Genomic DNA, 55,818 nt, shown 5'->3' on the forward strand with positions numbered 1-55,818 from the left:
TCTGGATATCCGGAAAGGGCAGGCGGCTGGCACCGGCGGTGCCGTCGCCGTTGACCACTTCCCACATGCCGCCACGTACCGCATCCAGGTGCGCCTGCGGAATGTCGAGCGCCGCTGCCGGATTTTTGTGCACCCCGATCAGCTGCGGCTGAACGTTGCGCCCCGAGGCGATTCGGGCTGCCATGACTGCGAGCTGCAGCGGATTGAGGATCAGGAAGCCCTGACCGATCGAAGCGTTCAGCGTGTCGGAGTTCGTCCAGTCCGGACGTTCGAGAAAACCTTTCGTGTCGTGATAGCGCCGATTCTTCCAGGCGCTGTCCGGAACGGTTCCGTAGCTCTGGCTGACCACCGGCAAGTCGAACTTCTGACCCAGACCCAGCATGCGCGCCATCGGCGCGATCTTGTCGTAGCCGATGCGGTTACCCATCGCGTAGAAATAGGTGTTGCAGCTCTTGGCGATGGCGCGGTGCATATCGACCGCGCCGTGGCGTCCGAGGCACCGGAAGAAGCGGTTGCCGAGACGGTAGCCCCCGGGACAGTTGATCCGCTCCTTGGGATCGATGCCATGGGCTTGAAGCGCTAAGCCGTTCATCGGCTTGATCGTCGAGCCTGGCGGATAAAGCGAGTTGAGGACCTTGTTGAGCAGTGGCTTGCGGGGATCCTTCGACAGCGAGCTCCATTCCTTGCGGCCGATGCCGTCCGAGAAGTTGTTGGGGTCGTAGGAGGGCATGGAGACCATGGCGAGGATGTCGCCCGTCCAGCAATCCAATATGACGCAGGACCCGCTTTCCTCACCCATCCTGCGCGCGGTGAATTCCTGCAGGTCGGCGTCGATCGACAATTGTACCTGTGCGCCGCTGCGGTCGGGTTTCGGCGTGAGTTCGCGAACCAGCTTGCCGCGCGCGGTTAGCTCGACCCGCTGTCCTCCGGGAATGCCGCGCAGGCGCGGCTCCAGCGTCTTTTCCAGTCCTTCCTTGCCGATCTTGAAGCCGGGCGTGATGAGAAGGGGGTTCTTCTCCTTTTCATATTCGGCGGCCGAGGCCGACCCGACATAGCCGATCAGGTGGCCGACGGCTGGACCGTCGGGATAGTATCGGGAAAAGCCGCGCATCGGCTGGACGCCCGGAAGCTCGGGCAACCGGACCGTGACCGCCGCGTAGCGGTCGTAGGGCACGTTTTCCGCCACCTGGATCGGCTGATAGCCCTTCTTGGTCTTGAGTTCGTCGATCAGCCGCTGAACATCGTCGACCGTCAGCTCGAGTACTTGGGCGAGGGTGCGCAACGTATGTTCGACATTTTCCAGCTGATCGGGAATGATGTCGACCCGGAAGTCGCTGCGGTTGATCGCCATCGGCCTTCCATGGCGGTCGACCAGCCACCCGCGGCGCGGCGGCACGACGATCAGCTGGACGCGGTTGCTTTCCGACAGCAGCTGATAATGCTCGTTCTGTGCAATGGACAGCCAGCCCAGGCGGCCGACCAGCAAAGCGCCGACGGCAGCCTGAGCGCCGCCGATCAGGGTCATTCGCCGCGAAAAAGTCAGCGACTGGTGGACGGAGGTGAAGCGCTTGGGACTCTTCACCGGCCCAGCCTCCAGCGATCGACCATCGTCACCAGCCAGGCCGCGATCGGGAAGACGAAGATGGAGAGCAGTAAGGAGGGAACGGCGGCATTATATTCCAGCTGCGCACCCGTTATGACATCCACTCGCCACCGGACCCAGCTGCTTGCCATCAAGAGGAGCGTGGCGAGCAGCCACTCGATCCAATAGTCCCGCCACATGGTACGCCGGTCCAGCAGGTCGAGGATGAGCATGCAGGCGGGCCAGAGGAACGCCGAAAGTCCAACCGGCAGGCCGGCGATCAGGTCGTTCGCTAAGCCGAGCGGGGCTGCCCACCAGGCCGGCCAGGGATCGGACCTCAGGAGACGCCATCCAAGTAGTGCGAGCAGGCCGAAGTCCGGATACCACCCCGTCAGGGACACGATCGGGAGCAGGTTGAGCATGGACGCGCCGACCACCGACAAGGCCGGGATGATCTTGGCCAGTCGCCGCGGCCCCTGACCGATCCTCTGCTTGTTGCCGAGAGCCGCACGCACCATCAGCGCTGCTCTGCCACATCCCGGGTTTCGTTGGCCTGAACCTCCGGCTCATACGCTTGTTCGACCACGGCAAAATTGACCCGCGCAGGATCGGCGAGAGGCATCGCGATCGCCCCATATTCGTCAAGCCTCACGACCCGCGCGACGGGTATCAAGGGCGGATAAATGCCACCGGTGCCCGAAGTGACGATGATGTCGCCCCGCCGAAAGGGGTTTTGGCCGACTTCCAGCGGCCGAACGGCGACCGTGCCATCGCCTCGGCCTTCGGCGATGACCGGAACCGCGCCGCGAAGAAGGGTAGCGGGCACCTGGCTCAATTTGTCGGAGATCAGCATCACGCGTGACGCCAGACGGCCGACATCGGTAACCTGGCCGATGAGGCCCTGCGCTGCGCGGACCGGCATGCGGGTCTGGACACCGTCGCCGCTTCCCGCGGACAGGATGGCGAACCGCCGGAGACTGCCGAAGGAAGATCCGACGATACGCCCGGTTGCAACCACCCGGGGCTCCGCTCGCGCAATCGCAGAGTGGCCTTCAGCTGCTGATTTTCCTGAAGGATCGTGCGCGCCAGCACGAGCTGCTGACGCATTGCGTCCCGCTCTTGCTTCAGCTTGCCGTTCTGTCGTGCCGCGTCCCAGTAATTGCCGGCCCCGCCGACCAGACCGCCAGCGGTCTCACTAACTTCGTTCAGCCCGCTGGTGATCGGTGCCGTCGCGTCCAGCGCCGCGCCGCGAAGGGATGCGAAGCGGTCGGGTGCAAGCAACGAGATAGCAAGCAGGATGAGGCCCACGATGATGCCCGCAACCAGCGCGATGAAGCTGAAGAACAGCCCATATTGTGCTCGCCTGGACCAGCCGGGGCGCGGGGGCGCCACTGTTCAGCGATCCGATTTACGCGGTTTGCAGCACGCCGCGGAACTGCTCTTCCTCAAGCGCGCGGCCGGTGCCCAGGGCAACGCAGGTCAGCGGATCCTCGGCGACCGTCACCGGCAGGCCGGTCTCGTCGCGCAGCACTTCGTCCAGTCCCTGGAGCAGCGCGCCCCCGCCCGTAAGGACGATGCCCTGGTCGCAGATATCCGCCGCAAGTTCGGGTGCCGTATTCTCGAGCGCGATACGAACGCCTTCAACGATGGTGCCAACCGGCTCGGACAATGCCTCGGCGATCTGACCCTGGTTGATCGAGATTTCCTTGGGAACGCCGTTCACCAGGTCCCGGCCCTTGATGTGGACCGTCTTGCCGATGCCGTCGACCGGCGGCTTGGCGATGCCCACTTCCTTCTTGATCCGCTCGGCCGTGGCTTCGCCGATCAGCAGATTGTGGTTGCGGCGGACGTAGGACGAAATTGCTTCGTCCATCTTGTCGCCACCAACGCGGACGGAGGTGGTGTAGGCAAGGCCGCGCAGCGACAGCACGGCGACTTCGGTCGTGCCGCCGCCGATGTCGACGACCATTGACCCGATCGGCTGGGTCACCGGCATGTCGGCGCCGATCGCGGCCGCCATCGGCTCTTCGATCAGGAAGACGGCGCTGGCACCCGCGTTCGAGGCAGCGTCGCGGATCGCGCGGCGTTCGACGCTGGTCGAGCCCGATGGAACGCAAATTACGATCTCAGGGAAGCGCCAGGCGCGCATCTTGCCGCCGTGCACCTTGTGGATGAAGTGCTTGATCATCTGCTCGGCGACGTCGATGTCGGCGATCACGCCATCGCGAAGCGGGCGGATGGCTTCGATCTGGTCGGGCGTCTTGCCCATCATCAGCTTGGCGTCGTCGCCGACCGCCTTGACCTTCTTGATACCGTTCACCGTCTCGATGGCAACCACCGACGGCTCGTTGAGGACGATCCCGCGTCCGCGCACATAGACCAACGTATTGGCGGTTCCGAGGTCGATCGCCATGTCGTGGCTCATCCATTTGAACCAGCGCGTCCAGAACATTCCTTTGCCGTCCCTCGCTCTATTCGCCGCCGCGTGAACGCACGTTCCCGCCGGGCGATTCATTAAATCTTCCCGTTGAATGCAAACTGAATTTTGCAGGAAATCAGCGCTTCGCGGGTCGGCTCGGATTGGGCTAGAGCATAGGTCATGTCAATAAGAAGGCTGCCGTCCGAACTGATCGACCGCATCGCCGCGGGCGAGGTGGTGGAAAGACCGGCCAGCGCGTTGAAAGAACTTGTGGAAAACGCCCTGGACGCCGGCGCCTGCTCGGTCTCGGTGCGGCTTTCGGCGGGCGGGCTTGAGCTGATCGAGGTCGTCGACGACGGATGTGGAATGAGCCCGGGCGACATGCGTCTGGCGCTGGAGCGCCATGCAACTTCCAAGCTGCCGGACGAAAGCATCGACCGCATCGCCAGCTTCGGCTTCCGAGGTGAGGCGTTGCCGTCCATCGCCAGTGTTTCGCGGTTGACGCTGGAAAGCCGTCCACGAGGGCAGGACGGTTGGCGGATCGCCGTCGATCATGGCGCACCGGCAGGAGACGGACCAGCGGCTCTGCCGCCCGGCTCGCGGGTCCGGGTCGAGGACTTGTTCGGCAAGGTGCCGGCGCGCCGCAAGTTCCTGCGCAGCCCGCGCAGTGAATATGGTGCGGCTCTGGACGCGGTTCGTCGGCTCGCGATGGCGCGGGCCGACGTGGCGTTCAGCCTCGAACATGACGGCCGGCGCATACTATCCCTGCAACCCGCCGAGCCGCCGCAACGCGTTGCCGAGCTGCTGACCCATGAGTTGGAACAACACGGCGTTGGCATCGACTGCAACCGGAACGGGCTCGCGCTGACCGGCGTCGTCAGCCTGCCGACCTTCAATCGCGGGGCTGCCGACCAGCAATTCCTGTTCGTCAACAATCGCCCCGTGAAGGATCGGGTGCTGGTTGGTGCCCTGCGTGCCGCCTATCGTGACCTGCTCGCGCGCGACCGCCACCCGATCGCGGCCCTGTTCCTTGACCTTCCGCTCGACGAGGTGGACGTCAACGTTCACCCCGCCAAAACGGAGGTCCGCTTCCGTGATCCGGCTGCAGTGCGGGGCCTCATCGTTGGCGGCCTACGTGCGGCGCTGGACGAAGCAAGCCAGCGCAGCGCCGCCCGCACCCAGGCCGCGGCGCCAGTGATGTGGACGTCGAGCGAGACCTACGCGCTTGATCGTCCTCCGCGTGCAATCGATTTCTCAGACCTACCTCAGCGCTGGGCCCCCGCCGCCTTTGCGAGGGGTGCGCCTTCTCTGGTCCGGGAAGAAGCGGCGCTGTTCGATCACGCACCCGCCGCGCGCGCCGAACCGGCCCATGCCGAAGTCCCCAAATTCCCCCTCGGTGTCGCACGCGGACAAGTCGCCGCCACCTACATTGTCGCCGAGGCCGAGGACGGGCTCGTAATCGTGGACCAGCATGCCGCCCACGAACGGCTCGTGCTCGAGCGCATGCGGGCGGCACGCGAAGGGCAGGGTATCGCCCGCCAGACATTGCTGATGCCCGAGGTGGTCGATCTGGACGAACCCGACTGCGACCGGCTCGAAGGTGCCATTGCGGACCTCGCCGAACTCGGCCTCGACCTTGAGCGCTTCGGTCCCAGCAGCATGCTGGTCAGGAGCACGCCGGCGGCGCTCGGCAAGCCTGACGTCAAGCAGCTTCTTGCCGATTTGGCTGCCGAGATCGCGGAGATGGGCGGACCGCTTGCCCTTCGTGACCGGCTCGACCACGTGGCAGCAACCATTGCTTGTCATGGCTCGGTCCGGGCCGGCCGCGTCCTCTCAGTCGCGGAGATGAACGCGTTGCTTCGCGAGATGGAGGTCACCCCGCGCTCGGGCCAGTGCAATCATGGTCGCCCCACCTGGGTAAAACTCGGGCATGGCGAAATCGAGAAGCTATTCGGGCGAAGGTAAGCCCGCTCAGAACTTGGCCAGCGTGAAGCTGTCCACGTCCAGAAACCCACCCTTCGCTCCCGGATTGTAGCAGGATATGGCGATCTGCTCGCCCTGGAAGGTTCCGGTCCGCCAGTCGAACTTCAGAGGGAAGGTTCCGCCGACATAGGTCCACCTCCGGGCGTCGAGGCTGTACGCGACCCGGCCCAGGTCGGAGGTGAAATCCAGGTCGGTGCGCAGCCAGACATTGCCGCCGCGAATTGCAATTGCGCGCTCGCGGACTTCCGTCTTGGGACCTTCGACTGTCGACTCCGTGACCTGCATGCGCAGGGATCGGCGTCCCCCGGACTCGCCTGAGATCGCAAGCTGGGGGCTGAACTTGCCGAAGGTACCAAGGCCGCAGACATCGCCCTGGCGGATGCCGGCGAGGGACGCCTTGATCGTCGCTCGGGCGCGTGGACCCTGGCCCTTCTGAACCAGCGTGTTGCGGGCGCTCCAAAGATCGGGAGCGCGAGTGGCGTGCAGGCGCAGGAAGCCGGGACGCTGGGTAAGCGACCAGCGGCTATTGTCCGGATTGTGGTTCCACTGCCACTGCAGGCCCAGGGTACGGCCTGCGAAATTGTCGGTAGTCGGCGGTTCGGAAAATGGCTGCCCCTGAATTGGCTTAAGGGCACGATCGGGAACGCGGCCGGGCTGCTCGGGCGTCCCCCAAACCGGCCAGCCGTCCACCCAATGAACGGGGCTGATGTTGGTCATCCGCCCGATGGAGCCAGCGTCAAACATGACGAAGCCGAAGTCGCGTCCGTCCGGAAGGTCGACCAAAGCCCCCTGGTGGCCGCCGGTCTTGCCGCTGGTGCTGATCTGCGGGCGAGTTTCCCATGGGCCGTCGAGGCTCTTCGAGCGGGATACGAGAAGCTCAAGCCGGCGTGGGAGGGCATTGAAGAGGTAGTAAGTGCCCTTGCGCTTGATCAGCTTGGAGCCTTCGATACCCTGCACATAATGAATGACCTTGCTCGAGGTGACGGCGGTCAGATCCTTGTTTAGCGACAGCAGGGTGACGGTCCCGTCGGAGCCGATCGACGTCGCGATATAGGCTTTTCCGTCGTCATCGAAGAAGAGTCCGGGATCGAAGGCTTCACGGTCTATTTCGTTGTAGGTCCAGGGACCCGTGATCGCCTTGCTTCGGTAGATGCGCGTCTTGTGTCCGACGGGCGTGATCGCGATGTAGAATGTGCCCCCGTGGTGACGCAGGCTGGCGGCGAAAAAGCCGGTCCGATAACTGCCGCCGTCCTCCAGGTCGAACTTCGGGCTGCCGTCCAGTCGCGGCACGACATGACCGACGATCTTCCAGTTCACGAGGTCGCGTGAATGGAGGAGGGTGACGCCGGGGGCGTTCGCGAATGTGGTCGAGACGAAGTAGAAGTCCTCGCCGACGCGGATGATGTCCGGATCGGGATAGTCCGCATACAAAATCGGGTTGCGGAACGTGCCGTCACCCTGATCCGATCGCCAGACCTGGGCCTGTGCGGCGCTAAGACCGGCCATCGCAAGGACCGTCGCACTCGCAAGCCAAGCCGCCTTCACCATCATCGGGCAGATCTCCTAGTCGCCCTTGGGCCCAAGGTAAGACGGGCCGTAAACCGCCTCTCGAAAGTCGTGGTGAAGAGTCCCGTCGAACGGTTGCTTCTGAACCAGGAAAACGGCAGCAAGATCGTTGGCGGGATCGATCCAGAACAGGGTGGTCATCGCACCGTCCCAGAAGAATTCGCCGAGCGCACCGCGGTTCTCCGCCGCGGTTTGCGGCTGGGCGGTGCGGACGAAGAAGTCGAAGCCGAAGCCGCCGCTGCCCTTGCTTCCAAGCCATTGCCGTTCGGTGACCCTGGCATCCAGGTGATCGGTCGCCATCAACTTGACGGTGGAAGGCTTGAGCAGGCGCACACCATTGTAGCTGCCTTTGCCGAGCAGCATGCGCGCGAAGCGCATATAATCGTCGATGGAGGAGACGAGGCCGGCACCGCCCATTGTCAGCTTGGCGCCGGAAAAGTTCATCCGCTTGATCGCCGCCTCGGGCTGGCGGACCAACTTGCCGTCCACGACCTCGTACGGTGTCGCAAGTCGGGCATAGCGCTCGGCAGGCTGAGTCCAACCGGTCTCCTTCATCCCGAGCGGGTCGAGGATATGGCTGCGGACGTATTGCTCCAGCGTCGTGCCGGTAAGCTTCTCGATCAACGCTGCCTGAACGTCGACCGCCACACTGTAGCGCCACTGGGTGCCAGGCTCGAACTGTAGAGGGACAGTCGCATTCTTGCGGCTGAAGGCCGAAAGGTCTTCATTGAGATTCAAGGGCTCGACCTGGGCGAATATCTTCTCCGGGTAGGTATCGCCCGGACCGTAGCTGAAGCCCGCGGTGTGACGCAGGATGTCGCGCACCAGGATCGGTCGGTCGGGAGCCTTCAGGATCGGCTTGCCCGATGCATCCATGCCCGCAAACACCTTGGTTTGCGCATATTCCGGCAGATATTTGAAAAGCGGGTCGTCCAGCCCGAAGCGCTTGTCTTCCCAAAGCTGCATCAGCGCGACGCCGGTTACCGGCTTCGTCATCGAAAAGATCTGGAACAACGTGTCGCGGCGGATCAGACGTTTGGCTTCGCGATCCGCAAAGCCTGCACTTCCGAAGTAAACCTCGCGGCCGCCTTTGTAGATCAGGGCTTCCGCGCCGGCGATGCGGCCGCTGCTCACCATCTGCGCAAGCGCTCGGTCGATCCGCGCCTTGTTGATCGAGAAGGTTGCGGCCGACGCGCTTTTCGCCGACTGGGCGGCCGCAGCCGGAACTGCCGTAGTTGCCAACATGGCCGCAACCACGATCGACATCGAAGCTTTCAACACACCCTCCCAAGCTTTTATTTGCTCAAGGCTTAGCGGCGGCAGAGGCACTGGGGAAGCGCTGCTGTGCTTGCGCTTGCCCGCACTCTGCCGCATCACGCGAGGCCATGAACCCAGTCGATCTCGCCAGCCTGTTGTGTTCCCGCTTGTGCCACGATCTGATGTCGCCGGTGGGAGCATTGAATAACGGTCTCGAACTGCTTGCCGACGAGCAGGATCCGGAAATGCGCGACAAGTGCCTGGAACTGCTTGGGGAAAGCGCCCGGGCGTCGGCCAACAAATTGAAATTCTTTCGCTTGGCTTTCGGCGCCGGCGGCGGGTTTGGCGAGGCGATCGACACCCGCGAAGCACACGCCGCTCTGCAAGGCCTGTATGGGGCGGAAAAGCGGATTGAACTCGGCTGGATGGTGAGCGATGCGAAGCTGCCGAAGGGCGCGGTGAAGCTTCTGCTCAATCTGGCAATGATCGCCGGCGACGCGCTCGTGCGTGGCGGGCGCCTCGATATCGGCGCGGAGAGCCGCGACGGAACCATCGAAATGGTGATTCGGGCCGAAGGGCCGCGGCTGCTGCTCGACCCAAGCTTCCGTGAGACGCTTCAGCGCGGCGCAGCAGGGACCGTCGAGCCACGCGCCGCCGGAGCCTGGCTGGCGCACGATCTCGTGCAGGAAGCGGGGGGTACCTTGCAGCTCTCCGATCCCCACGACGAACTTCTGTTGATCGGCGTAACGCTGCCGCCTCAGGCCGCCTCGACAAGCTCGGGACAGGGCTAACTCAGCGTTAACACCTCGCGGCCATAAGGTCATCCGCAGGAGCGGGGACTTGAGGCACGCATGGACGATCTGATTTCCGATTTCGTTGCCGAGTGCAGGGAGATGCTCGAAGCCTTGGGCGGCGAGATCGTCGCCTGGGAAGCAGCGCCCGACGACCGCGCCCGCCTCGACAGCATTTTTCGCTTTGTCCACACGGTGAAGGGTAATTGCGGCTTCTTCGATTTTCCACGGCTCGAGCACCTCAGCCATGCGGCCGAGGATGCGCTGGCAGACGTTCGCGCCAATCGTCGCTCGGCAGACGTTGGACTGGTCAGCGCCGTTTTGGCGGTCATCGACCGCATCGGCGAGATGATCGGCACCATTGAAGCGGGCGAAAAGATCCCCGATGGTGACGATAGCGATTTGATCGATGCCCTGGCGCCTGGAGCCGAGACGTCGGCAACGCCCACGGCTGCGGTCGTTGCTGACGGCACGGTCGGCAAGACGGCAACTCCGCGGACGATCCGCCTTTCGGTTGAACTGCTCGACCGGGTGATGAGCGGCGTGTCGGACATGGTGCTGGCCCGTAACGAGCTTGCCCGCCGGCTTCGCGAAGCGCCGGGCGATGTGGCCGTGGACGGCGCCTTCGAACGCCTTTCCCTGATCATTGCGGAGATGCGCGACTCCATCACCCGCACCCGCATGCAGCGGATCGAGAACCTGTTCGTGGCTTTGCCGCGGATGGTTCGGGACCTCTCGGGTGAGCTGGGTAAGCAGGTGCTGGTCGATATCGACGGCGGCGATGTCGAGCTGGATCGCGAGATGATCGAAATGATCCGCGATCCCTTGACCCATATCATCCGTAACGCGGTCGACCACGGGATCGAAACTCCCGCAGAGCGACTGAAGTCCGGAAAGCGCGAAATCGGCATTCTTTCGGTATCGGCACGCCAGTCGGGCAACCAGATCCTGATCGACATCCAGGATGACGGTCGAGGCATCAACGGCCAGCGGCTGGTCGAGAAGGCCATTGCGTCCGGCAGCATCGAGAAGAAGGATGCAGGACACCTCAGCCCACGCGAACAGCTGGCGCTGATCTTCGAACCCGGTCTGTCGACCGCCAAGGAAGTGACCGCCATTTCCGGGCGCGGCGTCGGCATGGACGTTGTGCGATCGAACGTCGAGCGAATTGGCGGCATCGTCGAAGTAGACAGCCGCCTGGGCGAAGGAACGCGCATGACGTTGCGCGTCCCGCTGACGCTGACCATCATCCCCGCGCTCACCCTGACCATCGGCGGGCAACATTTCGCCATTCCGAGGTCGGCGATCGAAGAAATCGTGCGCACCAATGGCGACAGCGTGACCCGGGAGCAGGTCGGCGGCGCCGGAATTGCAACGATTCGCGGCCGCCGCGTTCCCGAAGTGGCGTTAGCCGATGTGCTGGGCCTGGAGAGCAACCTGCCTTCCGACGCCCGCACCCTGATCGTGCTCCGCCCGGCGGGCGGCGACCTTTATGCGCTCGCCGTCGACCGGATCGACGATCACGAGGAGCTCGTCGTGAAACCGGCCGCGCCAGCGGTAATGGCGACCGGGCTCTACGCCGGCACGACCCTCGCAGACGATGGCAGCCCAATCCTTCTGTTCGACCCTGCCGGACTTGCAACAGTTGCCGGTGTGAAGCTGGAGATGCATGAGCGCGGCGCCCGGGTTGCCGAGGGCCAGGCCGCCCAGAACGACAATGAAGTGCCGGTGTTGCTGTTCCGCGGCCTCGACGGAAGCCGCCGCGCGATGCGTCTGGCAATCGTCGACCGGATCGAGGAAGTCCCGATCGCATCCATCAAGAAAAGCGCGGGACGGCTTCGCGCACAGCTCGGCGAATCCATCCTGCCGCTCGTTGGAGCCGACGGGGTCGATCTGCCTGCGGACAAGATCCGCCTGTTCCGCCTCAACGATGGCGAAAGCGAGATCGGCTACGCGTTCCATGAAGTGATCGACATGGCGAGCATCGATGGCGACGTGATCGGCGCCGAGAAGCCGGGTGAAGTTGCGGGCGTCACGCTGATCGGCGGTGAGCCGGCCGAACTGGTCGATGCCCACTGGCTGTTCGCAACCCATCGCGCTGGCGGTCGCCGGGGCAAGAAGATGCCGGTCTGCAAATTGCCGAGCGACGATCCCTGGATGCAGAACATGCTCCGCCCGATCGTCGAGGCTGCCGGCTATCGGGTCATCGGCGACGGGGTAGAGGAAAAGGCCGATCTGGTCATTGCATCGGAGGGCAGCGACCTTCCGGCCGAGGAGGGAGGCCGCTTGATCCGGCTGCGCTCGACGCCGGAAACCGGCAGCGCCGACGATGCGAGCATCTACCGCTATGACCGCGCCGGGCTGCTGATGGCGCTCAAGACCGCAAGCGCGGGAGGCAAGTGATGAAGGAATTGCTGCTCGTTGCGAAGATCGGGGGCGAACGCGTCGCACTACCTGCGTCGGCAGTGGAATCGGTTGTCGAACTCGACACATTGATCCCGGTCCCGCGCGCCGCACCGCACGTCGCCGGCCTGTCGGCCCTGCGCAGCCGTGTCCTGACGGTAATCGATTGCCGCCGCTCTCTGGAATTGGGCAAGAGCGAGCAGACCGAACGTGTCCGCGAGGCGGTTGTGATCGAACTGGACGGCCATCACTATGCCCTGACGGTCGACACGGTCGAGGACGTGCTTGCCGCAACGTCGGATCCGCAGCCGGTTCGCGCCGGGATGGGTTCAGGCTGGGAGCGGGTCTCTACCGGAATGGTCGAAACGGAGCAGGGACCGATGCTGCTGCTCGATGTGATGGCGCTGATCGCCGGACCGGAAGCCAAGGCGGCTTAAGGTCTTCGTTACCCTTGTTGTTTAAACAGCCAATATGGCGAATGCGGGAATCCAAGGCATGAAAAGCTGTTTGATCGTCGATGACTCCAAGGTGATCCGCAAGGTCGCCCGGCACATCCTCGAAACCCTTGAATTTGAAGTCGAGGAAGCGGGAGACGGACAGGAAGCGCTCACGCGCTGCGAGTCCAAGATGCCGGACGTGGTCCTGCTCGACTGGAACATGCCGGTGATGAGCGGAATGGAGTTTCTCCGTCTGCTTCGCCAGCGCGGTCATGAGGATCAGCCCAAGGTCGTTTTCTGCACCACCGAAAACGACATGGCGCACATCCGCGCGGCGCTCGAAGCGGGCGCAGACGAATATGTGATGAAGCCGTTCGACCGCGAAACGCTGCACATCAAGCTTCAGCTCGTCGGCGTCGCGTAAGGCCTCCGGCGTGGAACGGGCGCTCGCTAGAACGCCGGACCGCCGGACCGACGCACGCGGAGGCCGGCGCATCCGGCTGATGATTGTCGACGATTCGATGGTCGCCCGCGCCGTTCTGACGCGGATGATCGAGGCGGACCCGGCGTTCGAGATCGTCGCCGTCGCCGGGACCGCGGAGGATGCTCTGGAGGCGCTCGCCGCGGTCCGCGTCGACATTGTCCTGCTTGACCTCGACATGCCGGGTGAGGGCGGGCTCAAGTCCATTCCGCGGATCCTTGATGCCGCCGCCGGCGCGAAGGTGATCATCGTTTCGTCCACGGCTGAAGAGGGGGCGGAGGAGACTGTCGCTGCGTTGGCGCTCGGTGCTACCGACACGATGCCAAAGCCGGGCACGAGCCGTTTCGCCGGCCGCTTTTCGGAAGTTCTCGTCAGCAAGCTGAAGGCGATCGGCTTCGCCAATCACCAGCAGGCCGCATCGTTCCAGCCGGTGATCGCGGGCGCTCAGCCCCCGCTGCGGGCAATGACGGCCGGTGCCATCGACCTTGTCGCGATCGGTGCCTCCACTGGCGGAATCCACGCGCTCGACACTCTGTTTCAGCACCTGCCGCGTCAGATCGGCATCCCCATCTTGGTCACGCAGCATCTGCCCGGGCCTTTCATGCCCATCTTCGCGCGGCAACTCGGAGCGACCGCCCGGCGCGAGGCCCTGGTTGCCGAAGAAGGGATGCAGCTGCTTCCCGACCGGATCATCATCGCGCCCGGCGATTCCCATCTGACCGTCGCCCGTTCAGGCGGCGTTCCCGTCGTGCACCTTGTTCAAGGCCCGGTGAAGAGCGGCTGCTTGCCATCGGTCGACCCGATGCTTGCGTCCGTGGGCCAGATCTTCCGCGAGCGCGCGCTTGGCATCATCCTCACGGGCATGGGCCGCGACGGGGTCGAGGGGTCGAGCAGCCTTGTCGCTGCCGGCGGCTCCGTGCTCGCCCAGGACGAGGCAACGTCCGCGGTCTGGGGGATGCCGCGCGCGGTCCTCGAGGCAGGTTTTGCAAGTGCGGTCCTGCCGCCGGAGAAGATTGCTCGACGAGTGGCGTCCCGTGTCGAGACCGATCCATGCAGGTAAGCGATAGCTCCAGCCGCATTCTTGCCGGCCTTTTGGAGGCGCGCACCGGCCAGCAGCTGACCATGAGCCGGCGCTGGCGGATCGAGACCGCTCTGTCGAGCCTGCTCAAGGAGCGTGGCATCGGGACACTCGATGAACTGATCACCATCCTTGTGATGGGACGAGAACCGGCCCTGTCGAACATGGTCGTGGAGGCTCTGTTGAACAACGAAACCTATTTCTTCCGTGACCGCGGACCTTTCGACCTGCTGGCCAAGCATGCGCTGCCCCAGCTTCGTCAGTCGCGTGAACGGACCAAGCGGATCAGCATCTGGTCGGCCGGCTGCTCCACCGGCCAGGAGGCCTATTCGCTCGCGATGCTGTTCGCGTCCAAGCCCGATCTCTGGACGGGCTGGACGGTGGACATCCTGGGCACGGACGTCTCTACCGACGTGATCGACCGGGCACGTGGTGGAACCTATACCCAGTTCGAAGTTCAGCGGGGCTTGGGCATCAATGAGATGGTGCGCTGGTTCGAGGAGTCGGGCGAGGGTTGGCGGGCCAACGAGCAATTGCGACGCATGGTCCGCTTTCAGGTTCACAACATCCTTGAAGCTTCTCCGCATCCTGGACAGTTCGACATCATCCTGTGCCGTAATGTGCTCCTCTACTTCAGCGCCGAAAAGCGGCTCGCCGCCTTTGATCGGTTGACCAGGTCTCTGGCCGAGGACGGCCGACTGATGCTGGGCGCGGGCGAAACGGTAATCGGCTCGACGAGCCTGCTCGAAGCCGACCAGGAGGCGCGCGGACTCTACAAGTTCGTTGAAGGCGGCAAGCCGGCAACCAACCCGGTGAGGACCGCCCTAGGGGCTTGACCCTTCCCCAAGCTCATGCGCCTGTTGTGCGCATGATCGAGACGGTTTCGCGACCATCGCCCAATTTCAACGAGCGTTCGCTGCCGGTCTCGATGATCGTGCTTCACTATACCGGCATGCCAGACTGCGAAGGCGCGCTCGACCGGCTGACCTCGCCCGATGCGCAGGTTTCCTGCCATTACCTCGTCGATGAGAAAGGGACGATCTACAGCCTTGTCGACGAGGACAAGCGAGCCTGGCACGCGGGCAAGTCGCGGTGGCGCGGGATTACCGACGTAAATTCAGCCAGCATTGGGATCGAGATCGTGAACCCGGGCCACGAGTTCGGCTACCGCCCCTTTCCGGATGAGCAGATTGCCTCGGTCATCCCGCTGGTTGCCGAGATCAAGGAGCGACACCGTATCGGCCGCGGCAATGTCGTCGGCCATTCGGATGTTGCTCCCGCGCGTAAGGAAGATCCGGGCGAGCTGTTCCCTTGGGATGCGCTGGCAAAGCGGCGGCTGGCGATGCCCAGTCCGACACGCGACCTACTGGACCCTTGCTGGAGCGATGCCGGGTTTCTCCTCGCGCTCGAGCGGTTCGGCTACGACGTGACCGATGAAACGAAAGCGGTGATAGCCTTCCAGCGGCGATTCCGGCCCAACATCATCGATGGTATCATCGACGGGGAATGCCGGGCTAAGCTCCTCTCACTGCTGCTGCCGAGGCCCGAATAGAGCATTTTCGGTCAGGCAGGGTCCTCTCCGCCGCCGCAGAGCATTCCCACCAGGAGGGCTCATGAGGAGCGACACAGGACGTCACCCGTCATGGAAGTCACCAGGCTATTCCTGCCACTCGCCTGAGGTCCGGGGTGGGCGGCTGGTCGCCGCCCGCCTCACTCTCCTTAGCTTTTTGGTGCGGTGAGGTGCTTGGAGAGATGCTTGTTCATCTCGAACATGCTGACGGATTTCTTGCCGAAGATTTTGGACAGTTTGTCGTCGCCGTTGATCTGCCGGCGGTCCTTGGCGTCCTGAAGGTCGTTCTTCTTGATGTAAGCCCACACCTTGCTGACCACCTCGCTGCGGGGCAGGTCCTTCGCGCCGACGATCTCGGCCAGTTCGGGGGAGGGGGTTACTGGGGCGGTGATTCCGCCGCGAGCACCGCCGGCCTTCTTGCCGGTTGCCTTGACCTTCTTCTCCGCCGCCGCGGTTTCCTGCTTGCCGCGTGTTTCAGCCGAACGTGCCATTGATCTCTCCCGTTGCGCCTTTCTGGCGTGTGAGCGTCAATACGAAGGAGGCGGCCATTCGTTGCGAGACAATACCGCTTGGCCTATAGCCGTCGGGCCAGAGGGCCGGGCGGCCGCGACTCCTGCTTGCAGGGGGCGAGGAAAGTCCGGGCTCCACGGAACAACGGTGCCGGGTAACGCCCGGCGGGCGGCGCAAGCGGCTCAGGGAAAGTGCCACAGAAAGCATACCGCCCGTCCTTGGACGGGTAAGGTCGAAAGGGTGCGGCAAGAGCGCACCGCGCGGCTGGCAACAGGCGCGGCACGGTAAACCCCACTGGGTGCAAAACCGAATAGGGGCGGCAGATGGGCCTGTTCCGGCTCGCCGCCCGGGTTGGTTGCTTGAGGCGTGGGGCGACCCACGCCCTAGAGGAATGGTCGCACAGGCATCGCAAGATGCTGGACAGAACCCGGCTTATAGGCCCTCTGGCATTCTCCCCTCGCAACCGGCGGGGGTCACGACTAGTTAGGCGAACATGGCTCGGCGGCAGACGCGATCGAACGACTGGGGATTTCCCCGTTGGCGGCCCTACGGCAGCGGCTCAACGGAGGCTGCGAAGGTGCGGCTGTGCGACCGTGAAGGCTGCGTGGAGGTCGGTGACCGGCCCGCCCCAAGGCGCCCAATAGCCCGGAACGCTGGTATTTCTGCGAGGCGCATGCCGCCGAGTATAACAAGGGCTGGGACTATTTCGCAGGGCTCGACGCCGAGGAAGCGGCGCGGCGCGAGGCGGATGAACAGCGGGGTAACAACGGTTACCGGCAGTCGGCGCAATGGCAGTGGGGCGGCCCGGGCGACGGTACACGAAGCCGCGACGAGATGCGGGCGCTTGATGCGCTCGGGCTGGACAGCGATGCCGACATGGCAGCGGTGAAGGCTGCGCACCGCAAGCTCGCCAAGGAAAACCACCCCGACCTGAAGCCCGGCGATGCGGATGCGGCCAAGCGCTTCCAGCAGGTGCAGGCTGCTTATGACGTGCTGCGCAAGGCGGACGAGCGCCGCCAGGAGACGAAGGCCTAGGCCGCCAGCCGCTCGGCGGTATCCTTCACCAGCGCGATCATGTTTGGAACGCCCTGCGTCCGGTTGGCGCTGAGCTGCCGCGATAGGTCGAATGGGGCGAGCGCGGCGGCGATGTCCATCGCAGCGACCTCGGATGCCGGCCTGTCCTGCACGGCGGCGAGCACCAGCGCGACGATGCCCTTGGTAATTGCGGCGTTGCTGTCGGCCAGGAAGTGGAGCCGACCGTCTGGCTGCGGCGTCGGATAGACCCAGACCGAAGCGGAACAGCCGCGCACCTTCGTGGCGTCCGTCTTGATCGCGTCGGGCATAGGCTCCAGCTTTCGGCCCAAGTCGATCAGCAACCGGTAACGATCCTCGCCGTCGAGAAACTCATATTCGTCGAGGAGGTCTTGAAGTGGCGGCAGTGTCATTGCAGGCGCCTAGCACCCGTGACTGGCCGCTTCTAGCGGTCGCGCAGTTCGTCGATCTGGCGGGACAGGCTGTTTTCCTTGTCGACCGTGATCCGCTCCAGCACCTTCAGCCGCTCCTTGAGTTCCGCGACCTCCTGCCGGAGGCGAAGCGTTTCCGCACTCTCCTTCCCGGTGGGTTGCTCAAAAGGGTGGTTGAGGCCGCGCTGGCGCCGTCCACGGCCATGACCGAGTTCCATTTTCTTGATGATGATGGCGGCAAGAAATGACATGCCGATGATGATGAGGACGAACTCAAAGGGGTTCATTGCAATTCATCCTTCGCCTGAAGCCTGGGGCGGTCACGCAAAGCTTCGATCTGGGCGGCGGTCTGTACGCCGCTATCCGTGGCGATTTGTTCGAGGACTCTGACGCGACTCTCAAGTCGCTCCACTTGCGCGGCATATTGCGCGGCTTTCTCCGCGACCAGCTTGGCTTCCATCTCCAGCTGCCGTTCCTTCAGCCGGAACCAGGGCTTGATGAACACACCACCGATGATAGCAAGGAGACCGCAGCTGATGCCGAGGATCGGGATAAGAAGGGGACTGATCACGCATTCCCTCCTTTCCCGAGCGCGAGTGCGTCGATCTCCCGGGCCAGCTTCGACGGTTGATCGGTGATGATCCGCTCCACCGTTTCTAGCCGATCCTTGATGGACCCGAGTTCGGCGCGCAGCTGCGCATTCTCGTTCGTCAGCAGCTTGATCCGCTCGATCGACTCCTGATCCGACTTGGGATGGATCGGAAGGCCCCAGCTATTCTGCAGCGGATAGCCGTTCTTGATCTTGAGCCAGGTGGACAGCAGCGAGCCGCCGACGCTGACCGCCACGATCACGACAATGAAGGGAAGCAGTCCCATCAGCAATTGGACAAGCTTCATGACATCCGGGTTCATGCCTTGAGTCCCCTTGTTTTTAGCGGAGCTGCTCGATTTCGCGGGCGAGCGACCGGTTCTCGGTGGTTACATAGCTTTCGACGTCGGCGAGCCGCCGGTCGATTTCGCGCAAACGCGAGCGAATGTCGCGAGCCGTGCGGGACGGGGATTGGCGAACGCTTTGCCAGAATTGGCGTTCCTCGGGCGCTGCATAGTCGAACTCCGCCGGCTTACGCGGCATGATCAGACCCGCGACGAAGTAGAAGGGGATGGTGCCGCCGCCAGTGAGGAAGTGCGCGGCAACCATGCAGACCCGGACCAAGGTCACGTCGAACCCTGCGTAGTCGGCAATCCCTGCGCAAACGCCCATCACCTTGCCGTTGGCTTTGTCACGGTAAAGTCGGGTGCGGCTCGGCGGTTGAAGGTCGGGCCGTTCGAAAATGTCGTTGGCCATTACTCAACGTCCTTCAGCAGGCGGGTGCTTTCACGACCGGGCAGGCACTGCTGCTTCCAGTCGGGATTTTCGAGCGTCATGATGCGCTCGATGGTGCAGAGGCGATCGTCAAGCCGGCGTGCCGCTTCGTACAGGTCGTCGAGCAGTTTCTCGTCACCCTGGGTTAGGGTGGCCGCCTGCTTCCACTTGGTAACGTAATGGAAGATTAGCCACGGCAACCCCAGAAACAGGATTCCGATCGCCATGATCGGGATGATGAATTCGCCTTCCATGTGATTACTTCCCCTTCGCGGCCAGTGCCGCCTTCAAAGCTTCGAGTTCAGCGTCGACCTTGTCGGACGCTTTCAGCTCCGCGATTTCTTCTTCAAGGCTCTTTGGCCCCGTCATTCCCAGCGCGTCGGCGCGGCCCTCGGCGAAGTCCGCCCGCCGTTCGAGCAGGTCGAAGCGGCTGAAGGCGTCTTCCGCCCGATTGCCGTTCATCAGCTCGCGCGCCTTGGCGCGAGTGACCGCGCTCTCGTAGCGGTTGGCGATGCTGTTCTGCCGCGCGCGCGCTTCACGCAGCTTGCCCTGCAGCTTGGCGATATCGGCTTCATAGCCTTTGAGCGTCTCGTTGAGGCCGCCCATCTCAGCCTTGAGCGCGTCCGCCATGTCAGCGGCCTTCTGGCGCTCGATCAGCGCAGCCTTGGCAAGATCCTCACGGTTCTTCGATAATGCGAGCTCGGCCTTTTCGGTCCAGCTTTCCTGCAATTCGTCGAGGCGGCGCTGCTGGCGCTGCATGTCTTTATGATCGGCGATCAACCGAGCGGCGGAGGCGCGGACCTCAACCAACGTCTCTTCCATCTCCAGGATGATCATGCGGATCATCCGCGACGGATCCTCGGCGCGGTCGAGCATCTCCGTCATGTTCGCCGCGAAAATGTCCCGTGCTCGGGAAAATACACTCATTCTCGGCACTCCAAAAACTTCATCAGGCCTGTGCCTAACCTTAAGCACGGACCGTGCCAGTCTCATGAGAGTGGCGGAAATATGAGAAAATGGCTGTTTTCTGCTGTGAAATATCTTGCCAAGTGATGGTGAAGCACGCCAAGTTTCGGTGAGTGGAACGCGCCAACCAATTCGTCGGCCAGAGCCTTGCCTTTCTCGATGCCGTTGAGCGGGCGAGCCGTGCCGCGCAGCTCAACCGGCCCGTGCTGGTGATCGGCGAACGCGGGACTGGCAAGGAACTCATTGCGGAACGGCTTCACCATCTGTCGTCGCGCTGGTCGGGGCCGCTCGTCACGATGAACTGCGCTGCGCTGCCCGAGAATCTGATCGAGGCGGAACTGTTCGGTCATGAAGCAGGCAGCTTCACCGGTGCCGGCAAGACCCGCCACGGACGGTTCGAGGAAGCCGATGGCGGAACGCTGTTTCTGGACGAACTTGCAACCTTGTCGTCGCCCGCGCAGGACCGTTTGTTGAGGGCGGTCGAATATGGCGAGATCACCCGCATCGGCGCATCCAAGCCGGTCAAGGTCGACGTCAGAATCGTCGCGGCAACCAACGAACATCTGCCCGCCCTGGTCGACCAGGGTCGCTTTCGCGCCGACCTGCTCGACCGCCTGTCGTTCGAAGTCGTCACGCTGCCACCGCTGCGGGAGCGCAAGGATGACATCCCACTGCTTGCAGAACACTTTGCGCGACGGATGGCGGCAGAGCTGGAGTGGGACAATTGGCCCGGGTTCAGCGCCGGGGCAATGGCCGAACTCGAGCACTACGCGTGGCCCGGCAATGTCCGCGAACTCAGAAACGTAGTGGAACGTGCTGTGTACCGATGGGAAGATCCGGAACGGTCCGTCGACGCCATCCAGTTCGATCCTTTCCAGTCGCCGTGGGCACCGCTCGCGGCTGGCGAAACGATTTCCGTGCCGCAATCTGCTGCCGTCAGCGCAGCCCCGTTCGAAGAGGCCGTGGCAGCCGCACCGCAACCGCCCGCCAGCACCAATGATTTCCGCGGCGCCGTTGCGGCTTATGAGCGGGCGCTGCTTGAAGACGCTATGGCGCGCAACCGCTTCAACCAGCGTGCGACCGCAAGCGCTCTTGGCCTAAGCTACGACCAGCTTCGCCACGCGCTCCGCCGGCACAAGCTTCTCGACGGCGAAGCGGCCTGACGTGGGTTGTGAGTAAGCCCGGGACCCAGTGGATGCCGGCACCTCAGGCAAGTTCGGAAGATTACGCCCGCGGTCAGCGCGACGGCCTACGGCTTGCGCTTGCGGTTCTTGCGTCGGAGGAGGCGAAATGGTCCGCGCTGCTGGGCGAAAGCGCGTCATACCGAACCAATGTCGTTCGTGAAGTGCGCCACAAGACGCTGCAGGTCGCCCAGAAGAGACTGGAAACCGTACTCAACCGCCTTTCGCCGAAGGATCGGACCGAAGTCGACGCCGAGCTGGAATCCGCGCTCGAGAAAATTGGGCTTTAGAGAGGGCCAACCCCGCGTTGACTTGCAACGCGGTCGGCGTAGGGGCGGTGCAAACCTCAACGACAGGAGCAAGCACGATGCCCTTCAATCTCCCGGAACTACCCTATGCGAAGGATGCGCTTGGCGAGTTCATGTCCGCCGAGACGCTCACCTATCACCATGACAAGCATCACAACGCCTATGTCGTGCGCACCAACGAGCTGATCGCGGAGAAGGGTCTGGACGGCCGCTCGTTGGTGGACGTCATTCGCCACGCCAAGGGCGCGGGTGAAAACGTCCTCTACAACCAGAGCGCGCAGATCTGGAACCACACCTTTTATTGGCACTGCCTAGCGCCCGCCGAAGGACAGAAGCCGACCGGCCGCCTGGCGCAGTTGATCGAGGAAGGCTTCGGCACTCCGGAGAACCTGCTTGCGGCGCTGAAGAAGGAGGCAGTCGGCCACTTCTCCAATGGCTGGGCTTGGCTGGTGCTTGACGGCGACAAGCTGAAGGTGACTTCGCTTCACGATGCAGACACGCCGGTCGCCTATGAGGGGATGAAGCCGCTGTTCACCCTCGATGTGTGGGAGCACGCCTACTACATAGATTACCGCAATGTCCGCGCGGACTTTGCTGAAAAGGTGCTCGGCAACATCGTCAATTGGGACTTCGTCGCGCAAAACCTCGACGGCGCCGGCGAAACGCGGGCCGACCAGCAGAGCTAAGCTGCGCAGGATCGGTTACAGGAGGGCGGTGGCTTCGGCTGCCGCCCTTATTGTTTGAGGCGATAGCCCGTCTTGAAGATCCACCAGATGGTGGAAAGGCAGATCAGGAAGAAGAGGAAGGTCGCCGCCAGGCTGACGCCCACCGGCACGTCTGCCTGCCCGAAGAAAGTCCAGCGGAAACCGTTGATAAGGTAGACGACCGGATTGAAGTAAGTGATCGTGCGCCAGGGCTGGCCGAGCATGTCGGTCGAGTAAAAGGCGCCCCCGAGGAAGGTGAGGGGCGTCACCACCAGTAGCGGGATGATCTGGAGCTGCTCGAACCCTTTGGCCCAAATGCCCACGATGAACCCGAACAGGCAGAAGGTTGTGGCGACCAGCACTAGGTAGAGCAGCATCCATAAGGGATGCTCGATGTGGACGTCGACGAACAGGTTGGCGGTTGCCAGGATGACCAGCGCAACGATCATCGCCTTGCTGGCCGCGGCGCCGACATAGCCGATCACCGTCTCTACCGCTGACAAGGGTGCCGAGAGGATTTCGTAGATGGTGCCGGTAAAACGCGGCATGTGAATGCCAAAGCTAGCGTTGAAAATGCTCTCGTTGAACAGCGACAGCATCATCAGGCCCGGCACGATGAAGCTGCCGTAGTCGACGCCGTTGAGCTCACTGATGCGGCCGCCGATCGCCGCGCCGAACACGATAAAATAAAGCGAGGTGGTAATGACCGGCACCGCGAGCCCGGTCCAGAGCGTCCGCCGGAAGCGGTGCATCTCGAACTTGTAGATGGCTCCGATGCCCCGCCAGTTCATGCCGCTGCCCTTTGCTGGTGGATGAGGCCGACGAAGATGTCCTCCAGGCTGGATTGCTTGGTATCAAGGTCCTTGAAGCCTATCCCTGCCTCCCGCATCACCGCAATCAGGGATGCGACGCCGGTGCGGTCGGCTTTCGCGTCGAATTCGTAGGTGAGGGTGTTGCCATCCCGGCTCAACTGCGGGTTCCATTGGGCGAGCGCCGGGGGGACCGATTGCAGTGGCTCGGCGAGCTGGAGGTGCAGGACCTTGCGGCCAAGCTTCTTCATCAGCTCGTTCTTCTCCTCGACGAGGATGAGTTCGCCCATGTTGATCACGCCCACCCGGTCGGCCATCTCCTCCGCTTCCTCGATATAATGGGTGGTAAGGATGATGGTGGTGCCGCGCTCGCGAAGCTGCCGGACCAGGTTCCACATGTCGCGCCGAAGCTCGACGTCGACACCGGCGGTCGGCTCGTCGAGGAACAAAATGTCGGGATCGTGGGCCAGGGCCTTGGCGATCATCACGCGCCGCTTCATGCCCCCGACAGGTCTTTCAGGATGTTGTTGCGCTTGTCCCACAGCGACAGCGACTTGAGGATCTCCTCGACCCTCGCGCCGTCAGGCTTGCGGCCAAACAGCTCGCGGCTGAAGCTCACGGTGTTGATCAAAGGCTCGAAGACATCGAGCGTAAGTTCCTGAGGAACAAGGCCGATCCGCTTGCGTGCTTCGCGGTAGAAGCTCTGCCAGTTCTTCCCGTCGACCAGCACCTCGCCGGACGTTGGCCTTACGATCCCGCAGATGATGCTGATCAGCGTCGTCTTGCCGGCGCCGTTGGGTCCCAAGAGCGCGAAGATCTCGCCGCGGCGGATATCGAGGTCAAAACTTTTCAGCGCCTCCGTGCCGGACGCGTAAGCTTTGCGCAGACCGCGGATCGAGAGGATGTTTTCGCTCATTCGACGGGCGCCCCCTTGGCGACTTCATTTTTGGCGTCGGTATCCAGTCCGTGGCGCAGAAGCATCGGCATGTTGGCGACGGCGAAGATGAAGGAGACGATCGATACGCCCCAGACCTTCAGTGTCAGCCAGGTATCGAAGGTCACCGTCGCGCGCATGACTTCGTTGGCGACCGCAAGGACCAGGAAGAAGACCGCCCAGTTTCGGCTCAGCTTGAGCCAGCCGTCGTCGGTGAGCCCTGGAAAGACGGGGCCAAACAGCCACTTGAGCAGTGGCTTTCGCTTCAGCAGGCCGACAAACAGCGTGGCTGTGAACAGCAGATAGATGATGGTCGGCTTCATCTGGATGAATTTCGGGTCGCGCAGATAGAGCGTGATCGCGCCGAAGCCGACGATCAGCGCGGTCGACAGCCACACCATCGGCGACACACGCTTCACGACGACCAGACCGACGATGATCGAAATCACTGCCGCGACCATGAACGCGAGGGTGGCGGCTAGCGTTCCCTGGAGCCCCGATCCCGCGAACTTGTAGGCGGCAAAGAAGACCAGCAGCGGCCCATAGTCGAGCAGCAGGGTCCAGCTCGATCCCTTTTTCTCGCTCATTCGGGCGGCAGTCCGGCGATCGCACGGGCGACCGCGCGGGGATCAAAGGGACGAAGGTCAGATACGCCTTCGCCGACGCCGATGGCGTAAATCGGCAGCCCGAACTTCTCGGCGGCGGCCACCATAACACCGCCGCGAGCGGTGCCGTCCAGCTTAGTCATCAACAGCCCCGTCACACCCGCCGTTTCCCTGAACACCTCGACCTGCGCAAGCGCGTTCTGTCCCGTCGTGGCGTCGAGCACGAGCAGGACGTCGTGCGGCGCATCGGGGTTGAGCCGGCCTAACACCCTGCGGATCTTGGACAATTCGTCCATCAGGTGGGTCTTGTTCTGGAGCCGCCCCGCGGTGTCGACGATCAGCACGTCCTCGCCGGTGGCGGTTGCCTGTTTGACGCCGTCGAAGACGATGCCGGCGGGATCGCCGCCTTCCTTGCCGGAGATGACGGGCGCGCCGATGCGGTCGCCCCAGATCCTCAGTTGCTCGATTGCGGCCGCGCGGAAGGTGTCGCCAGCGGCCAGCAGGACGCCATAGTCCTCGTCCTTGAGCCAGGCCCCGAGCTTGCCGATCGTCGTCGTCTTGCCAGAGCCGTTGACGCCAATGACGAGGATCACGTGTGGGCGAGGAAAACCGTATACTTCCAGCGGTTTGGCGACCGGCGCTAAGATCTTCTCGATCTCCTCGGCAAGGATGGTCCGAAGGCCGCGTTCGTCCAGTTGCTCGTAGCGGCGGGCAGCGATGGCATCACGGATGCGCTTCGACGCCTCCGGGCCGAGGTCGGAGGCGATCAGTGCCTCTTCGATGTCGTCCAGGGTCGATGTGTCGAGTGCCGCCTTGGTGGCGAGGCCGGTGAGATTGTCGGCGACCTTCTCCGCTGTCTTGGCGAACCCGCCCCGCAGGCGATCGAGCCAGCTCATGCGGGCACCGCGATCAGCTCGCCAGTCGACACGCCGCTGATCCGCACGTCATGGACCTCGCCGCGCGCTGCACCGTCGAGCCGAACCGGTGCGAAAGCGTCGGTGTGCCCCTTGCCGGGCGCCTCGACCAGCATGCGCTGGCGGCTGCCCACCAAAGCTTCCAGCCAGCCGGCGCGACGGACTGCGGCCGCCTCACGCAAGCGGGCAGCGCGAGCCTTGACGATTTCCCGCTCGACCTGCGGCATCCGGGCGGCGGGCGTGTTCGGGCGCGGAGAAAAGGGGAAGATGTGACCGGCGATCACGTCGCAATCGTCCAGCAGTTTCAATGTGTTCAGCGCCATATCCTCAGTTTCGGTCGGAAAGCCGGCGATTAGGTCGGCGCCAATGGTGGCGTCCGGCCGCGCGGCCTTGATGCGCTCAACCGTGCGCACCGCCTGCGCTCGGTTATGGCGACGCTTCATGCGCTTCAGCACCATGTCGTCACCGGCCTGAAGCGAAAGATGGAAATGTGGCATCAGTCGCGGCTCGCTCGCGATCAGCTCAAGCAATGCCTCGTCCATCTCGACGCTGTCGAGCGAGGAGAGGCGGAGGCGCTGAAGGCGCGGCTCAGCGGCGAGCAGGCGCTGGCAAAGCGTGCCGAGGCCGCCTTCGTAATCGGTGACGTCGACGCCGGTTAGGACGATTTCCTGCGCGCCCCTGTCAATTTCAAGGGCAACGGCCCGGCGCACCTCCTCGAATGGCACCGACCGGCTTGGCCCGCGTGCCTGCCAGATGGAACAGAAGGTGCAGCTATGATCGCAACCGGTTTGCACCGCCACGAAGCTCTTCACCTTGTGCAGCAGCCCGGCAGAAGCAAGCGCCGGACCGGCCGTGTGGCCCGTGCGGACCTCGTCGACCTCGGGCATTGTGCTGAAGCTTTGCGGATCAAGCTCGGCGGCGCAGCCGGTGACGATCACCCGTGCATCCGGACGATCGCGCTTGGCACGGCGAATGGCCTGGCGAGTCTGGCGGACGGCCTCGTTTGTGACCGCACAGCTGTTGACCAGGATCCAGTCAGCATCCGCCGGCGCCGAGCGCTTTAGCGTCTCGCTTTCGGCGAAGTTGAGGCGGCAGCCGAGAGTGATGGCCTCGACGCTCATGACAGCGCCTCAAGATCGAGCTCGCCCGAAAAGACGTGGGTTGCGCCGCCTCGCATAAACACGGACCCGCCGGGCTCCCAGGCGATGGTCAGCGACCCGCCAGGCATCGTAATGCGGACCGGCGAGGTCAGGCGCTTCGACGCAATGGCAGCAACGGCAGTTGCGCAGGCGCCGGTCCCACAGGCGAGGGTGAGGCCTGCACCGCGCTCAAAGGTGCGCAATCGGATGCCGTCAGCCCCAACCGATGCGACATTGACGTTGATGCGTTCGGGAAACGCCGCGTCATTCTCGATCGTCGGGCCGATACGCTCCAAAGGGACTTCGTCGAGATCATCGACGAAGAAGACAACGTGCGGATTGCCCACGTTGACCGCGCGCGGGCTTGCGAGTTCGTCCCAGGCCATGGGCAAGGCAGCGGTATCCATCGGGTAGGCGAGAGGAATCGCTTCCCAATCGAAGCGCGGCTCTCCCATGTCCACTTCGACGTCCCCGGCCTCGTTGCTGCCATGAAGCAGCCCGCCGCCAGTCTCGACCGAGCCGACGCCAGTTAGCGCGAAGACGCACCGGGTAGCATTGCCGCAGCTTTCGACCTCTCCTCCATCCTGATTCCAGATGCGCATCTTGAGGTCGGCCGCGTCGGAAGGCTCGAGCACGATTAGCTGGTCGCAGCCGACCCCGGTGCGGCGGTCGGCAATGGCGCGCGCGCGATCCGCAGACATGCTGAACGGCTCGGATCGTGCGTCCACGATCACGAAGTCATTGCCCAACCCATGCATCTTGTGGAAGTGGCGCTTCATCTGTGCCGCGCGACTTAGGGAGCGAGGGCACAAGTGTCCACCGGACGTGCCACCTTCGGCCGCCATGAGAGTTGAGCAACGATGCCTAAAGCCGCCACCGATATCATGCAGGAAATCCTGTTCGCTGCCATCGTCGACGGCGTGGATGCGCTGAAGGCCGCGTCCAAGGGCGTGCCGAATACCTTGCTCCGGGATGTGCAGAGCCTGCATCGCAATGCCACCTTTGCCGACCTGCCGAAGGAGCTTCAGGACTCAATCGGGCAAAGCGTGCGGGCCGCGTTCACGAGGCTGCTGAAGGAAGGCTATTCGGTGGCGCCAAGCAGCACCGTTCCGCAGCGCCCGGCGAGCCCAATCCCCGACCGCCGGTTCGACCGCGACCGCCCGCGCAGCGGCCCCGGGCGTGGAGCCGGCGATCGTCCGCGCGGGGATCGCCCCGGCGGCGGACGTCCCGGTGGGCGCCCTGGCGGAGATCGGCCGGGTGGCGGGCGGCCCGGTGGCGGCAGACCGGGCGGGGCAAGCCGCGCGGGCCCAAACCGGAGTGAGTTGAAACGGTTGGCGCTTTCGGCTAGAGGCGCGCTCGTCTTTCCAAAGGCATGACATCGATGACGCGTCCACGGGCGCACGCCGGCCAACGAGGTTTCGTCCGCCGGCGTTTTTCCGTTTGGGCCCTCGTTCCGGCAGGGACAGGTCCCATATGGCTCGCGGATCATCGGCAGGAGTGAGTGCATGTTCGATAGTCTGAGCGACCGGCTCGGCAATGTTTTCGACAAGCTTCGCGGGCGCGGCGCGCTCAGCGAGGCCGACGTGCGCTCGGCGATGCGCGAGGTGCGCGTGGCCCTGCTCGAGGCGGATGTGGCACTGCCCGTCGCCCGCGACTTCGTCGACAAGGCGACCGAGAAGGCCGTCGGCCAGGAAGTGCTGCGCTCGGTCACGCCGGGGCAGATGGTCGTCAAGATCGTCAACGACGCACTGATCGAGATGCTGGGCTCCGACACTGCGGAGCTGAACGTTGCGGTGAACCCACCTGCCGTGATCATGATGGTCGGTCTTCAAGGCTCGGGTAAGACGACCACTACTGCCAAGCTTGCAAAGCGGCTGACGGAGAAAGAGCGCAAGAAGGTCCTGATGGCCTCGCTCGACGTTGCCCGTCCGGCGGCGCAGGAGCAGCTTGCGGTGCTTGGCCGTCAGGCGAATGTAGAGACGCTGCCGATCGTCACCGGTCAGCAGCCGGTGGACATCGCCAAGCGGGCGCTGCAGTCGGCGCGGCTTCAGGGCTTTGACGTTGTCCTGCTCGACACCGCCGGCCGCCTGCACGTCGACGATGCGCTGATGGGCGAGATGAAGGCGGTTGCGGCCGCCTCCAGCCCGACCGAGACCTTGCTGGTGGTCGACAGCCTGACCGGCCAGGATGCGGTCAACGTCGCCAAGGGCTTTGCCGGCGAGGTCGATCTTACCGGCGTGGTGCTGACCCGGATGGACGGCGATGCGCGCGGCGGCGCGGCGCTGTCGATGCGCGCGGTCACCGGCAAGCCGATCAAGTTCGCCGGTGTCGGCGAGGGCCTGGATGCGATCGAGCCGTTCCACCCGCAGCGGGTCGCTGGCCGGATCCTCGGCATGGGCGACGTCGTCAGCTTGGTCGAGAGGGCTGCCGAGACGATCCAGGTCGAGGATGCGGAGAAGCTCGCGGCCAAGATGGCCAAGGGCAAGTTCGACCTTGACGACCTGCGCATGCAGCTTGGCCAGATGCAGAAGATGGGCGGCCTTGGCGCGCTCGCGTCGATGATGCCGGGCATGAAGGGCATGAAGGGCGCGATGGAAAAAGCGCAGGACACCAAGGCGCTGGTCCACCTCGAGGCTATGCTGTCGTCGATGACCGCCAAGGAGCGCGCGCGGCCCGACCTCATTAACGCCAAGCGCAAGATCCGCATCGCCAAGGGTAGTGGCCGCACCGTTCAGGAGGTCAACAAGCTCCTGAAGATGCACCAGGAAATGGAAACGGTCATGAAGAAGCTGAAGAAGATGGGCGGGCTTGGGAAGCTCGCGTCGCTCTTCGGCGGTGGCGGCGGCTTGCCCGGCCTTGGCGGCGGTGGCGGACTGCCCACGGGTTTCGGTGGCGGACCGGCGATGCCCGGCCTTGGCGGCGGATCGCCGTTCAACCTGCCGCCGGGCTTCGACAAATTTTCTAAGAAATAAGCGAATAGAAAGAAGGAAGTAGAATATGGCACTTGCAATCAGGCTCGCCCGTGGCGGCGCGAAGAAGCGTCCTTATTACCGCATCGTGGTGGCCGACAGCCGCTCCCCGCGTGACGGCCGCTTCATCGAGAAGGTCGGCACCTACAACCCGCTGCTCGCGAAGGATTCGCCCGAGCGCGTGAAGCTGGACGGCGAGCGCATCTCGCACTGGTTGTCGGTCGGCGCCCAGCCGTCGGACCGCGTGCTTCGTTTCCTCGATGCCGCCGGCATCAAGGAGCGCGCTGCCCGCAACAACCCGAACAAGGCGAAGCCGGGCGAGAAGGCCACGGAGCGCGCTGAAGAGCGTGCGGCCAAGGAAGCCGAAGCCGCTGAAGCGGCGGCAGCAGCCGCTGCTGCGCCTGCCGAAGAGGCTCCCGCCGAGGAGGCACCTACGGCTGACGCCGAGTCCACTGCGGAGCCGGCCGAAGGCGGCGACGACACGCCTCCGGCCACCGAAGGCTCGCCCGAGGGCGCCGAGGCTGCCGGCGAAGGCGCTTCCGCTGAAGAACCCGCCGAAGGCGCGGCTCAGTAAGCCATGACGGATGCAGGTGACGGCGGAGAGGGCAGGGTTGCGCTCGCCGCTGTTGCCGGCGCCCATGGTGTTAGGGGCGAAGTGCGGCTGAAGCTGTTCACGGATTCCTCTGCCAACCTCTTGCTCCACCAAACATTGCTCGTCGGCGGACAGCCGCGGCGGCTCCTGTCCGTCCGCGATGGCGGCAAGACGTCAGTGGCGCGATTTGAAGGTGTCGGCGACCGCTCCGCAGCCGAGGCGCTAAGGGGCAGCCTGATCGAAGTCGGCCGCGATGCGCTGTCGCCGCTCGACGAGGGCGAATATTATCACTCGGACCTGATCGGCTTGCCCTGCTTCGACCTTGATGGTGCATCGGTCGGCACCGTCACGGCGGTCGAGAATTTCGGTGCCGGCGATCTGTTGGAGGTCGAGAAGGCCGACGGCCGGAAGTCGCTAATCCCCTTCCGGCCTGGCATCGCCGACCTCGAGGATGGCCGCGTCCTGCTAGACCCGGATTTTCTCGCCTAACTTCCGCTCTCGGCTTCTTCCATCACGCGGGTCGGTTCACGCAGCATCGGGCTCTGCTTGGCCAGATCATTGCGGATCGTCGTGGCAGCGACTCCGCCTTCGCCCATGGCATGGCTGATCTGGTCAAGTCCGAGCACCACGTCCCCTGCGGCAAATAGGCCCGGCACGCTGCAGCGCTGATGGTCGTCGACCTTGATGCAGGCGTCGTTCGACAGGTTGGCGCCGACCATCTCCGCCAATTGCGTGTGCGTGTCGGAACCAAGGGCGGGATAGACGCTGTCGAAAGTATAGGTGCCCTCAGCGGTTTCTATGACGATGCAGTCCTTCGCGGCCGCGACGGCCTGTGCGGGGCCGTTCACCGCCTTGATGCCCGCCGCCTCCAGCTTTTCCTGATCCTCGGCGTTGAGCTGCAGCGCGGTGTCGGGCGCGATCAGGGTAACGTCGGCGGTATAGCTGCGGATAAAAATGGCTTCGGCGACGCCATGGCTGTCACTGCCGATTACGCCCACCTTCTTGTCGGTCACCTCATAGCCGTCGCAGATCGGACAATAGCGAATGAGCCCACGCGACATGGCTTCGTCGTGGAGGTCTTCATCCATCTGAGGACGGCGGTTGGTGACTCCAGTTGCGAGCAGGACGGTCCGCGCCTGAAGACTTCCCGAGCCCCAGGTAGCGGTGAACAGGCCGGTGCCTTCGTCCCGCTCCAGCTTGGTAACGCGATCCTGGACGATCTTGGCGCCATATTTCTGCGCTTGAGACCGCATCCGCTCAAGCAGTTCCTTGCCGTTGATGCCGTCGGGGAAGCCGGCATGGTTGTGGCTGCACGGTATCCAGCTAGCGCGGCTCTTGCCGGCGTCCACGACCAGGATGTCGAGATGGAAGCGGGCAAGATAGATGGCAGCCGTCAGCCCGGCAGGTCCGCCGCCAATCACGATGCAGTCGAGGGGTTCGTCCATCCCGCCCCAATGGATTGTGATGAGGCAAGTTCCGGACTAGCCGGGCGCATGACGTTCGCGGCTACCGTCTTGACCTTATATCCGGAAGTCTTCCCCGGTCCGCTCGGCTTCAGCCTGGCGGGGCGGGCGCTCGATGCGGGCACCTGGTCGCTTGAGACCAAAAACATCCGCGATTTCGCGACTGACAAGCATCGCAGCGTCGACGACACTCCGGCCGGCGGGGGGGCGGGCATGGTACTGAAGCCCGACGTGCTCGCCGCCGCGCTCGATCATGTGGCGGACCGCGATCTTCAGCGACGGCCGATGCTGGCGATGACCCCACGCGGGGCGCCGCTGACACAAGCCCGCGTGCGGGAGCTTGCGGCAGGTCCGGGCGCGATCATCCTGTGCGGCCGGTTTGAAGGCTTTGACGAGCGAATCTTCGAGGCGCGGCCGGTGGAGCCCGTTTCCATCGGCGACTATGTGCTTTCGGGCGGCGAACTCGGGGCGATGGTGCTTCTGGACGCTTGCGTTCGGCTGCTTCCCGGAGTAATGGGCTCGGCCTCCAGCGGTGAGGAAGAGAGCTTCGAAACGGGGCTTCTCGAATATCCGCATTATACCCGACCACTCATATGGGAAGGGCGCACGATCCCCGAAGTGCTGCGGTCGGGGGATCATGCGAAGATTGCCGCGTGGCGACACGAACAGGCGGTCAACGATACACGGCTAAGGCGGCCGGACCTGATCGAGCGCCATGGGGGCGCATCGCAGGCACCGCCCTCTGGCGCGCGGCAACGAGATACGAAGGCGAAGTGACATGAACCTGATCCAGACCCTTGAGCGCGAAGCAATTGAAGCGCTGGTCGAGACCCGCCCCATTCCGGAATTCCGCCCCGGCGATACTTTGCGCGTCGGCGTAAAGGTCATCGAAGGCGACCGTACCCGCGTTCAGAACTTCGAAGGCGTCTGCATCGCCCGGTCGAACAAGGGCATCGGATCGAGCTTCACCGTTCGGAAGATCAGCTTCGGTGAGGGCGTCGAGCGCGTCTTCCCGCTTTATTCGCCGACGATCGACTCGATCGAGGTCGTGCGCCGCGGTGCCGTCCGTCGTGCCAAGCTCTACTATCTGCGTGGCCGCACGGGTAAGTCGGCGCGTATCGCCGAGCGCCGCGACCCGCGCCGGGAAGCTGCAAAGGCCGAAGCCGCCGACGCTTAAGCTTCTCAACGCACTGCAAATGCGCAACAAAGGGGCGTCCGTTCATCGGGCGCCCTTTTTCTATTGCAGGAAGATTCGTGCCTTGCGTTCACCTCTGTTTGCCGTCGCCGCCGCCTTCCTGATGACCACCGCCGCTCACGCCGCACTGCCGGTCCCGGCCGGCGTTGCGCAGCAGCCGCTTACCCTGGAGCGGGTGTTTGCGAGCCCGTCGTTGGCCGGGTCGACACCGCGCGGGGTTAAGCTGTCGCCGGACGGGCGCTACCTCACCATGCTTCGCAACCGAACGGACGAGCTGGAGCGCTATGATCTGTGGGCGCTCGACACCAACGGCGGCAATTGGCGCATGCTGGTCGACAGCAAGACGGTCGGGTCCGGCGCGGCGCTCAGCGAGGCCGAGAAGATGCAGCGCGAGCGTAAGCGGCTTGCCGGCCTTCGCGGCATCGTCACCTACGACTGGTCGCAGGACGGGAAGAAAATTCTCGTTCCGCTCGACGGCGATCTCTACCTCGCCGGCCTTGATGGAACCGTGAAGCGGCTCACCCAGAGCAAGGAGGGTGAGCTCAACCCCGTCATCAGCCCAAAGGGCAAATATGTCAGCTTTGTCCGTGATCAGAAGCTATGGGCAGGTCCGGTTGGCGTTGCCGCCAAGGCGATCACGCCGGGCGGAGGCACCGTCCATTATGGCGAGGCCGAGTTCGTCGCTCAGGAGGAGCTGGACCGCTTCACTGGTTACTGGTGGTCGCCCAATGACGACCGCATTGCCGTTCAGTGGTTTGACGAGAAGAATGTCGGCATTGTTACCCGTACTTCGATCGGTGCCGAAGAGACGACGACGTTCGAACAGCGCTACCCCGCCGCGGGCACGCCGAACATCGTTCCGCACCTGATCCTTACCGATCCCGACGGGCGCAACAAGGTCGAGGTCGACCTTGGCGTCGACAAGGACATCTATCTGGCACGGGTGGACTGGGCAAAGGATGGAAAGACGCTCTTCGTTCAGCGTCTGAGCCGTGCCCAGGACCGGATCGACATGCTGGCCGTCGATCCGAAGACCGGCAAGTCGCGACTTCTGTTCAGCGACAAGGCGGCGGCCGGTCACTGGATCAATCTCACCGACAATTACCGCATCCTTGGCGACGGCAGCATCATCTGGTGGTCGGAGCGTGACGGGCTGGGTCAGCTTTACCGGTTCAACGATGGCCAGTGGACACGGCTCACGGACGGCAAGTCCTATGTCATGGAACTCGAAGGCGTCGACGAAGCGGGCGGACGGATCTTCTATCAGGCCAACCCGGACGTGGTTTCCCCTCAGATCTACAGCCTCGACCTGGCAAAGCCCGGGACAGCCGGCCGTCTGCTCACAGACCCGGCATTCAAGAATTCGGCGAGCATGGACGAGGAGGCAACGCGCCTGATCGTCACCCGCTCATCACCCGAGCAACCCAGCCAGGTCTATCTCGCCGATACCAGCGGCCGACAAATCGCCTGGGTCGAAGAAAACCGGCTCGACGCCAAGCATCCGTATGCCCCCTATTTGGCAAGCCACGAGCCGACCCGGTACGGCACGATCAAGGCGGCGGACGGCAGCGACCTGCACTACATGATGGTGGTGCCGTCGGGGCTGAAGCCGGGCCAGCGCGCGCCGGTCTTCTTCGAACATTATGGCGGGCCGCATAATCAGTCGGTGACCCGAAGCTGGTCGGGTGCGCTGACCCAATATCTGGTCGACCGCGGCTACATCTACTTCGAGCTGGACAATCGCGGCTCCGCCAACCGCAGCGTCGCATTCGAGAAGCAAATCAACCGCGCCATGGGCGGGGTCGAGGTCGAAGACCAGAAAGCCGGCGTCCAGTTCCTCAAGACCCTGCCGTTCGTCGACGGCAACAAGATCGCCACCTACGGCTGGTCGTACGGCGGATACATGACACTCAAGATGCTGGAGGCCGACCCTGGCCTCTACGCCGCCGGCATCGCCGGTGCGCCGGTGACGAAGTGGGAATTGTACGACACCGCTTATACAGAGCGCTACCTCGGCAATCCGAACACCGAGCCGGACAGCTACGAGCGCTCCAACGCGCTGGCGGACGCCGGAAAGATCCGCGATCCGCTACTGGTGATCCATGGCATGAGCGATGACAATGTCGTCTTCCAGAACAGCACGGTGCTGTTCGCCAAGCTTCAACAGCAAGGCGTGCCGTTCGACATCATGGTCTATCCAGGCGCCACTCATGCGGTAGCGGGCGAAAAGCTCAAGGTGCACACGTGGAAGACGATTTTACGCTTCCTTGACCAGCATCTTAAGGGCAGTCCAACGAAGTAAGTTGGGATCCCAAACACTGGACTTTTGGCGGCCATCCCCATATCGGGCGCGCATCCACAAGGAGTGAAGTCATGGGCTACCGCGTCGTAGTCGCTGGCGCGACGGGCAACGTCGGCCGCGAAATGCTGAACATCCTCGCCGAGCGGCAGTTTCCCGCCGACGAGATCGCCGTTGTCGCGTCCGCGCGCTCGACCGGCGACATGATCGAGTTCGGCGACACTGACCGCAAGCTCAAGGTCCAGAATATTGAGCATTTCGATCCGACCGGGTGGGACATGGCCCTGTTTGCGGTGGGGTCTGAAGCGACCGCGATCCACGCGCCGCGCTTCGCCGCTGCTGGCTGCACGGTGATCGACAACAGCTCGCTTTACCGCATGGATCCGGACGTGCCGCTGATCGTGCCGGAAGTGAATGCCGACGCCATTGCGCTGCACACCAAGAAGAACATCATCGCCAACCCTAACTGCTCGACCGCGCAAATGGTTGTGGCGCTGAAGCCGCTGCACGACGTTGCCAAGATCAAGCGCGTCGTCGTCGCGACATATCAGTCGGTTTCAGGCGCCGGCAAGCAGGGCATGGACGAGCTGTTCGAGCAGTCGCGCAACATCTTCGTCGGCGATCCTGCCGAGCCGAAGAAGTTCACCAAGCAGATCGCCTTCAACGTTATCCCGCACATCGACAAGTTCCTCGACGACGGCTCGACCAAGGAGGAATGGAAGATGGTGGTCGAGACCAAGAAGATCCTTGATCCCAAGATCAAGGTCACCGCGACTTGCGTCCGCGTGCCGGTGTTCGTCGGCCATTCCGAAGCGATCAATATCGAGTTCGAGAATGAAATCTCGGCCAAGCAGGCCCAGGAAATCCTGCGCGAAGCGCCGGGCGTGATGCTGGTCGATAAGCGCGAAGATGGCGGCTACGTCACGCCGATCGAGTGCGTCGGCGACTACGCCACCTACATCAGTCGTGTGCGCGAGGATTCGACGGTGGAGAACGGCCTGTCGCTGTGGTGCGTGTCCGACAACCTCCGCAAGGGCGCCGCGCTGAACGCCGTGCAGATTGCCGAGCTGCTTGGCCGCAAGCACCTGAAGAAGGCGGCGTAAGTGCCGGCGCCGGTCGCAATGACCGGCGGCTGCGCCTGCGGGCGCATACGCTTCACCGCCGACGCCGACAGCGACGACGCCTACCTGTGCCACTGCCGCATGTGTCAGCGGGCGACCGGCAGCGTCTCCATCGCTTTCATGGGCATCAAGAAGGCGAAGGTGCGCTGGGAGCAGGAGCCGGACTGGTACGTATCGTCGCCGATCGCCCGGCGTCCCTATTGCCGGGAATGCGGCACATCGCTCGGTTTCGAATTTCCGGACAGCGATGCGATGGATCTCACGGTCGCCAGCTTCGACGATCCCTCAAAGTTCAAGCCTCGTCACCACTATGCCGTTGAGAGCATGCACGAAGCATGGCTCGACACATCCGCGCTTCCACGAATTCGGACGGAGGATAATCCGAACGTTGTGAAGCGCTGGCTGAAAGCGACGGGCAGGCTGCCCGACTGACCTCAGTCGTCGCGGTAGGCGAGTTCGAAATTACCCCAGCGCTGGCCGCCGAAGTAGAGCGGAACGAAGACGTTCTTCACCGGCACGAAGCGGTCGCCAAGCTCCATCCGGTAGGTTCCGAGCATGGCCGGCTTGTCGCTCTCCACGGCCTTGCGCGTCGTCTCGTCCATGAAAATGCGCTTGTTGCGGCAATTGGCGTCATTCCACACCGGATCCCTGCTGGGCGGCTGGCTACGCTCGCTGAGATGCGTCGGCAGATAGCCGTTCACGTCGGTGATGGCCGAGCCGATGATGCGCGGATCCCCCGCTTTGAAGCGGTCGAGGATCGGTCGGACATAGGCGTCGGCGAAGTTGCAGAAGCGGCTGTCATACTGCTCAGGATTGGAGCCCTGGATCAGCCGATAGTCGCGGTCGAACACATCATCCATCGTGATCATGTTGCCGGCAAGCCCGCGCTCAACTGCTTGAGTGATCATTCGCGCCGCGTCCTGCGCCGTCAGGATCAGCGGCGTATCGTCGATAGCCGCCCCGGAGTTTGCGAGCGTGTCGAGCATGGTGTTGGAAAGCTGCTCCAGCCCATGCAGGCGATCCTCCGCCTTAACGAGGTCGCGGCCGTTGACGCGGATGTCACTGGCAAAGCCGGTCAGGCCCGCCTTCACCCGGTCCACGCTTAGCTGGATGAGCCCCGTCGAATTAGCGATGCCGTCGGTGCGCTGGTCGACCAGTTCCACGATCTCTGCCACTTCGCGAACATTGTTACTGATCTCGTGGAACGTGCTTTGTGCGGCTCGGCTACGCTCGACACCCCGGCGGATCTCAGACGTGACGGCGCCGGCTTCGCGGTTCAACTCGCCGATCGTCGCCGCGATCTGGGTGGTTGCCGCGCGTGTGTCATGGGCCAGCTTCTTCACTTCGGACGCAACCACCGCGAAGCTGCGACCGGCGTCGCCGGCGCGAGCGGCCTCGATGGTGGCATTCAGCGCCAGCATGTTGGTCTTGCGGGCGATCACCTCGATGCTGGTCGACACGACCTCGACCTGGTGCATTGCCTCCGCAAAGCCCGCCAGACGGTCGCCGAGTTGCACGACCAGGTCGGTAATGCCCTTGAAGTCGGCAATCGTCGCCTCGATGGCTTCGCGACCGAGGTGAAGCTTGGACTTGGCCTGTTCCGATAGCTGTCGCGCCTGGTCGGTCGCCTCGGCGACCTGCGCCTGATCAACGAGCAGGGTGCCCGTGACCTCTTCCAGCTGGTCGAGCACTTTCAAATTCTGCTGGAGGCGCGAGGCGACGCCTTGCACATAGCCGGAGACGTCGCTGCATTCCATGGACAAGGTGCCGCAGTCCCGCGCCACCGCGCGGATGGCGTCTTCGGCGACCTGTTCAATGCCGTGCGTGGCCAACATCATGCTCCCGCTAACCTAGGTTGGCCTTAGAAAGCAGTTCCTGCGACTTTCTTAACCGCGTTTCATGGTGCCACGGCTTTGTCGTCGCAGAGACCCAAAATCGTGAGTTTTTCCAGTACGTAGGTGCAGGGTTTGCAATCCAGGTTGCACAGGTTTCAGCGGCGGCCGTGGTCATCCGCCGGCATCGTTGCAAAGTGGAAGTGCGACTGACATGTCTCCAAGCATGACATCGCAAGACGTTCCACCCAGAATGCAGACGTGGGTTTACCTCCCGGGCGTGCTCCGGGGAACGCTGCTCGTCACTGCGACGATCCGAAGCATTCGCGTTCTATGACAGCTGCGAAGGTGCAGCACTGGAACGCGTCCGACGGGGTCGAGCTTGCTTTTCACGAAGTGGGTGAGGGAGCGCCCGTTATTCTCCTGCACGGTCTTTTTTCTAGTGCTGAGGTGAACTGGATCAAGTTCGGGCATGCAGCGAGAATTGCCGAGCAAGGCTTTCGCGTGATCATGCCGGACCTCAGGGCACACGGCCTCAGCGGCAAGCCTCACGATCCCGGTGCTTACCCGAAGAACATTCTAGTCCGCGATCTTCACGAACTGATCGCGAGGCTCGACTTAACCGAATACCTGCTCGGCGGATTTTCGCTGGGGGCGCGGACCGTGCTCGAGGCGGTGGTCGGCGGCATGATGCCCGAACGTGCGGTCCTCGCGGGGATTGGTTCGGACGTGCTGACCAATTGGTCACGGCGAAGCGGTTTTTTTCTGGAAGCGATCCGGCGCTTCAATGAAGTGGAGCGCGGGGACCCTCATTGGCTGTCGGTCCAGTTCATGAAGACGATGAAGATTGACCGCGTCGCCGCTACGCAACTTCTCGGCAGCATGGTCGACTACGACAGTAGTGATGCCGTCGCCGCCGCCTTCACCATGCCGACCTTGGTCGTTTGCGGTAGCGAGGATGATGAGAACGGGTCAGCAGAGGATTTAGCGCGACTGATCGGTGCGCAGTTCACCGAAATTCCCGGCACTCATATGAGTTCGGTCACGAGCCCCGAACTTGGCATGGCGATCGCGCATTTTCTGGCGTCTTGACGCAAGAAGGGGCGCCTCTTTCGAGACGCCCCATTAACCTAGATCCTTGGTCTACAGGTCGGAAGTTCCGCCCGACGAACCCACGCCTGCATTGCCAAGGTTGGTCGAGCCAGTCGTTCCAAGATCGCCCGACTGGCGGCTGCTGAGCTGCTCCGACCACTGTCCGATCTGGTCGCTAAGACCGCTTAGCTGCTCGCTGATCTGGTTGCGGCGCGACCAGAGGAATACGCCTGCGCCGACGGCGGCGGCAGCCGCCACCGCGGCGGTCGCCGGACGCTCGCGGGCATAGTCCACGACGGCGCCGCCGGTATACTGGCTACGGCTGTCGCGATTGCTGTTGTTCCGGTTGCTTCGATTATTGTTGTTCGCCATCTCGGCTCTCCTTTTGAAAGGTGTCGACAAGCCAAACGCCCAAGGGCGCTAAGCGTTTCGACTCTCTGTTCACAGGCGGCGAGCCGATAAGGCTGCGCGGCGAAGCGCTTAGAGCTGACCCAACAAGGTTTCGGCGCTGGAAGCGCTATATTCGCCAGGCGCTTCGACGTTCAGCTGCTCAACCACGGCGTCGTTGACGATCATGGAATAACGTTGGCTGCGCTTGCCCATTCCGAACTTGGAGCCGTCGAAGGACAGCCCGATCGCCTCGGCAAAGGCACCGTTCCCATCCGCCAGCATGGTAATGTCTTCCGACCCGTCGCTCTTGTTCCAGGCCGCCATCACGAACGGATCGTTGACCGAGATGCACGCAATCTCGTCGACGCCCTTGCCCTTCAGCTCGCCGGCTTTCTCGACGAAGCTCGGCAGATGGCGCGCGGAGCAAGTGGGCGTGTAGGCGCCTGGAACCGCGAACAGCGCCACGCGCTTGCCGCCGAAATATTCGCCGGTAGTCGTAGGTTGCGGACCATCCACGCCGGCAATGGTAAGCGGCAGTTCAGGCAGGCGGTCGCCAATGGAAATGGTCATGTTCTCTCTCCAAGCTTGGACGAGCCGCGCCATAGGACGGTCAAACAGCCGCCTCAAGACTTGCTCCCGACACTTGGCGATTCCATTGTCGGTGCAATGACAACGCCGCCTTTCCTCTCCGGCAAGATGCTGCTCGCCATGCCTGGAATGGCGGATCCACGGTTTGAGCGATCGGTGACGTTGTTGTGCGTCCATGACGAAAATGGTGCTGTCGGCATCGGCATCGGTCAGAAGCGCGCCGGGATGCGGTTTCGAGCCTTGTTGAAGCAGCTCGACATCGATCCGGGGCAGGCGCCGGATTGCGCGGTCCACCATGGCGGACCGGTAGAGCCGGGACGAGGGTTCGTTCTTCACTCGAGCGATTGGGGCGGCCAGGATTCGCTTCACGTCGGCGGCGTTTGCACGATGACCGGCACCATCGACGTCCTGAAGGCGATCGCGGAGGGGCGTGGACCCAAGCAGTGGGTAGTCGCGCTGGGCTATGCAGGCTGGGGTGCCGGTCAGCTGGAGGAAGAAATGACTCGCCACGGCTGGTTTGCGGCGGAGGGGCGTGCGCAGATCCTGTTCGACACGCCCACCGACGAGCGCTGGGCCGCTTGCTTCAAGGCGGAGGGTATCGATCCGCGCCTGCTTTCGAGCGAAACCGGCGCTGCTTGATCAACATATAAAGATATCTTTATATTTGCCTTTTAGCGCGTGCGCCGCTAGGTGCGCCAGCATCCGCGCAAGCAGGCGCGCTCTCATTTCCTGAACGGAGACTATCGACGTGGCGACCCAGGCTGAAACCCGTTTCGACGACTATGTGGTGAAGGATCTCAGCCTCGCTGACTTCGGCCGCAAGGAAATTGAGATCGCCGAGACCGAAATGCCGGGTCTGATGGCGCTGCGCGACGAGTTCGGCGCGTCCAAGCCGCTGACCGGCGCCCGCATCACCGGTTCGCTGCACATGACCATTCAGACCGCCGTGCTGATCGAGACCCTCGCCGATCTGGGCGCCGAGATCCGTTGGGCCTCGTGCAACATCTTCTCGACCCAGGACCATGCCGCTGCCGCCATCGCCGCGCGCGGCATCCCCGTGTTCGCCATCAAGGGCGAAACGCTGGAGGAATATTGGGACTATGTGGTCCGAATCTTCGATTGGGGCCAGGACACGACCTGCAACATGATCCTGGACGACGGCGGCGACGCCACCATGTTTGCCTTGTGGGGCGCGCGCGTCGAGGCGGGTGAGGAACTGTTCACGCCCTCGAACGAGGAAGAGGAAATTTTCGTTGCCACCCTGCAGCGCTTCCTCAAGGAGCGTCCGGGCTACCTCACCAAGACGGTCCAGAACATCAAAGGCGTGTCGGAAGAGACCACCACCGGCGTCCACCGCCTCTACGACCTCGCCAAGCAGGGCAAGCTCCCGTTCCCGGCGATCAACGTCAACGACAGCGTGACAAAGTCGAAGTTCGACAATCTCTACGGCTGCAAGGAGTCGCTGGTAGACGCCATTCGCCGGGCGACCGACGTGATGCTGGCCGGCAAGGTCGCAACCGTTGCCGGCTTTGGCGACGTCGGCAAGGGCTCCGCCGCTTCGCTCCGCAACGGCGGCGCACGCGTGCTGGTCACCGAAGTCGATCCCATCTGCGCGCTCCAGGCCGCGATGGAAGGCTATGAAGTCGTGACGATGGAAGAAGCGGCGACCCGCTCGGACATCTTCGTCACCGCTACCGGCAACATGGACGTCATCACGCTCGACCACATGCGCGCGATGAAGAACATGGCGATTGTCTGCAACATCGGCCACTTCGACAGCGAGATACAGATCGGTGCGCTGAGCAACATGAAGTGGACGGAGATCAAGCCGCAGGTCGACGAGGTCGAGTTCCCGGACGGCAAGAAGATCATCGTGCTCGCCAAAGGCCGCCTGGTGAACCTGGGCTGCGCGACCGGCCACCCGAGCTTCGTGATGAGCTCCTCCTTCACCAACCAGGTGCTGGCTCAGATCGAGCTGTGGACCGGCGGCGAGAAGTATAAGAACGACGTCTACGTCCTTCCCAAGCATCTCGACGAGAAGGTGGCGGCGCTTCACCTCGACAAGCTGGGCGTGAAGCTCACCAAGCTGAACGACAAGCAGGCCGCATACATCGGTGTCAGCACCGAAGGCCCGTTCAAGCCGGAACATTACCGCTACTAAACAGAGCCGCGTGATTAGGGGCTTTGCAGCGGCGCTGCGGCCCCTAATGTCACCGCGATGACGGACGGCGGGCAGGGGCAATGACAGGCGAGACGACAATCTTCGTCGCGCTTGGGCTCGCCTTCGTCTGGCTGGCAGTGGGCGTAACGCTGGCACTCGTGGGTGCTCGCCGGGTACGCGATGCGAGCCGCCTCGGTGCCCGCCTTCAAGACATGCGATCGCTGGTCGCATCGTCGCCGAGCCGGGCGATCCTGATCCACCCCGGCGGTGGGGTCGAAGCCGACCCACGGTTGATTCGCGAACTCGGCTTCGAAACGGCGCCGAAGAAGATCGACGATCTTGCCGGCGACGAAAGGGGTCTGGCCAGCGTAGATGGCGCCGCGTTGATCTCTGCGCTGCGAAACGCCGCGATTTCGGGCGAACGGGTTGAAATGACCGTTCGTGTCGCGGGCAGCAGCCGCATCCTGCGGGCGGAAGCGGGGCCTGCACCAGCGCCGCGCGCCCCCGGTACCATGCTGTTGTGGCTAAGCGACGTCACCGCGGGCGAGGAAGGTAAGGCGGAGATCTCCCGCCGCCTCGGCCAGACGGAGGCGGCGCTCAACTCTTTGACCCACCTCATCGAAGCGGCCCCCTTCCCAATGTGGTACCGCAATCCGGAGTTGGAGCTTGGGCTCGTCAATTCCGCCTTCGTGGCTGCCGTTGAGGCGCGGGACGCTGCGGACGTGATCGGCCGCGGCATTGAATTGGTCGATGGTGCCGGCAGCCAGGCGGCGCGCGAAGCGGCCAAGCGAGCCCTTGCCAACAGCACACCCGACATCCGCATGCAGCCGGCGATCATCAACGGTGAACGCCGCATGCTCCGGGTGGCCAATGTGCCGCTGCCGACAGGCGCAGTAGCGGGCTTTGCCGTTGACGTTCAGGACTTGGAAGACGCCCGTTCCGAGCTGGCGCGGCATATCCAGTCGCAGCGCGAACTGGCGGACCACATGACGGCGGGCGCGATCCAGTTCGATGCCGATCGCACCGTGAACTTCTACAATCGGCCGTTCGCGGTTCTGGCTCAGCTGGACCCGGAATGGCTGAGCGACCAGCCGGAGTTCGACCGCGTCTTGGAGCGAATGCGCGACAACAACCGGTTGCCGGAAACGCGCGACTTTCCGGCATGGAAGGAAGAAAGACGTGGCTGGTTCACCAGTGCGGAGGAGGTGCTGGAGGAGGAGTGGATCCTCCCCAACGGCGATCACTTGCGGCTGGTCGCGCAACCGATCCCCGACGGCGGGCTCCGCATGTTCCTGGAGGATCGGACGGAGCAGGTGCGGCTCGCTTCCGCGCGCGACACATTGCTTCGGGTCCGCGCAGCGACGTTCGACAATCTGTTTGAGTCCATCGCGGTGTTCGCGAGCGATGGGCGCCTCTACTTGTGGAACCGCCGCTTCAGCGATGTCTGGGACTTGGACGATAGCTGGCTGAGCGAACACCCGCGCGTCGATGAGCTGGTGCCCGCAATGGCGCGGAAGCTCGTCAACCCAACGGCAGCTGCGCAGATCCGGGAGGTCGTTCGCCAGACCACCAACGAACGCAAGGCTGCGAGCGGCCGGATTTCGATGACGGACGGGCGCTATTTCCAGTTCGCCGCCGTTCCGCTTCCCGATGGCAATGCCCTGCTGACCTTCCTGGACGTCACGGACTCGAGCCGGATCGAGGCGGCGCTTCGCGAACGCGCTGCGGCGTTGGAGGAGGCGGACCGCGTCAAGACCGACTTCGTCGCCAATATGAGCTACGAACTGCGGACGCCTCTGACCTCGATCGGCGGCTTCGCGGAGATGATCGCCAACGGCTACGCCGGCGAGCTTAGCCCGACCGCCGAAGACTACGTCAAAGCGATCCTCGATGCGGTGGCGCGGTTGTCGCGCCTGGTCGACGATGTGCTCGATCTTACGACGGGCGATGCGCGCGGTGTGACGCTCGATCGTGAGCGGGTCGATGTTGGCGGCCTATGCCGGACGGCATTGCAGGCCGCGTCGCAGCGCTCGGCGGAGAAGTCGCAGAAGCTGGAGGCAGTGATCGATCCGTCGACCGGCTATGTGACGGGAGATGCGCGCCGGCTCCGGGAGTCCATGGAGCATGTGCTCTACAATGCGGTCGCCTATACCGACCCCAAGGGAACCATCCGTCTTGAAGCCAAGGGCGACGATACCAGCGTCACCGTGACGATCGCGGACAATGGGTCCGGTATACCGGCGGAGGACATGCCGCGCGTGTTCGATCGCTTCCACCGGGTCGCCGAGGCGAATGTCAGCGGCGAAGCGGCGCTTGGCCTCGGCCTGCCGTTGACTCGACAGTTCATCGAAGCGCACGGCGGGACGGTTCAACTGGACAGTGAAGTCGGCAAGGGCACGCGCGTCACCATGACCATCCCTCGTGGCACCCGGTGATCCTGGTGGACGAGGGGGCGACCCGCGCGGCGGGTGGGCGGCTTGCAGCCGCTGCGCGCGAAGGCGATGTGATCCTGCTGTCCGGCGATTTGGGGGCGGGCAAGACGACTCTGGCGCGGGGCTTTCTTGAAGCGTTGGGCCATGCAGGCGACGTGCCGAGCCCCAGCTTTGCAATCGTCCAGCCCTACGACGCGTTGGTGCCGCCTGTGTGGCATGTCGATCTCTATCGGATCGAGGATGCTGGCGAGTTGGCCGAACTCGGCCTCGATGCCGCGGACGATGGCATTCTGCTGGTTGAATGGCCGGAACGCGCGGGCGAGGGCGCATGGCCGCACGCCTTGCGGCTGACCTTGAAGGCCGAAGCAAGCGGCGCGCGATCCTTGACAGCAATCGTTCCTCCGGCATGGGAACAACGATGGCCGTTCCGATGATTCCGCCGCCGCATGCTCCCGATTTTCTTAAAGCGAATGGCTGGAGCGGTGCCCGGATCGAGCCACTCGCCGGTGACGCCAGCTTTCGCCGCTACTTTCGGGTGATCGCCGACCATGGCCGGGCGGTCCTGATGGACGCACCTCCGCCGCACGAAGACCCGCGGCCGTTCATCAACGTGGCGCAGTGGCTCTGTTCCAAGGGGCTGAGCGCACCCGACATACTCGCCCAGGATCTCGACAAGGGCTTGTTGCTGCTCGGCGATTTCGGCGACGTTCGGCTCCGCGAGACGGTGGACGCCGACCCTCGCCGCGAGCGGGAACTTTATTCGGCTGCGACGGACGTGCTGGTTCACCTACACCGCCACGAGCCGATGGGCGGCCTGCCTGTTCACGGATTGGAGCAGTGGCTGGACGAGGTCATGCTGTTCACCGACTGGTATTGTCCGGCGGTGGGGATCGAGCCAGACCGCGATGGTTTCCGCGCTGCGTGGACTGACGTACTTGGGCCGGTAGCGAACGACGGGCTTGGGCCGGTGACGGTGCTTCGCGACTATCACGCCGAGAACGTCATGCTGGTCGCCGGCCGCGAAGGCATTGCTCATTTGGGCTTGCTCGATTTTCAGGATGCGCTTGCCGGCCACCCGGCCTACGACCTCGCTTCCGTGCTGGAGGATGCGCGCCGCGACGTGCCGCCGGCAGTCGAGCAGGAAATGCTCGACCGCTACATGGCGGCGACGAACCAGGACGAAAGCTTCGAACGCTCCTACTGGGCGCTTGCGGCACAGCGGAACACCCGCATCCTTGGTGTCTTCACCCGACTTTGGAAGCGGGACAACAAGCCGCATTACACGGCATTTCAGCCGCGTATGTGGGGCTTGCTTGAGCGCGACTTAGCGCAGCCGGGACTTGAGCCAGTTCGGAACTGGTTCGATGATACTGTGCCGGCAACCCACCGAGCCGAGATCTGGAGCAAGCTGCCGTGACCAAGAGCTTGCGGCTGCGCGCCGAAATCCCGGCGGAGGTGCCGCATACGGCGATGGTGATGGCGGCGGGCCTCGGCAAGCGTATGCGGCCGCTGACCGCCACGCGCCCTAAACCGCTGGTCGAAGTTGCGGGCAAGCCGTTGCTAGACCATGTCCTCGATCGGCTCCGGACGGCCGGAGTCAGGCGCGTCATCGTCAACGTGCACTACCTTCCCGATGCGCTCGAGGCGCACCTCAAGAGCCACGCCGCCGATCTCGACGTGAAGATTTCCGATGAGCGCAAGGAATTGCTCGAGACAGGCGGCGGACTCGTGCAGGCGGCGCCGATGATCGATTGCGACCCGTTCCTGGCCGTCAACAGCGACAATCTTTGGGTCGACGGTCCCGCCGACACGCTGAAGCTGCTCGCGTCCCACTGGGACGGAGAGCGGATGGACGCCCTGCTGCTTCTGGTCGCGTTGGCCCGCGCCGGCAATCATCGGGGGCAGGGCGACTTCCATATGGATTGCGACGGGCGGCTTCGCCGCCGCGAGAAGTCGCATGTCGCGCCTTTCGTCTACACCGGCATTCAAATCGTTTCGAAGCGGCTGCTTCGCGATGCACCTGAGGGGCCCTTTTCAACCAACATCCTGTGGGATCGGGCGATAGAGGAAGGCCGCTGCTTCGGGGTGGTCCACCAGGGCCTGTGGTTCGACGTCGGTACGCCCGATGCGATCGGGGCGACCGAGGCGGCACTTCAGGATGCCTGAACCATCGGCGCAGACGATCCACGCGCCGACTGTTTTCACCGTCCCCGCGCATCGTTCCTTCGCCGATGCGCTGGTTGCCGGTCTCATCGGCCGCTTCGGCAGGGATCCGGTGGCGCTTGCGAGCGGGCGAATCCTGCTCCCCAACAACCGCGCGGTTCGAACGCTCACCGAGGCCTTTGTCCGCGCAAGCGGCGGAGGGCTCGTCCTGCCGCGGCTGATCGCAATCGGCGATCCGGAGTTGGAAGAAAGGATCGGGGGTGCCCTCGACCCATTGCAGGAGGACGCCGGAACTCCCCCTGCGATCGATCCGCAGGTCCGGCTTTTCGCGCTTGCAAAGCTCCTGGACGCACCCACCCCGGCGGAATCGCTGCGCCTGGCCGCCGATCTTGCGCGCACGCTGGATGCTTTGCTGGTCAACGAGGTCGATCCTAGGAGGCTTGCAGAGGCGGCGGCGGATGCGCCCGAACTGGCCATCCACTGGCAAATCTCGCTCGATCGGCTGCGCGCCATCATCGATCTTTGGCCGGCACGGCTTGCCGAATTCGGGCGGGTCGACGGAGTGGAGCGGCGTAACCTTCTGTTGCGCGGCCTTGCCAAACGCTGGGAGAGCCGCCCGCCGTCGGGCTTTACCATTGCCGCTGGGATTACGACGGCCGCACCTGCGGTCGCCGCGCTGCTTCATCGGGTCGCGCGCATGCCGGATGGGATGGTCGTCCTGCCTGCATTGTCACTCGCTACTATTATGCCCGATGCCGAATGGGATGCACTCGGTCCCGACGATCGCGGTCGCAGCGAGCAGACCCATCCGCAATATCACCTGAAGGAATTGCTCGACCGCATCGGGGTGGCGCGGGGCGAGGTCCGGCCCTGGCCGTCGGCGGGGCGGGCTTCATCGCCCGCGGCGCGAAGCCGCGTCGTGGCGAACGCGATGACCGCGGCCGATTTCAGCGACAAATGGAACGGCCTTCCTCCCGCACACCGTAGGCTTGGCGGGGTAAAAGTCGCGGAGCTTGCCGATCCGGCCGCAGAGGCGCAGGCAATCGCCCTAGCAATGCGGGAAGCGCTGGAGGTGCCAGGGCGGACCGCGGCTCTGGTAACGCCCGACCGGACGCTGGCGCGCCGCGTCTCCGCTTTGCTCGCCCGATGGGGAATCGACGCCGACGACAGTGCCGGGCGCGCCTTGTCGGAAACGCCCGTCGGCAGCTTGCTGCTCGGCATCGCGGCAGTAGCGACCGAGGAGCTGGCACCCGTGCCGTTACTCGCCTTGCTGAAGCATCCGCTGGTGGGCGGCGAGGGCGACGCGCGGAGGGCGTGGCTCGACAAGGTGCGATTGCTCGACCTTGCGCTCCGTGGGCCACGGCCCGCAGCGATGCTCGACGGCCTGGAACGGCATATCGAGCTAAAGGAAAAGGAGCGGGGATGCCGCGGGTGTCTCCAGGCGTGGCGAGAGCTCAAGCCCGCGGTTGAACAACTGCTCGGCTGGTTTGCGGATACACTGCCAGTAGAGGCGTTCATCGCCCGCCTGGTCGATGCGGCGGACAAGCTGACCGACGGCCGCGCCTGGGCCGGGCCGGCCGGACGCCAAGCTGCGGACCTGCTGGCAGATCTGGATGACGGACAAGGATTGATTCTGGGAGCATCGGATGCCCAGCCCGTGCTTCGGCAAATTCTGGATCAGCAAAGCGTCCGGCCGCCTTATGGTGGCCATCCTCGCTTGTTTATCTTCGGCCTTCTGGAAGCCAGGCTGCAGCAGGCGGATCTGATGATCCTCGGCGGGTTGAACGAAGGCGTGTGGCCGGCACCGCCGGCGCCGGACGCGTGGCTGGCACCGAAGATCCGCGCCAATCTGGGGCTGCCGACGCTCGAATATCGTATCGGCCTGTCCGCGCACGATTTCGCCAGCGCCTTGGGCGCTCCGCAAGTGCTGATCACCCGCTCGCGACGTGACAGCAAGGCCCCGACCGTCGCCTCGCGCTTCTGGCTGCGCTTGCAGGCGATGACCGGCGGGCTGCTCCACGACGTGCGGCTGGAGCGTCTGGCACGAGGGCTGGACGACATGGGACAGCCCCGGCCGGTGGACCGGCCTGCACCCGTACCGACATCGGAGCAGCGGCCGAGGCGGATCTCGGTGACCTCCGTGGACCGCCTGAAGGCGGATCCGTTCGCCTTTTACGCGCAGGAGATCCTCAGGGTTCGGCGGCTCGACCCGGTCGATGCTGATCACAGCGCTGCCTGGCGGGGCACGGCAGTGCACAAGGTGCTGGAGGATTGGCTACGGGAGGACGATTGCACGCCCGACCGGCTCGAAGCGCGGGCGCGCGCCTTGCTGGAGGATGCGACCATTCATCCCATGCTGCGCGCCTTGTGGCAGCCGCGGTTGATGGAGGCGATCCGCTGGATCGGGGAATTGGAGGCTGAAAATCGGTCCAAGGGGCGCCGCCCGCTGGTCGCCGAAGCGAAGGGTGAGGCGAAGCTCGGCGAGGTAATCGTCTACGGAAAAGCCGATCGTATCGATCGCTTAGCAGACGGAACGCTGGCTATCGTCGATTACAAGACCGGTCAGCCGCCCAGGCAAGCGGCAGTGGATGCAGGCTTTGCGCTTCAGCTAGGCCTACTGGGTCTTATTGCCAGAGCGAACGGGTTTGGAGCTGTTCACGGCAAGCCTTCGGCGCATGAATATTGGTCACTGACCAAGGACCGCGACAAGTTCGGCAAGCTTGCCTGCCCCGACGCCAAGCTGGGGGCCGACGACTTTCTGGATCACGCACGCCGACACTTCGACGACGCGGTCGCGAGGTGGCTGAGCGGCCAGGAACCCTTTACCGCGAAACTCCATCCCGCCTTTGCGCCTTATGGCGATTACGACCAGCTGATGCGGCTGGAAGAATGGTACGGCCGGCGATGAGCCTATTTCTTCCGACCGGGCTTCACCTTGGAGGCATAAAGCAAGGCGGCGACGATCGCGGCGGAGCCGATCCCGACCGCGACGCCGGCCTTCATCAGCTTCTGCCGCCGTTCTTCGCCAGGTTTGTCGCTCTCGTCCGTCATGATCTCTCCACTGAAAGGCTTCCCCTTAGTAGAAAGCCGCCATCGGCTTGGGAAGTTCCGGCGTGGTGACGGCGCGGATCAGCGGGCTGAAGCCATTGCACGGCGATCAGGCTGTCGCCGTGGACCCGGGCATTCATGCGGCGCTGTCGGCGTCGGCCGGAACGGGGAAGACTCAAGTCCTGACGGCCCGCGTATTGCGGCTGCTGCTGAGCGGTGTGGCGCCCGAATCCATCCTCTGCCTTACCTTCACCAAGGCCGGTGCGGCGGAGATGGCGAACCGCATTGGCGCGCGTCTGGCGGCTTGGGTCCGCATGCCCGATCCGGTGCTGCGCAAGGAGCTGTATGCAATCGGCGAGGCGAACCACCCGGAGCGGCTGCAACGCGCCCGCAGGCTGTTTGCCAAGGTGCTGGATGCGCCCGGCGGTCTTCGCATCCAGACCATCCACAGCTTCGCGCAAACCCTGCTTGCCAGTTTTCCTGCGGAAGCGGGCATTACACCAGGCTTCCAGCCGATCGAGGGGCGGGCCGAGCAGGAGCTTGCACGGACCACGCTTGCCAACCTTCTCGCCGACGCGGAACGGAGCGGCGACCGGCAGCTGATGGCGGACGTTCAGTGCCTCAGCGTGCGCGTGGGTGAGAAGGGCGCAACCGATTATCTGATGGACTGCGCGCGGGTGCCCGACGTCATGACGGCGCTTGGTCTACCTGAAGACATCGACATGCGTCTTCGGCGAATGATGGGTCTGCCCGAAGGTGATCTAGAAACTGTCCTGCAGAGCGAATGCAGTGACGACCGCTTCAACTGTGAATTGTTGTATCGGCTACTTGAGGCGAACCGGCAGTGGGAAACCGACAGCGGCCGAACCATATGCGAGAATATCGAAGAATGGCTGAATGCCACTCCGAAATCGCGGGCAAGTGGACTGAGTAAACTTGCCACTAAACTCGTGACCAAGGACTTCCGAGCCTTCAAAGTCTCTCCAAAGCAAATCGCCGTGTGCGGTGATTACGAGGAGCTAGTCGAAGAGCTTGCCACAAGACTTGGGCAGCTTGCCTCCATCGAAGCGGCCACTCACTTGGTACGCGATATGGCAGCCGGCTTGCGCTCGGGCCAAGCCTTCGCCCAAGCCTACACGCACGCGAAGCGCGCTGTCGGCGTCGCCGACTTCAACGATTTGATCGCCTGGACCCGACGATTGCTGAAGACGGACGGAATGGGCGACTGGGTCCGCTACAAGCTTGATCGGCGCACCGATCATATTCTGGTGGATGAATCGCAGGACACGAACCGGCAGCAGTGGGAGATCATCGAGGCGCTCGCTGCGGAATATTTCAGCGGGGCGGGCGCCTCCGATCAGCACCGGACCATCTTCATGGTCGGCGACTTCAAGCAGGCGATCTTCGGCTTTCAGGGCACTGATCCTGCGGAGTTCCAAGAGGCGCGCAATTGGGTGAGAAGCCATGCCTCGGCGCTCGCCGAGGCCGCACGCCAAGCAGACCTGCCTGCCTGGGCAGCGCTTGAATTCCGGGACTTGTCGATCGATGCGAGCTTTCGCTCCGCACCCGCGGTAGTGGAGAGCGTCGACGCCGTCATTCGCGAGGTCGGCTATCGGGAAATGGGCCTTCCCGACCCGCCTAATGCCCATGCCGCTTTCTTCCGTGACCGGTCGGGCACCGTTGAACTATGGCCACCTTTCGATCCCGGCGATGATGAGGTCGATGAAGGCGAAGAGGGCTGGCTCGACGAAACGGAGCGCCTCTACGCCAGCAGGATTGCGGAGCAGGTCCGGGACTGGCTGGCCGAGGCGCCGGTGCTGGAATCGACCAAACGGCCGCTGAGCGCCGGGGACATTCTGATCCTGGTACGAAGCCGGGGCGAGCTTGCGTCCTTGATTGTCGCCCGCCTTTTCGAGGAAGGGGTGCCGGTCGCAGGCATCGATCGGCTGCACCTGCAGAAGCCGCTAGCGGTGCAGGATCTGATCGCCGCCGTGGCCTTTGCTGTCCAGCCGCTCGACGATCTAGCGCTTGCCAACCTGCTGGTCTCGCCGCTCATCGGCTGGACCCAGGATCAGCTCCGCGACCTTGCCTTCGGTCGGCAGGGAAGCCTTTGGGCGGAACTGAGGCAGGCCGACCCCGCTTCGCATGTGAACGAAGCGCGCAATCTGCTGTCGCAACTTCTTGCCGCGGCCGACTATACGACGCCGCACCGTTTCCTCGAGACCATCCTGTCAGGCCCCATCGGTGGGCGGCGTAAGCTTTACGCCCGGCTCGGGATGGCCGCGCGCGATCCGATCGAGGAACTGCTTTCGAGCGCACTGGAATTCGAGGCTGGCGAGATTGCCTCGCTGGACAGGTTCTTGGCATGGTTCTCGCGCGGGAATGTCGAGGTCAAACGCGATCCATCGGCCCCCGCCAACGCGGTGCGGGTGATGACCGTTCACGGTTCCAAGGGGCTGGAAGCGCCGTTCGTCCTCATCGCCGATGCGTCCGCAGACCCCGCCAAGCTCGGCGGCGTGTCGCGGACCATCGACCTTCCCGTGCCTGGCGCCGGCAATGCCCCTCTGATCCGTCCGCGAAAGGCAGAGCGCATCTTTCCCTTCGCCGAGATCATGCAGGCCGACGAGGAGCGAGACCTCCAGGAGCATTGGCGATTGCTCTACGTCGGCTTGACCCGGGCCGTGGAGCGGCTGGTGGTCGCTGGCGTGAAGCCGGGCAGGGCACTGGCTGAGAATAGCTGGCACGTGCGTGTAGAGCGCGCGCTCACCTCCCTGGGAGCGGAATGGCAGGAGGACGGGCGTTGGTCGCGGCGGCTCGTCTATCGTGGCGATGTGCCTGCAAAGCGTGTCCGGGAGAGATCGGCGAAGACTGCTCTCCCACCTTTATCGATCCCCAATTGGACGAGCCGTCCGGCGCCGGAGGAAAGCCGCCCACCGCGTCCCCTTGCCCCATCGGCGATGGGGCAAGACCGCGAAGCTGCCCAGCCTCCAAGTGCGGCCATGCGCGCGGCCGCCCGTCGCGGAACCTTGATCCACCAACTTTTCGAGCGGCTGCCCGAGGTAGAGGAAGCGCAGCGGCGGCAGCTGGCCTTGAATTGGCTTAACAGCCACGGAGGGGTGACCGAGGCGGCACTTGCCGAGGAGATCGCGGGACAGGTCTGCGACGTTCTTGGCAATCCCGACTTTGCCGCCCTGTTTGGGCCCGGCTCGCTCGCTGAAGCACCCATTGCAGCCACTCTTTCCGACGGCCGGGTGCTAGCGGGCACGGTCGACCGTCTGTTGATCGAACCTGCGAGGGTGTCGGTCGTCGATTACAAGACCGGGCGTCCGCCCGATTCCGAAGCAGACATCCCGCCGCCACATCGGCGCCAGATGGAAGCTTATGTCGAGGCGCTGCGCATCATCTTTCCGGGCCGAGAGGTTCGTGCCGCGCTGCTCTACACGGCGGCGCCTCGACTGTTCGAACTTGCCGCTTGAGAGGCGCACAACCAGCCCCCATATGCTCGCCAACACTTGCAAGGAGATTGCAGCCATGGGCACCAAGACCGTCACCGACCAGAGCTTCGCCGACGACGTACTGGGCGCTTCGGGTCCCGTTCTCGTCGACTTCTGGGCGGAATGGTGCGGCCCGTGCCGGATGATCGCGCCGGCGCTCGAGGAGATTTCGCGTGATCTGGGTGAGAAGGTCACCATCGCGAAGCTGAACATCGACGAGAACCCGGATACGCCCGGCCGCTATGGCGTCCGCGGTATTCCGACCATGCTGCTGTTCAAGGACGGCCAGCCCGTCGCCCAAAAGGTCGGCGCCGCGCCGCGCAGCCAGATCCAGCAGTGGATCGAAGGCGCCATCTAACCCTCACGCGGCGCCCCTTCCGTTCAATTGACTAAGGCAGGGGTGCTGCCTACATCGCGGCACGCATTCGCCCGCGCGTGCGAGGCATTCCGACGCGCGCCCGGGGTTTAAGGGATTTCCATGTTCGCCGCACTGGCCAAAAACATCTTCGGGTCGTCCAACGACCGCTACGTCCGCAGCCTTCGCAAATATGTCGACGCGATCAACGGCTTCGAGCCGACGGTCGCGGCTCTGACAGATGAGGAACTTCGCGGCCAGACCGACCTGTTTCGTCGTCGTCTGGAAAGCGGCACGAGCCTTGACGACCTCCTGCCGGAGGCGTTCGCTACCGTTCGTGAAGCTGCAAAGCGTACCCTTGGGCAGCGTCACTACGACGTCCAGCTGATTGGCGGCATTGCCCTCCACCGCGGCGAGATCGCAGAGATGCGGACCGGCGAGGGCAAGACCCTTGTCGCGACGCTGGCGACCTACCTCAACGCGCTTCCGGGCAAGGGCGTCCACGTCGTCACCGTCAACGATTACCTCGCCCGTCGCGACGCCGAGTGGATGGGGCAGATCTACCGTTTTCTCGGTCTCACGGTCGGGGTTATCGTCCCGAACCTTTCGGAGCCGCAGCGGCGCGAGGCGTACAACGCCGACATCACTTACGCGACGAACAACGAACTCGGCTTCGACTATCTGCGCGACAATATGAAGTACAGCCGCGACCAGATGGTGCAGCGGGCGTTCAACCACGCGATCGTCGACGAGGTGGATTCAATCCTGATCGACGAAGCGCGCACCCCGCTAATCATCTCGGGCCCAACCGACGATAAGTCGGATCTCTACATTTCGGTCGACGCGGTCGTGAAGACCTTCGCGGCGTCCGACTATGACAAGGATGAGAAGCAGAAGAGCGTCGTCCTTACTGAGGAGGGAACGGAAAAGGCCGAGCGAGCCCTGGAGCAGGCCGGCCTGATCGAGGGCGCCAACCTTTACGACATCAACAACACCCAGGTTGTCCATCACCTCAACCAGGCGCTGAAAGCCAATGTGATGTTCCGCAAGGACATCGATTATATCGTCAAGGACGGGAAGGTCGTCATCATCGACGAATTCACCGGCCGCATGATGGACGGGCGCCGCTGGTCCGACGGTCTTCACCAGGCGGTGGAAGCCAAGGAAGGGGTTCAGATCGAGCCCGAGAATCAGACGCTCGCCTCGATCACGTTCCAGAATTACTTCCGCATGTATCCGAAGCTGTCGGGCATGACGGGCACGGCGCTGACCGAGGCGCCGGAATTCTTCGACATCTACAAGATGAACGTGGTGTCGATTCCCACTCACGTGCCGGTGAAGCGCGTCGACGAGGACGACCAGTTCTACAAGAACATCACGGACAAATATGCCGCCATCGCCAAGCAGGTGAAGGAAAAGCAGGACGCGGGTCAGCCGGTTCTGGTCGGCACGGTCTCAATTGAGAAGTCGGAGATGCTGGGCGAGTTCTTCCAGGCCGAAGGCATTCGCCACTCGGTTCTGAACGCCCGCTTCCACGAGCAGGAAGCGCACATCGTCGCTCAGGCGGGGCGGACGGGGGCGGTGACCATCGCAACCAACATGGCCGGCCGTGGGACCGACATTCAGCTCGGCGGCAATCTCGAGTTCCGAATGCTCGACGAGTTCCCCGACCTCGTCGAGGGTACGCCCGAGTATGAAGCGCAGGCCGAGAAGATCCGGGCCGAGATCGCCGATGAGAAGCAGCGCGTGCTCGACGCCGGCGGTTTGTTCGTGCTCGGGACCGAACGGCACGAAAGCCGCCGCATCGACAATCAGCTCCGTGGGCGCTCCGGTCGCCAGGGCGACCCGGGCTTGTCGCGCTTCTACCTCAGCCTCGACGACGACCTGCTCCGCATCTTCGGACCGGAGACTTTGTTCGCCCGGATGATGAACAAGAATCTGGAGGATGGCGAGGCGATCACGAGCCCGCTCATCTCCAAGGCGATCGAAACCGCGCAAAAGAAGGTCGAAGCCCGCAACTACGACATCCGCAAGCAGGTCGTGGAATATGACGACGTGATGAACGACCAGCGCAAGGTCATTTACGAGCAGCGCTCCGACATCATGGACTCCGACAGCATCGGTGACGTCATCGCCGAAATGCGGTCTGACACGGTAGCAT

Annotated in this window: 56 protein-coding genes, 1 other RNA gene and 2 pseudogenes (2 of these 59 running past the window's edge); 33 read left to right on the forward strand and 26 right to left on the reverse strand. The window is 63.7% G+C overall.

What is annotated here, in order from left to right; all coding sequences use genetic code 11:
- The 5 genes in view from mrdA to G7077_RS12865 are tightly spaced (at most 16 nt apart) and all read right to left on the reverse strand, a layout consistent with a single transcriptional unit that may run on beyond the window.
- Window positions 1–1,582, reverse strand: partial view of a penicillin-binding protein 2 gene (mrdA, locus tag G7077_RS12850; RefSeq protein WP_246167211.1) — the 5' portion only. It extends 344 nt beyond the left edge of the window; only the first 1,582 of its 1,926 coding nucleotides appear in the window; the start codon lies at window positions 1,580–1,582; its stop codon lies off the left edge, out of view.
- Complete coding sequence (gene mreD / locus G7077_RS12855; RefSeq protein ID WP_166412053.1) at window positions 1,579–2,100, reverse strand: rod shape-determining protein MreD; 522 nt, start codon at window positions 2,098–2,100, stop codon at window positions 1,579–1,581. The genes mrdA and mreD overlap by 4 nt, the downstream gene beginning before the upstream one ends.
- A complete protein-coding gene (gene mreC, locus G7077_RS12860) occupies window positions 2,100–2,543 on the reverse strand; it encodes a rod shape-determining protein MreC (RefSeq protein WP_246167572.1) in 444 nt (147 codons plus the stop codon). Before mreC ends, mreD begins: the two co-directional genes overlap by 1 nt.
- Window positions 2,435–2,974: an MreC domain-containing protein gene (locus G7077_RS14260; RefSeq protein ID WP_246167580.1), complete on the reverse strand. Its 540-nt coding sequence runs from the start codon at window positions 2,972–2,974 to the stop codon at window positions 2,435–2,437. The genes mreC and G7077_RS14260 overlap by 109 nt, the downstream gene beginning before the upstream one ends.
- A 16-nt stretch (window positions 2,975–2,990) precedes the next feature.
- Complete coding sequence (locus tag G7077_RS12865) at window positions 2,991–4,034, reverse strand: rod shape-determining protein (RefSeq protein WP_166412055.1); 1,044 nt, start codon at window positions 4,032–4,034, stop codon at window positions 2,991–2,993.
- A gap of 147 nt (window positions 4,035–4,181) precedes the next feature.
- Here G7077_RS12865 and mutL point away from each other — a divergent pair, with 147 nt between their 5' ends.
- The gene (mutL, locus tag G7077_RS12870) at window positions 4,182–5,966 is read left to right on the forward strand and encodes a DNA mismatch repair endonuclease MutL (RefSeq protein ID WP_166412056.1); all 1,785 of its coding nucleotides are present in this window, start codon (window positions 4,182–4,184) and stop codon (window positions 5,964–5,966) included.
- 6 nt (window positions 5,967–5,972) lie between these two features.
- On the opposite strand, the gene G7077_RS12875 is transcribed toward mutL, so the two are convergent.
- On the reverse strand, window positions 5,973–7,535 hold the full coding sequence (locus tag G7077_RS12875; RefSeq protein ID WP_246167213.1) for a glycoside hydrolase family 43 protein: 1,563 nt from the start codon (window positions 7,533–7,535) through the stop codon (window positions 5,973–5,975).
- 12 nt (window positions 7,536–7,547) lie between these two features.
- The gene (locus G7077_RS12880) at window positions 7,548–8,828 is read right to left on the reverse strand and encodes a serine hydrolase domain-containing protein (protein ID WP_246167215.1); all 1,281 of its coding nucleotides are present in this window, start codon (window positions 8,826–8,828) and stop codon (window positions 7,548–7,550) included.
- A 107-nt stretch (window positions 8,829–8,935) separates the two neighbouring features.
- Here G7077_RS12880 and G7077_RS12885 point away from each other — a divergent pair, with 107 nt between their 5' ends.
- The 7 genes from G7077_RS12885 to G7077_RS12915 are packed head-to-tail and all read left to right on the forward strand — an operon-like array spanning window position 8,936 to window position 15,549.
- Window positions 8,936–9,598 (forward strand): histidine phosphotransferase family protein, encoded by a 663-nt coding sequence (locus tag G7077_RS12885; protein ID WP_166412058.1) that lies wholly within the window; start codon window positions 8,936–8,938, stop codon window positions 9,596–9,598.
- A gap of 60 nt (window positions 9,599–9,658) precedes the next feature.
- On the forward strand, window positions 9,659–12,001 hold the full coding sequence (locus tag G7077_RS12890; RefSeq protein WP_166412059.1) for a chemotaxis protein CheA: 2,343 nt from the start codon (window positions 9,659–9,661) through the stop codon (window positions 11,999–12,001).
- Window positions 12,001–12,438 carry a chemotaxis protein CheW gene (locus tag G7077_RS12895; RefSeq protein ID WP_166412060.1) on the forward strand — a complete coding sequence of 146 codons (438 nt, stop codon included), beginning with the start codon at window positions 12,001–12,003 and terminating at the stop codon, window positions 12,436–12,438. Before G7077_RS12890 ends, G7077_RS12895 begins: the two co-directional genes overlap by 1 nt.
- A gap of 58 nt (window positions 12,439–12,496) precedes the next feature.
- The gene (locus G7077_RS12900) at window positions 12,497–12,862 is read left to right on the forward strand and encodes a response regulator (protein WP_166412061.1); all 366 of its coding nucleotides are present in this window, start codon (window positions 12,497–12,499) and stop codon (window positions 12,860–12,862) included.
- Window positions 12,863–12,872: 10 nt separating this feature from the next.
- Window positions 12,873–13,979: a chemotaxis-specific protein-glutamate methyltransferase CheB gene (cheB, locus tag G7077_RS12905; RefSeq protein ID WP_246167217.1), complete on the forward strand. Its 1,107-nt coding sequence runs from the start codon at window positions 12,873–12,875 to the stop codon at window positions 13,977–13,979.
- Entirely contained in the window at window positions 13,970–14,833 is an 864-nt protein-coding gene (locus tag G7077_RS12910; protein WP_166412062.1) for a CheR family methyltransferase, read from the forward strand. Before cheB ends, G7077_RS12910 begins: the two co-directional genes overlap by 10 nt.
- A 32-nt stretch (window positions 14,834–14,865) precedes the next feature.
- Entirely contained in the window at window positions 14,866–15,549 is a 684-nt protein-coding gene (locus G7077_RS12915) for an N-acetylmuramoyl-L-alanine amidase (protein WP_166412063.1), read from the forward strand.
- A gap of 167 nt (window positions 15,550–15,716) precedes the next feature.
- Here the strand turns inward: G7077_RS12915 and G7077_RS12920 are convergent, their stop codons facing one another.
- Window positions 15,717–16,058, reverse strand: a complete 342-nt coding sequence (locus G7077_RS12920; protein ID WP_166412064.1) for an SWIB/MDM2 domain-containing protein — start codon at window positions 16,056–16,058, stop codon at window positions 15,717–15,719.
- A 97-nt stretch (window positions 16,059–16,155) separates the two neighbouring features.
- Here G7077_RS12920 and rnpB point away from each other — a divergent pair.
- An RNA gene (gene rnpB, locus G7077_RS12925) (RNase P RNA component class A) lies at window positions 16,156–16,528 on the forward strand.
- A 42-nt stretch (window positions 16,529–16,570) separates the two neighbouring features.
- Window positions 16,571–17,112, forward strand: a pseudogene (locus G7077_RS12930) (J domain-containing protein).
- Here the strand turns inward: G7077_RS12930 and G7077_RS12935 are convergent.
- From G7077_RS12935 to pspA, 7 genes are read right to left on the reverse strand one after another with little or no spacing between them, the layout of a single operon-like run.
- A complete protein-coding gene (locus G7077_RS12935; RefSeq protein WP_425505284.1) occupies window positions 17,109–17,522 on the reverse strand; it encodes a SufE family protein in 414 nt (137 codons plus the stop codon). The pseudogene G7077_RS12930 and the gene G7077_RS12935 overlap by 4 nt on opposite strands.
- 32 nt (window positions 17,523–17,554) lie before the next feature.
- Entirely contained in the window at window positions 17,555–17,827 is a 273-nt protein-coding gene (locus G7077_RS12940) for a hypothetical protein (protein WP_166412065.1), read from the reverse strand.
- Window positions 17,824–18,111: a hypothetical protein gene (locus tag G7077_RS12945; RefSeq protein WP_425505285.1), complete on the reverse strand. Its 288-nt coding sequence runs from the start codon at window positions 18,109–18,111 to the stop codon at window positions 17,824–17,826. The genes G7077_RS12940 and G7077_RS12945 overlap by 4 nt, the downstream gene beginning before the upstream one ends.
- A complete protein-coding gene (locus G7077_RS12950; protein ID WP_166412066.1) occupies window positions 18,108–18,452 on the reverse strand; it encodes a hypothetical protein in 345 nt (114 codons plus the stop codon). The genes G7077_RS12945 and G7077_RS12950 overlap by 4 nt, the downstream gene beginning before the upstream one ends.
- Before the next feature lie 19 nt (window positions 18,453–18,471).
- Entirely contained in the window at window positions 18,472–18,885 is a 414-nt protein-coding gene (gene pspC, locus G7077_RS12955; RefSeq protein WP_166412067.1) for an envelope stress response membrane protein PspC, read from the reverse strand.
- Complete coding sequence (pspB, locus tag G7077_RS12960) at window positions 18,885–19,157, reverse strand: envelope stress response membrane protein PspB (RefSeq protein WP_166412068.1); 273 nt, start codon at window positions 19,155–19,157, stop codon at window positions 18,885–18,887. Before pspB ends, pspC begins: the two co-directional genes overlap by 1 nt.
- Window positions 19,158–19,161: 4 nt before the next feature.
- Complete coding sequence (gene pspA, locus G7077_RS12965) at window positions 19,162–19,830, reverse strand: phage shock protein PspA (protein ID WP_166412069.1); 669 nt, start codon at window positions 19,828–19,830, stop codon at window positions 19,162–19,164.
- 152 nt (window positions 19,831–19,982) lie between these two features.
- On the opposite strand from pspA, the gene pspF reads away from it, so the two are divergent.
- The 3 genes from pspF (at window position 19,983) to G7077_RS12980 (ending at window position 22,044) form a co-directional block, all read left to right on the forward strand.
- A complete protein-coding gene (gene pspF / locus G7077_RS12970; protein WP_166412070.1) occupies window positions 19,983–21,032 on the forward strand; it encodes a phage shock protein operon transcriptional activator in 1,050 nt (349 codons plus the stop codon).
- 8 nt (window positions 21,033–21,040) lie between these two features.
- On the forward strand, window positions 21,041–21,340 hold the full coding sequence (locus G7077_RS12975; protein ID WP_246167220.1) for a hypothetical protein: 300 nt from the start codon (window positions 21,041–21,043) through the stop codon (window positions 21,338–21,340).
- 77 nt (window positions 21,341–21,417) lie between these two features.
- Window positions 21,418–22,044, forward strand: a complete 627-nt coding sequence (locus tag G7077_RS12980) for a superoxide dismutase (RefSeq protein WP_166412071.1) — start codon at window positions 21,418–21,420, stop codon at window positions 22,042–22,044.
- A gap of 47 nt (window positions 22,045–22,091) precedes the next feature.
- Here the strand turns inward: G7077_RS12980 and G7077_RS12985 are convergent, their stop codons facing one another.
- From G7077_RS12985 to dapF, 6 genes and pseudogenes are all read right to left on the reverse strand, one after another.
- Window positions 22,092–22,853, reverse strand: a complete 762-nt coding sequence (locus G7077_RS12985) for an ABC transporter permease (protein WP_166412072.1) — start codon at window positions 22,851–22,853, stop codon at window positions 22,092–22,094.
- Window positions 22,850–23,787: pseudogene (locus G7077_RS12990) on the reverse strand (ABC transporter ATP-binding protein). The gene G7077_RS12985 and the pseudogene G7077_RS12990 overlap by 4 nt, the downstream one beginning before the upstream one ends.
- The gene (ispZ, locus tag G7077_RS12995; protein WP_166412073.1) at window positions 23,784–24,392 is read right to left on the reverse strand and encodes a septation protein IspZ; all 609 of its coding nucleotides are present in this window, start codon (window positions 24,390–24,392) and stop codon (window positions 23,784–23,786) included. Before ispZ ends, G7077_RS12990 begins: the two are co-directional and overlap by 4 nt.
- Window positions 24,389–25,306: a signal recognition particle-docking protein FtsY gene (ftsY, locus tag G7077_RS13000; RefSeq protein ID WP_166412074.1), complete on the reverse strand. Its 918-nt coding sequence runs from the start codon at window positions 25,304–25,306 to the stop codon at window positions 24,389–24,391. The genes ispZ and ftsY overlap by 4 nt, the downstream gene beginning before the upstream one ends.
- Window positions 25,303–26,445 (reverse strand): MiaB/RimO family radical SAM methylthiotransferase, encoded by a 1,143-nt coding sequence (locus G7077_RS13005; protein ID WP_166412075.1) that lies wholly within the window; start codon window positions 26,443–26,445, stop codon window positions 25,303–25,305. The genes ftsY and G7077_RS13005 overlap by 4 nt, the downstream gene beginning before the upstream one ends.
- Entirely contained in the window at window positions 26,442–27,242 is an 801-nt protein-coding gene (dapF, locus tag G7077_RS13010) for a diaminopimelate epimerase (RefSeq protein ID WP_166412076.1), read from the reverse strand. Before dapF ends, G7077_RS13005 begins: the two co-directional genes overlap by 4 nt.
- A gap of 81 nt (window positions 27,243–27,323) precedes the next feature.
- Between dapF and G7077_RS13015 the strand changes: the two genes are divergently transcribed.
- From G7077_RS13015 to rimM, 4 genes are all read left to right on the forward strand, one after another.
- Window positions 27,324–27,839, forward strand: a complete 516-nt coding sequence (locus G7077_RS13015; protein ID WP_166409935.1) for a hypothetical protein — start codon at window positions 27,324–27,326, stop codon at window positions 27,837–27,839.
- Between the two features lie 129 nt (window positions 27,840–27,968).
- Window positions 27,969–29,435: a signal recognition particle protein gene (ffh, locus tag G7077_RS13020; RefSeq protein WP_166412077.1), complete on the forward strand. Its 1,467-nt coding sequence runs from the start codon at window positions 27,969–27,971 to the stop codon at window positions 29,433–29,435.
- A 25-nt stretch (window positions 29,436–29,460) separates the two neighbouring features.
- On the forward strand, window positions 29,461–30,006 hold the full coding sequence (gene rpsP / locus G7077_RS13025; protein ID WP_166412078.1) for a 30S ribosomal protein S16: 546 nt from the start codon (window positions 29,461–29,463) through the stop codon (window positions 30,004–30,006).
- Between the two features lie 3 nt (window positions 30,007–30,009).
- Window positions 30,010–30,513 (forward strand): ribosome maturation factor RimM, encoded by a 504-nt coding sequence (rimM, locus tag G7077_RS13030; protein ID WP_166412079.1) that lies wholly within the window; start codon window positions 30,010–30,012, stop codon window positions 30,511–30,513.
- Here the strand turns inward: rimM and G7077_RS13035 are convergent.
- A complete protein-coding gene (locus tag G7077_RS13035; protein ID WP_166412080.1) occupies window positions 30,510–31,469 on the reverse strand; it encodes an NAD(P)/FAD-dependent oxidoreductase in 960 nt (319 codons plus the stop codon). The genes rimM and G7077_RS13035 overlap by 4 nt on opposite strands.
- Before the next feature lie 48 nt (window positions 31,470–31,517).
- On the opposite strand from G7077_RS13035, the gene trmD reads away from it, so the two are divergent.
- From trmD to G7077_RS13060, 5 genes are all read left to right on the forward strand, one after another.
- A complete protein-coding gene (gene trmD, locus G7077_RS13040) occupies window positions 31,518–32,264 on the forward strand; it encodes a tRNA (guanosine(37)-N1)-methyltransferase TrmD (RefSeq protein WP_166412081.1) in 747 nt (248 codons plus the stop codon).
- A gap of 1 nt (window position 32,265) precedes the next feature.
- Entirely contained in the window at window positions 32,266–32,664 is a 399-nt protein-coding gene (rplS, locus tag G7077_RS13045) for a 50S ribosomal protein L19 (protein WP_166412082.1), read from the forward strand.
- Window positions 32,665–32,785: 121 nt separating this feature from the next.
- Window positions 32,786–34,984 (forward strand): S9 family peptidase, encoded by a 2,199-nt coding sequence (locus G7077_RS13050; RefSeq protein ID WP_166412492.1) that lies wholly within the window; start codon window positions 32,786–32,788, stop codon window positions 34,982–34,984.
- A gap of 71 nt (window positions 34,985–35,055) precedes the next feature.
- Window positions 35,056–36,084 carry an aspartate-semialdehyde dehydrogenase gene (locus G7077_RS13055; RefSeq protein ID WP_166412083.1) on the forward strand — a complete coding sequence of 343 codons (1,029 nt, stop codon included), beginning with the start codon at window positions 35,056–35,058 and terminating at the stop codon, window positions 36,082–36,084.
- A gap of 18 nt (window positions 36,085–36,102) precedes the next feature.
- On the forward strand, window positions 36,103–36,534 hold the full coding sequence (locus tag G7077_RS13060) for a GFA family protein (protein ID WP_166412493.1): 432 nt from the start codon (window positions 36,103–36,105) through the stop codon (window positions 36,532–36,534).
- A gap of 2 nt (window positions 36,535–36,536) precedes the next feature.
- On the opposite strand, the gene G7077_RS13065 is transcribed toward G7077_RS13060, so the two are convergent.
- The gene (locus G7077_RS13065; RefSeq protein WP_166412084.1) at window positions 36,537–37,940 is read right to left on the reverse strand and encodes a methyl-accepting chemotaxis protein; all 1,404 of its coding nucleotides are present in this window, start codon (window positions 37,938–37,940) and stop codon (window positions 36,537–36,539) included.
- Between the two features lie 327 nt (window positions 37,941–38,267).
- Here G7077_RS13065 and G7077_RS13070 point away from each other — a divergent pair, with 327 nt between their 5' ends.
- Complete coding sequence (locus G7077_RS13070) at window positions 38,268–39,026, forward strand: alpha/beta fold hydrolase (protein WP_166412085.1); 759 nt, start codon at window positions 38,268–38,270, stop codon at window positions 39,024–39,026.
- A 51-nt stretch (window positions 39,027–39,077) separates the two neighbouring features.
- Here G7077_RS13070 and G7077_RS13075 read toward each other — a convergent pair whose 3' ends face one another.
- Both G7077_RS13075 and G7077_RS13080 read right to left on the reverse strand, forming a co-directional pair.
- Window positions 39,078–39,398 (reverse strand): hypothetical protein, encoded by a 321-nt coding sequence (locus tag G7077_RS13075; protein ID WP_166412086.1) that lies wholly within the window; start codon window positions 39,396–39,398, stop codon window positions 39,078–39,080.
- A 108-nt stretch (window positions 39,399–39,506) separates the two neighbouring features.
- The gene (locus G7077_RS13080; protein ID WP_166412087.1) at window positions 39,507–39,986 is read right to left on the reverse strand and encodes a peroxiredoxin; all 480 of its coding nucleotides are present in this window, start codon (window positions 39,984–39,986) and stop codon (window positions 39,507–39,509) included.
- A 96-nt stretch (window positions 39,987–40,082) separates the two neighbouring features.
- On the opposite strand from G7077_RS13080, the gene G7077_RS13085 reads away from it, so the two are divergent.
- The 7 genes from G7077_RS13085 to addB all read left to right on the forward strand — a co-directional run bounded on the left by G7077_RS13085 (window position 40,083) and on the right by addB (window position 49,668).
- Complete coding sequence (locus G7077_RS13085; protein WP_166412088.1) at window positions 40,083–40,643, forward strand: YqgE/AlgH family protein; 561 nt, start codon at window positions 40,083–40,085, stop codon at window positions 40,641–40,643.
- Between the two features lie 109 nt (window positions 40,644–40,752).
- Window positions 40,753–42,165: an adenosylhomocysteinase gene (ahcY, locus tag G7077_RS13090; RefSeq protein ID WP_166412089.1), complete on the forward strand. Its 1,413-nt coding sequence runs from the start codon at window positions 40,753–40,755 to the stop codon at window positions 42,163–42,165.
- Between the two features lie 80 nt (window positions 42,166–42,245).
- On the forward strand, window positions 42,246–44,600 hold the full coding sequence (locus G7077_RS13095) for a PAS domain-containing sensor histidine kinase (RefSeq protein ID WP_166412090.1): 2,355 nt from the start codon (window positions 42,246–42,248) through the stop codon (window positions 44,598–44,600).
- Complete coding sequence (gene tsaE, locus G7077_RS13100; RefSeq protein ID WP_166412091.1) at window positions 44,597–45,031, forward strand: tRNA (adenosine(37)-N6)-threonylcarbamoyltransferase complex ATPase subunit type 1 TsaE; 435 nt, start codon at window positions 44,597–44,599, stop codon at window positions 45,029–45,031. The genes G7077_RS13095 and tsaE overlap by 4 nt, the downstream gene beginning before the upstream one ends.
- Window positions 45,016–46,014, forward strand: coding sequence for an aminoglycoside phosphotransferase family protein (locus G7077_RS13105; protein WP_246167222.1), 999 nt, complete (start codon window positions 45,016–45,018; stop codon window positions 46,012–46,014). The genes tsaE and G7077_RS13105 overlap by 16 nt, the downstream gene beginning before the upstream one ends.
- 53 nt (window positions 46,015–46,067) lie before the next feature.
- Entirely contained in the window at window positions 46,068–46,763 is a 696-nt protein-coding gene (locus G7077_RS13110) for a nucleotidyltransferase family protein (RefSeq protein ID WP_166412495.1), read from the forward strand.
- Entirely contained in the window at window positions 46,756–49,668 is a 2,913-nt protein-coding gene (gene addB, locus G7077_RS13115; protein WP_166412092.1) for a double-strand break repair protein AddB, read from the forward strand. The genes G7077_RS13110 and addB overlap by 8 nt, the downstream gene beginning before the upstream one ends.
- Before the next feature lie 2 nt (window positions 49,669–49,670).
- Here addB and G7077_RS13120 read toward each other — a convergent pair whose 3' ends face one another.
- On the reverse strand, window positions 49,671–49,811 hold the full coding sequence (locus tag G7077_RS13120; RefSeq protein ID WP_166409936.1) for a hypothetical protein: 141 nt from the start codon (window positions 49,809–49,811) through the stop codon (window positions 49,671–49,673).
- A 47-nt stretch (window positions 49,812–49,858) separates the two neighbouring features.
- On the opposite strand from G7077_RS13120, the gene addA reads away from it, so the two are divergent.
- The 3 genes from addA to secA all read left to right on the forward strand — a co-directional run.
- Window positions 49,859–53,284, forward strand: a complete 3,426-nt coding sequence (addA, locus tag G7077_RS13125; protein WP_246167224.1) for a double-strand break repair helicase AddA — start codon at window positions 49,859–49,861, stop codon at window positions 53,282–53,284.
- A gap of 55 nt (window positions 53,285–53,339) precedes the next feature.
- On the forward strand, window positions 53,340–53,660 hold the full coding sequence (gene trxA / locus G7077_RS13130; RefSeq protein WP_166412093.1) for a thioredoxin: 321 nt from the start codon (window positions 53,340–53,342) through the stop codon (window positions 53,658–53,660).
- 120 nt (window positions 53,661–53,780) lie between these two features.
- Window positions 53,781–55,818, forward strand: the 5' portion of a protein-coding gene (secA, locus tag G7077_RS13135) for a preprotein translocase subunit SecA (RefSeq protein WP_166412094.1). Its footprint extends 689 nt past the window's final position; the window shows 2,038 of its 2,727 coding nt (coding positions 1–2,038); its start codon is at window positions 53,781–53,783; its stop codon lies off the right edge, out of view.

This window comes from Sphingomonas piscis (genome assembly GCF_011300455.1).
Lineage (GTDB): Bacteria > Pseudomonadota > Alphaproteobacteria > Sphingomonadales > Sphingomonadaceae > Sphingomicrobium > Sphingomicrobium piscis.

Excerpts from the sequence above, each read along its gene's own strand:
- mreD (WP_166412053.1), bottom strand. The coding sequence starts at position 2,100 with ATGGTGCGTGCGGCTCTCGGCAACAAGCAGAGGATCGGTCAGGGGCCG.
- G7077_RS12865 (WP_166412055.1), bottom strand. The coding sequence starts at position 4,034 with ATGTTCTGGACGCGCTGGTTCAAATGGATGAGCCACGACATGGCGATC.
- mutL (WP_166412056.1), top strand. The coding sequence starts at position 4,182 with ATGTCAATAAGAAGGCTGCCGTCCGAACTGATCGACCGCATCGCCGCG.
- G7077_RS12875 (WP_246167213.1), bottom strand. The coding sequence starts at position 7,535 with ATGATGGTGAAGGCGGCTTGGCTTGCGAGTGCGACGGTCCTTGCGATG.
- G7077_RS12885 (WP_166412058.1), top strand. The coding sequence starts at position 8,936 with ATGAACCCAGTCGATCTCGCCAGCCTGTTGTGTTCCCGCTTGTGCCAC.
- G7077_RS12890 (WP_166412059.1), top strand. The coding sequence starts at position 9,659 with ATGGACGATCTGATTTCCGATTTCGTTGCCGAGTGCAGGGAGATGCTC.
- G7077_RS12895 (WP_166412060.1), top strand. The coding sequence starts at position 12,001 with ATGAAGGAATTGCTGCTCGTTGCGAAGATCGGGGGCGAACGCGTCGCA.
- G7077_RS12900 (WP_166412061.1), top strand. The coding sequence starts at position 12,497 with ATGAAAAGCTGTTTGATCGTCGATGACTCCAAGGTGATCCGCAAGGTC.
- G7077_RS12910 (WP_166412062.1), top strand. The coding sequence starts at position 13,970 with ATGCAGGTAAGCGATAGCTCCAGCCGCATTCTTGCCGGCCTTTTGGAG.
- G7077_RS12915 (WP_166412063.1), top strand. The coding sequence starts at position 14,866 with ATGATCGAGACGGTTTCGCGACCATCGCCCAATTTCAACGAGCGTTCG.
- G7077_RS12920 (WP_166412064.1), bottom strand. The coding sequence starts at position 16,058 with ATGGCACGTTCGGCTGAAACACGCGGCAAGCAGGAAACCGCGGCGGCG.
- G7077_RS12935 (WP_425505284.1), bottom strand. The coding sequence starts at position 17,522 with ATGACACTGCCGCCACTTCAAGACCTCCTCGACGAATATGAGTTTCTC.
- G7077_RS12940 (WP_166412065.1), bottom strand. The coding sequence starts at position 17,827 with ATGAACCCCTTTGAGTTCGTCCTCATCATCATCGGCATGTCATTTCTT.
- G7077_RS12950 (WP_166412066.1), bottom strand. The coding sequence starts at position 18,452 with ATGAACCCGGATGTCATGAAGCTTGTCCAATTGCTGATGGGACTGCTT.
- pspC (WP_166412067.1), bottom strand. The coding sequence starts at position 18,885 with ATGGCCAACGACATTTTCGAACGGCCCGACCTTCAACCGCCGAGCCGC.
- pspB (WP_166412068.1), bottom strand. The coding sequence starts at position 19,157 with ATGGAAGGCGAATTCATCATCCCGATCATGGCGATCGGAATCCTGTTT.
- pspA (WP_166412069.1), bottom strand. The coding sequence starts at position 19,830 with ATGAGTGTATTTTCCCGAGCACGGGACATTTTCGCGGCGAACATGACG.
- G7077_RS12980 (WP_166412071.1), top strand. The coding sequence starts at position 21,418 with ATGCCCTTCAATCTCCCGGAACTACCCTATGCGAAGGATGCGCTTGGC.
- G7077_RS12985 (WP_166412072.1), bottom strand. The coding sequence starts at position 22,853 with ATGAACTGGCGGGGCATCGGAGCCATCTACAAGTTCGAGATGCACCGC.
- ispZ (WP_166412073.1), bottom strand. The coding sequence starts at position 24,392 with ATGAGCGAGAAAAAGGGATCGAGCTGGACCCTGCTGCTCGACTATGGG.
- ftsY (WP_166412074.1), bottom strand. The coding sequence starts at position 25,306 with ATGAGCTGGCTCGATCGCCTGCGGGGCGGGTTCGCCAAGACAGCGGAG.
- G7077_RS13005 (WP_166412075.1), bottom strand. The coding sequence starts at position 26,445 with ATGAGCGTCGAGGCCATCACTCTCGGCTGCCGCCTCAACTTCGCCGAA.
- dapF (WP_166412076.1), bottom strand. The coding sequence starts at position 27,242 with ATGAAGCGCCACTTCCACAAGATGCATGGGTTGGGCAATGACTTCGTG.
- G7077_RS13015 (WP_166409935.1), top strand. The coding sequence starts at position 27,324 with ATGCCTAAAGCCGCCACCGATATCATGCAGGAAATCCTGTTCGCTGCC.
- ffh (WP_166412077.1), top strand. The coding sequence starts at position 27,969 with ATGTTCGATAGTCTGAGCGACCGGCTCGGCAATGTTTTCGACAAGCTT.
- rpsP (WP_166412078.1), top strand. The coding sequence starts at position 29,461 with ATGGCACTTGCAATCAGGCTCGCCCGTGGCGGCGCGAAGAAGCGTCCT.
- rimM (WP_166412079.1), top strand. The coding sequence starts at position 30,010 with ATGACGGATGCAGGTGACGGCGGAGAGGGCAGGGTTGCGCTCGCCGCT.
- G7077_RS13035 (WP_166412080.1), bottom strand. The coding sequence starts at position 31,469 with ATGGACGAACCCCTCGACTGCATCGTGATTGGCGGCGGACCTGCCGGG.
- trmD (WP_166412081.1), top strand. The coding sequence starts at position 31,518 with ATGACGTTCGCGGCTACCGTCTTGACCTTATATCCGGAAGTCTTCCCC.
- rplS (WP_166412082.1), top strand. The coding sequence starts at position 32,266 with ATGAACCTGATCCAGACCCTTGAGCGCGAAGCAATTGAAGCGCTGGTC.
- G7077_RS13050 (WP_166412492.1), top strand. The coding sequence starts at position 32,786 with ATGACCACCGCCGCTCACGCCGCACTGCCGGTCCCGGCCGGCGTTGCG.
- G7077_RS13055 (WP_166412083.1), top strand. The coding sequence starts at position 35,056 with ATGGGCTACCGCGTCGTAGTCGCTGGCGCGACGGGCAACGTCGGCCGC.
- G7077_RS13060 (WP_166412493.1), top strand. The coding sequence starts at position 36,103 with ATGACCGGCGGCTGCGCCTGCGGGCGCATACGCTTCACCGCCGACGCC.
- G7077_RS13065 (WP_166412084.1), bottom strand. The coding sequence starts at position 37,940 with ATGATGTTGGCCACGCACGGCATTGAACAGGTCGCCGAAGACGCCATC.
- G7077_RS13070 (WP_166412085.1), top strand. The coding sequence starts at position 38,268 with ATGACAGCTGCGAAGGTGCAGCACTGGAACGCGTCCGACGGGGTCGAG.
- G7077_RS13075 (WP_166412086.1), bottom strand. The coding sequence starts at position 39,398 with ATGGCGAACAACAATAATCGAAGCAACCGGAACAACAGCAATCGCGAC.
- G7077_RS13080 (WP_166412087.1), bottom strand. The coding sequence starts at position 39,986 with ATGACCATTTCCATTGGCGACCGCCTGCCTGAACTGCCGCTTACCATT.
- G7077_RS13085 (WP_166412088.1), top strand. The coding sequence starts at position 40,083 with ATGACAACGCCGCCTTTCCTCTCCGGCAAGATGCTGCTCGCCATGCCT.
- G7077_RS13095 (WP_166412090.1), top strand. The coding sequence starts at position 42,246 with ATGACAGGCGAGACGACAATCTTCGTCGCGCTTGGGCTCGCCTTCGTC.
- G7077_RS13105 (WP_246167222.1), top strand. The coding sequence starts at position 45,016 with ATGGCCGTTCCGATGATTCCGCCGCCGCATGCTCCCGATTTTCTTAAA.
- G7077_RS13110 (WP_166412495.1), top strand. The coding sequence starts at position 46,068 with ATGGTGATGGCGGCGGGCCTCGGCAAGCGTATGCGGCCGCTGACCGCC.
- addB (WP_166412092.1), top strand. The coding sequence starts at position 46,756 with ATGCCTGAACCATCGGCGCAGACGATCCACGCGCCGACTGTTTTCACC.
- G7077_RS13120 (WP_166409936.1), bottom strand. The coding sequence starts at position 49,811 with ATGACGGACGAGAGCGACAAACCTGGCGAAGAACGGCGGCAGAAGCTG.
- trxA (WP_166412093.1), top strand. The coding sequence starts at position 53,340 with ATGGGCACCAAGACCGTCACCGACCAGAGCTTCGCCGACGACGTACTG.